General features: G+C 39.3%; 59 protein-coding genes and 1 tRNA gene (1 of these 60 only partly in view). 30 read left to right on the top strand and 30 right to left on the bottom strand.

Translation table 11 applies throughout. From position 1 onward, the window contains the following. The 7 genes from GYY70_RS02700 to GYY70_RS02670 all read right to left on the bottom strand — a co-directional run. On the bottom strand, window positions 1-84 hold the beginning of the coding sequence (locus GYY70_RS02700; RefSeq protein WP_174831215.1) for a metal ABC transporter substrate-binding protein. Its footprint begins 804 nt before the window's first position; only the first 84 of its 888 coding nucleotides appear in the window; the start codon lies at window positions 82-84; the stop codon falls past the left edge of the window. A 36-nt stretch (window positions 85-120) separates the two neighbouring features. After that, complete coding sequence (locus tag GYY70_RS02695; RefSeq protein ID WP_174831214.1) at window positions 121-996, bottom strand: metal ABC transporter permease; 876 nt, start codon at window positions 994-996, stop codon at window positions 121-123. 5 nt (window positions 997-1,001) lie between these two features. Beyond that, a complete protein-coding gene (locus GYY70_RS02690; protein ID WP_174831648.1) occupies window positions 1,002-1,730 on the bottom strand; it encodes a metal ABC transporter ATP-binding protein in 729 nt (242 codons plus the stop codon). A gap of 191 nt (window positions 1,731-1,921) precedes the next feature. Further along, window positions 1,922-3,502 carry an FAD-dependent 5-carboxymethylaminomethyl-2-thiouridine(34) oxidoreductase MnmC gene (gene mnmC, locus GYY70_RS02685; RefSeq protein WP_174831213.1) on the bottom strand — a complete coding sequence of 527 codons (1,581 nt, stop codon included), beginning with the start codon at window positions 3,500-3,502 and terminating at the stop codon, window positions 1,922-1,924. Beyond that, window positions 3,499-5,628 (bottom strand): AsmA family protein, encoded by a 2,130-nt coding sequence (locus GYY70_RS02680; RefSeq protein WP_174831212.1) that lies wholly within the window; start codon window positions 5,626-5,628, stop codon window positions 3,499-3,501. Before GYY70_RS02680 ends, mnmC begins: the two co-directional genes overlap by 4 nt. A 265-nt stretch (window positions 5,629-5,893) precedes the next feature. Next, entirely contained in the window at window positions 5,894-6,349 is a 456-nt protein-coding gene (locus tag GYY70_RS02675) for a copper chaperone PCu(A)C (protein ID WP_174831211.1), read from the bottom strand. A gap of 79 nt (window positions 6,350-6,428) precedes the next feature. Then, a complete protein-coding gene (locus GYY70_RS02670; protein ID WP_174831210.1) occupies window positions 6,429-7,220 on the bottom strand; it encodes an inositol monophosphatase family protein in 792 nt (263 codons plus the stop codon). 204 nt (window positions 7,221-7,424) lie between these two features. Between GYY70_RS02670 and GYY70_RS02665 the strand changes: the two genes are divergently transcribed. The 4 genes from GYY70_RS02665 to clpP all read left to right on the top strand — a co-directional run bounded on the left by GYY70_RS02665 (window position 7,425) and on the right by clpP (window position 11,360). Continuing rightward, on the top strand, window positions 7,425-8,258 hold the full coding sequence (locus GYY70_RS02665; RefSeq protein ID WP_238791795.1) for an RNA methyltransferase: 834 nt from the start codon (window positions 7,425-7,427) through the stop codon (window positions 8,256-8,258). 44 nt (window positions 8,259-8,302) lie between these two features. Then, window positions 8,303-9,169: a DUF1853 family protein gene (locus GYY70_RS02660; RefSeq protein ID WP_174831209.1), complete on the top strand. Its 867-nt coding sequence runs from the start codon at window positions 8,303-8,305 to the stop codon at window positions 9,167-9,169. Window positions 9,170-9,343: 174 nt separating this feature from the next. Next, a complete protein-coding gene (gene tig, locus GYY70_RS02655) occupies window positions 9,344-10,663 on the top strand; it encodes a trigger factor (protein ID WP_174831208.1) in 1,320 nt (439 codons plus the stop codon). Between the two features lie 85 nt (window positions 10,664-10,748). After that, window positions 10,749-11,360 carry an ATP-dependent Clp endopeptidase proteolytic subunit ClpP gene (gene clpP, locus GYY70_RS02650; protein WP_025330704.1) on the top strand — a complete coding sequence of 204 codons (612 nt, stop codon included), beginning with the start codon at window positions 10,749-10,751 and terminating at the stop codon, window positions 11,358-11,360. Window positions 11,361-11,499: 139 nt separating this feature from the next. Here the strand turns inward: clpP and rodA are convergent, their stop codons facing one another. Genes rodA through GYY70_RS02625 form a run of 5 tightly spaced genes read right to left on the bottom strand, consistent with a single transcriptional unit; the run spans window position 11,500 to window position 17,101 of the window. After that, window positions 11,500-12,606, bottom strand: coding sequence for a rod shape-determining protein RodA (gene rodA / locus GYY70_RS02645; protein ID WP_174831207.1), 1,107 nt, complete (start codon window positions 12,604-12,606; stop codon window positions 11,500-11,502). 8 nt (window positions 12,607-12,614) lie between these two features. Next, window positions 12,615-14,654 (bottom strand): penicillin-binding protein 2, encoded by a 2,040-nt coding sequence (gene mrdA / locus GYY70_RS02640; protein ID WP_174831206.1) that lies wholly within the window; start codon window positions 14,652-14,654, stop codon window positions 12,615-12,617. Further along, entirely contained in the window at window positions 14,651-15,148 is a 498-nt protein-coding gene (gene mreD / locus GYY70_RS02635) for a rod shape-determining protein MreD (protein ID WP_025330701.1), read from the bottom strand. The genes mrdA and mreD overlap by 4 nt, the downstream gene beginning before the upstream one ends. Beyond that, the gene (mreC, locus tag GYY70_RS02630) at window positions 15,141-16,031 is read right to left on the bottom strand and encodes a rod shape-determining protein MreC (RefSeq protein ID WP_025330700.1); all 891 of its coding nucleotides are present in this window, start codon (window positions 16,029-16,031) and stop codon (window positions 15,141-15,143) included. The genes mreD and mreC overlap by 8 nt, the downstream gene beginning before the upstream one ends. A 32-nt stretch (window positions 16,032-16,063) precedes the next feature. Continuing rightward, window positions 16,064-17,101 carry a rod shape-determining protein gene (locus tag GYY70_RS02625; RefSeq protein WP_025330699.1) on the bottom strand — a complete coding sequence of 346 codons (1,038 nt, stop codon included), beginning with the start codon at window positions 17,099-17,101 and terminating at the stop codon, window positions 16,064-16,066. Between the two features lie 190 nt (window positions 17,102-17,291). Between GYY70_RS02625 and gatC the strand changes: the two genes are divergently transcribed. From gatC to GYY70_RS02555, 14 genes are all read left to right on the top strand, one after another. Further along, the gene (gatC, locus tag GYY70_RS02620) at window positions 17,292-17,579 is read left to right on the top strand and encodes an Asp-tRNA(Asn)/Glu-tRNA(Gln) amidotransferase subunit GatC (RefSeq protein ID WP_174831205.1); all 288 of its coding nucleotides are present in this window, start codon (window positions 17,292-17,294) and stop codon (window positions 17,577-17,579) included. Between the two features lie 63 nt (window positions 17,580-17,642). Beyond that, entirely contained in the window at window positions 17,643-19,127 is a 1,485-nt protein-coding gene (gene gatA, locus GYY70_RS02615) for an Asp-tRNA(Asn)/Glu-tRNA(Gln) amidotransferase subunit GatA (protein WP_238791792.1), read from the top strand. 15 nt (window positions 19,128-19,142) lie between these two features. Further along, a complete protein-coding gene (gene gatB / locus GYY70_RS02610; protein ID WP_255454275.1) occupies window positions 19,143-20,585 on the top strand; it encodes an Asp-tRNA(Asn)/Glu-tRNA(Gln) amidotransferase subunit GatB in 1,443 nt (480 codons plus the stop codon). An 18-nt stretch (window positions 20,586-20,603) separates the two neighbouring features. Continuing rightward, window positions 20,604-21,089, top strand: a complete 486-nt coding sequence (gene lptE, locus GYY70_RS02605) for an LPS assembly lipoprotein LptE (protein ID WP_037474449.1) — start codon at window positions 20,604-20,606, stop codon at window positions 21,087-21,089. Next, window positions 21,086-22,069, top strand: a complete 984-nt coding sequence (holA, locus tag GYY70_RS02600; protein ID WP_174831203.1) for a DNA polymerase III subunit delta — start codon at window positions 21,086-21,088, stop codon at window positions 22,067-22,069. Before lptE ends, holA begins: the two co-directional genes overlap by 4 nt. A gap of 44 nt (window positions 22,070-22,113) precedes the next feature. Continuing rightward, window positions 22,114-22,548 (top strand): type II toxin-antitoxin system RatA family toxin, encoded by a 435-nt coding sequence (locus GYY70_RS02595; RefSeq protein WP_037393303.1) that lies wholly within the window; start codon window positions 22,114-22,116, stop codon window positions 22,546-22,548. Continuing rightward, window positions 22,538-22,822, top strand: coding sequence for an RnfH family protein (locus GYY70_RS02590; protein ID WP_306181055.1), 285 nt, complete (start codon window positions 22,538-22,540; stop codon window positions 22,820-22,822). Before GYY70_RS02595 ends, GYY70_RS02590 begins: the two co-directional genes overlap by 11 nt. Window positions 22,823-22,868: 46 nt before the next feature. Next, complete coding sequence (pth, locus tag GYY70_RS02585) at window positions 22,869-23,444, top strand: aminoacyl-tRNA hydrolase (protein WP_084548456.1); 576 nt, start codon at window positions 22,869-22,871, stop codon at window positions 23,442-23,444. An 18-nt stretch (window positions 23,445-23,462) separates the two neighbouring features. Beyond that, window positions 23,463-24,941 (top strand): 4-hydroxy-3-polyprenylbenzoate decarboxylase, encoded by a 1,479-nt coding sequence (gene ubiD, locus GYY70_RS02580; protein ID WP_174831202.1) that lies wholly within the window; start codon window positions 23,463-23,465, stop codon window positions 24,939-24,941. 59 nt (window positions 24,942-25,000) lie between these two features. Further along, window positions 25,001-26,638 (top strand): phospholipase D family protein, encoded by a 1,638-nt coding sequence (locus tag GYY70_RS02575; protein WP_174831201.1) that lies wholly within the window; start codon window positions 25,001-25,003, stop codon window positions 26,636-26,638. Between the two features lie 60 nt (window positions 26,639-26,698). Then, window positions 26,699-27,271, top strand: a complete 573-nt coding sequence (locus GYY70_RS02570; protein ID WP_041880188.1) for an aminodeoxychorismate/anthranilate synthase component II — start codon at window positions 26,699-26,701, stop codon at window positions 27,269-27,271. 42 nt (window positions 27,272-27,313) lie between these two features. Next, the gene (gene trpD, locus GYY70_RS02565) at window positions 27,314-28,357 is read left to right on the top strand and encodes an anthranilate phosphoribosyltransferase (protein WP_084565646.1); all 1,044 of its coding nucleotides are present in this window, start codon (window positions 27,314-27,316) and stop codon (window positions 28,355-28,357) included. Between the two features lie 109 nt (window positions 28,358-28,466). After that, window positions 28,467-29,759 (top strand): serine--tRNA ligase, encoded by a 1,293-nt coding sequence (serS, locus tag GYY70_RS02560; protein WP_174831200.1) that lies wholly within the window; start codon window positions 28,467-28,469, stop codon window positions 29,757-29,759. A gap of 117 nt (window positions 29,760-29,876) precedes the next feature. Next, a tRNA-Lys gene (locus GYY70_RS02555) sits at window positions 29,877-29,952 on the top strand. A gap of 287 nt (window positions 29,953-30,239) precedes the next feature. On the opposite strand, the gene GYY70_RS02550 is transcribed toward GYY70_RS02555, so the two are convergent. Further along, window positions 30,240-30,893 (bottom strand): LexA family transcriptional regulator, encoded by a 654-nt coding sequence (locus GYY70_RS02550; RefSeq protein ID WP_174831199.1) that lies wholly within the window; start codon window positions 30,891-30,893, stop codon window positions 30,240-30,242. A 208-nt stretch (window positions 30,894-31,101) separates the two neighbouring features. Here GYY70_RS02550 and GYY70_RS02545 point away from each other — a divergent pair, with 208 nt between their 5' ends. The 7 genes from GYY70_RS02545 to polA all read left to right on the top strand — a co-directional run bounded on the left by GYY70_RS02545 (window position 31,102) and on the right by polA (window position 37,904). Next, on the top strand, window positions 31,102-32,097 hold the full coding sequence (locus GYY70_RS02545) for an SHOCT domain-containing protein (RefSeq protein ID WP_174831198.1): 996 nt from the start codon (window positions 31,102-31,104) through the stop codon (window positions 32,095-32,097). A 169-nt stretch (window positions 32,098-32,266) separates the two neighbouring features. Beyond that, window positions 32,267-32,797, top strand: coding sequence for an inorganic diphosphatase (locus GYY70_RS02540; protein ID WP_174831197.1), 531 nt, complete (start codon window positions 32,267-32,269; stop codon window positions 32,795-32,797). A 126-nt stretch (window positions 32,798-32,923) separates the two neighbouring features. Further along, a complete protein-coding gene (locus GYY70_RS02535; RefSeq protein ID WP_174831196.1) occupies window positions 32,924-33,505 on the top strand; it encodes a type VI secretion system amidase effector protein Tae4 in 582 nt (193 codons plus the stop codon). Beyond that, entirely contained in the window at window positions 33,502-33,975 is a 474-nt protein-coding gene (locus GYY70_RS02530) for a T6SS amidase immunity protein Tai4 family protein (protein WP_084563617.1), read from the top strand. Before GYY70_RS02535 ends, GYY70_RS02530 begins: the two co-directional genes overlap by 4 nt. Before the next feature lie 136 nt (window positions 33,976-34,111). Continuing rightward, window positions 34,112-34,507 (top strand): type VI secretion system amidase immunity protein Tai4, encoded by a 396-nt coding sequence (locus GYY70_RS02525; protein WP_202984436.1) that lies wholly within the window; start codon window positions 34,112-34,114, stop codon window positions 34,505-34,507. Next, entirely contained in the window at window positions 34,497-34,619 is a 123-nt protein-coding gene (locus tag GYY70_RS12305) for a T6SS amidase immunity protein Tai4 family protein (protein WP_370521151.1), read from the top strand. The genes GYY70_RS02525 and GYY70_RS12305 overlap by 11 nt, the downstream gene beginning before the upstream one ends. 489 nt (window positions 34,620-35,108) lie before the next feature. Then, entirely contained in the window at window positions 35,109-37,904 is a 2,796-nt protein-coding gene (gene polA / locus GYY70_RS02520; protein ID WP_174831195.1) for a DNA polymerase I, read from the top strand. Window positions 37,905-38,055: 151 nt separating this feature from the next. Here the strand turns inward: polA and rpe are convergent, their stop codons facing one another. Beyond that, entirely contained in the window at window positions 38,056-38,751 is a 696-nt protein-coding gene (rpe, locus tag GYY70_RS02515; RefSeq protein ID WP_174831194.1) for a ribulose-phosphate 3-epimerase, read from the bottom strand. Between the two features lie 117 nt (window positions 38,752-38,868). On the opposite strand from rpe, the gene GYY70_RS02510 reads away from it, so the two are divergent. After that, entirely contained in the window at window positions 38,869-39,270 is a 402-nt protein-coding gene (locus GYY70_RS02510; protein WP_037393265.1) for a Spy/CpxP family protein refolding chaperone, read from the top strand. Window positions 39,271-39,380: 110 nt separating this feature from the next. On the opposite strand, the gene GYY70_RS12270 is transcribed toward GYY70_RS02510, so the two are convergent. The 6 genes from GYY70_RS12270 to dnaB all read right to left on the bottom strand — a co-directional run bounded on the left by GYY70_RS12270 (window position 39,381) and on the right by dnaB (window position 44,098). Continuing rightward, complete coding sequence (locus GYY70_RS12270) at window positions 39,381-39,836, bottom strand: prepilin-type N-terminal cleavage/methylation domain-containing protein (RefSeq protein ID WP_174831193.1); 456 nt, start codon at window positions 39,834-39,836, stop codon at window positions 39,381-39,383. 27 nt (window positions 39,837-39,863) lie between these two features. Further along, window positions 39,864-40,445, bottom strand: a complete 582-nt coding sequence (locus GYY70_RS02500) for a PilX N-terminal domain-containing pilus assembly protein (RefSeq protein ID WP_174831192.1) — start codon at window positions 40,443-40,445, stop codon at window positions 39,864-39,866. A 36-nt stretch (window positions 40,446-40,481) separates the two neighbouring features. Continuing rightward, window positions 40,482-41,378, bottom strand: coding sequence for a PilW family protein (locus GYY70_RS02495; RefSeq protein WP_174831191.1), 897 nt, complete (start codon window positions 41,376-41,378; stop codon window positions 40,482-40,484). Continuing rightward, window positions 41,375-41,884 (bottom strand): hypothetical protein, encoded by a 510-nt coding sequence (locus GYY70_RS02490; protein WP_174831190.1) that lies wholly within the window; start codon window positions 41,882-41,884, stop codon window positions 41,375-41,377. The genes GYY70_RS02495 and GYY70_RS02490 overlap by 4 nt, the downstream gene beginning before the upstream one ends. 18 nt (window positions 41,885-41,902) lie before the next feature. Next, window positions 41,903-42,595, bottom strand: coding sequence for a GspH/FimT family pseudopilin (locus GYY70_RS02485; protein ID WP_174831189.1), 693 nt, complete (start codon window positions 42,593-42,595; stop codon window positions 41,903-41,905). A gap of 111 nt (window positions 42,596-42,706) precedes the next feature. Continuing rightward, a complete protein-coding gene (gene dnaB / locus GYY70_RS02480) occupies window positions 42,707-44,098 on the bottom strand; it encodes a replicative DNA helicase (RefSeq protein ID WP_174831646.1) in 1,392 nt (463 codons plus the stop codon). A gap of 213 nt (window positions 44,099-44,311) precedes the next feature. Between dnaB and GYY70_RS02475 the strand changes: the two genes are divergently transcribed. Next, window positions 44,312-44,896 carry a superoxide dismutase gene (locus tag GYY70_RS02475; RefSeq protein ID WP_174831188.1) on the top strand — a complete coding sequence of 195 codons (585 nt, stop codon included), beginning with the start codon at window positions 44,312-44,314 and terminating at the stop codon, window positions 44,894-44,896. A gap of 72 nt (window positions 44,897-44,968) precedes the next feature. On the opposite strand, the gene GYY70_RS02470 is transcribed toward GYY70_RS02475, so the two are convergent. The 10 genes from GYY70_RS02470 to radA all read right to left on the bottom strand — a co-directional run bounded on the left by GYY70_RS02470 (window position 44,969) and on the right by radA (window position 54,331). Continuing rightward, window positions 44,969-45,781 carry a MetQ/NlpA family ABC transporter substrate-binding protein gene (locus GYY70_RS02470; RefSeq protein ID WP_174831186.1) on the bottom strand — a complete coding sequence of 271 codons (813 nt, stop codon included), beginning with the start codon at window positions 45,779-45,781 and terminating at the stop codon, window positions 44,969-44,971. A 236-nt stretch (window positions 45,782-46,017) separates the two neighbouring features. Then, complete coding sequence (locus GYY70_RS02465; RefSeq protein ID WP_025330668.1) at window positions 46,018-46,686, bottom strand: methionine ABC transporter permease; 669 nt, start codon at window positions 46,684-46,686, stop codon at window positions 46,018-46,020. Then, a complete protein-coding gene (locus tag GYY70_RS02460) occupies window positions 46,683-47,696 on the bottom strand; it encodes a methionine ABC transporter ATP-binding protein (RefSeq protein WP_174831185.1) in 1,014 nt (337 codons plus the stop codon). Before GYY70_RS02460 ends, GYY70_RS02465 begins: the two co-directional genes overlap by 4 nt. 195 nt (window positions 47,697-47,891) lie before the next feature. Further along, the gene (locus GYY70_RS02455) at window positions 47,892-48,671 is read right to left on the bottom strand and encodes a ChbG/HpnK family deacetylase (RefSeq protein ID WP_174831184.1); all 780 of its coding nucleotides are present in this window, start codon (window positions 48,669-48,671) and stop codon (window positions 47,892-47,894) included. Next, window positions 48,652-49,065: a GtrA family protein gene (locus GYY70_RS02450; protein ID WP_174831183.1), complete on the bottom strand. Its 414-nt coding sequence runs from the start codon at window positions 49,063-49,065 to the stop codon at window positions 48,652-48,654. Before GYY70_RS02450 ends, GYY70_RS02455 begins: the two co-directional genes overlap by 20 nt. Then, on the bottom strand, window positions 49,065-50,024 hold the full coding sequence (locus GYY70_RS02445; RefSeq protein ID WP_084586193.1) for a glycosyltransferase family 2 protein: 960 nt from the start codon (window positions 50,022-50,024) through the stop codon (window positions 49,065-49,067). Before GYY70_RS02445 ends, GYY70_RS02450 begins: the two co-directional genes overlap by 1 nt. A gap of 84 nt (window positions 50,025-50,108) precedes the next feature. Further along, complete coding sequence (locus GYY70_RS02440; protein WP_174831182.1) at window positions 50,109-51,512, bottom strand: glycosyltransferase family 39 protein; 1,404 nt, start codon at window positions 51,510-51,512, stop codon at window positions 50,109-50,111. 259 nt (window positions 51,513-51,771) lie between these two features. Further along, window positions 51,772-52,422 carry a fumarylacetoacetate hydrolase family protein gene (locus tag GYY70_RS02435; RefSeq protein ID WP_174831181.1) on the bottom strand — a complete coding sequence of 217 codons (651 nt, stop codon included), beginning with the start codon at window positions 52,420-52,422 and terminating at the stop codon, window positions 51,772-51,774. A 143-nt stretch (window positions 52,423-52,565) separates the two neighbouring features. Next, window positions 52,566-52,868: a putative quinol monooxygenase gene (locus tag GYY70_RS02430; RefSeq protein ID WP_078475561.1), complete on the bottom strand. Its 303-nt coding sequence runs from the start codon at window positions 52,866-52,868 to the stop codon at window positions 52,566-52,568. 89 nt (window positions 52,869-52,957) lie between these two features. Next, window positions 52,958-54,331 carry a DNA repair protein RadA gene (gene radA / locus GYY70_RS02425; RefSeq protein WP_174831180.1) on the bottom strand — a complete coding sequence of 458 codons (1,374 nt, stop codon included), beginning with the start codon at window positions 54,329-54,331 and terminating at the stop codon, window positions 52,958-52,960. A 621-nt stretch (window positions 54,332-54,952) separates the two neighbouring features. Here radA and putP point away from each other — a divergent pair. From putP to yajC, 3 genes are all read left to right on the top strand, one after another. After that, the gene (gene putP / locus GYY70_RS02420) at window positions 54,953-56,440 is read left to right on the top strand and encodes a sodium/proline symporter PutP (RefSeq protein WP_174831179.1); all 1,488 of its coding nucleotides are present in this window, start codon (window positions 54,953-54,955) and stop codon (window positions 56,438-56,440) included. A 126-nt stretch (window positions 56,441-56,566) separates the two neighbouring features. After that, entirely contained in the window at window positions 56,567-57,241 is a 675-nt protein-coding gene (radC, locus tag GYY70_RS02415) for a DNA repair protein RadC (protein WP_174831177.1), read from the top strand. Window positions 57,242-57,365: 124 nt separating this feature from the next. Continuing rightward, on the top strand, window positions 57,366-57,665 hold the full coding sequence (gene yajC / locus GYY70_RS02410; RefSeq protein WP_025330657.1) for a preprotein translocase subunit YajC: 300 nt from the start codon (window positions 57,366-57,368) through the stop codon (window positions 57,663-57,665). The last annotated feature ends 6 nt before the right edge of the window (window positions 57,666-57,671 follow it).

Here is a 57,671-nt window from a genome sequence, read left to right as displayed (position 1 = left end):
CACCGGTAATGGTGCTGCATGAATTATGCTGGCAAAACCAGTCAGAAATAAAGTTAACAGACAGATTAACAGACCACGTTTCATCAATTAATATCCTAAAATGAGTTTACTGAAATTTTTTCAGGTAATACGATGACGGTGACGTTTATATAACCGCCATAAAATACCGTTTTCACAACCAATAAATAAAGACAGAATATAAACAAAACCACAGCACAAAATAATTGCCGGACCTGAAGGCAGATCTATATAGTAAGAAAGCAGTAATCCGATAAATCCGCAAACTATGGCAATACCGGCAGCAATCGTCATCATACCGCCCATTGTTTTATGCCATAGCCTTGCGCTGATAGCCGGTAACATCATCAAGCCTACAGACATCAAGGTACCTAAGGCCTGAAAACCAGCTACCAGATTCAAAACGACAAGTATTAAAAAGATAATATGCCAGAGTGTCCCTTTTCCGTTTACGGCACGCAGAAACAGCGGATCGATACTTTCCAGCATCAGCGGCCGGTAAATAACAGCCAGTATCAGCATGGTTATACTGCTGACTACCGCAACCAAAGTTAAGGCTGCGCGATCAACCGATAAAATTGAACCGAATAATAAATTCAGTAAATCGACGCTATTACCACCACGACTGACCAATACCACGCCTAAAGCCAGACAGGTAAGAAAAAAAGCTGCAAAGCTGGCATCTTCACGTACATCAGCAAAGCGGCTGGCCAGACCGGCCAGTAAAGCCATCAGTAAACCGGCAATAAAGCCGCCTAAACTCATTGCGGGCAGACTGAGACCGGCAATCATATAACCAGCGGCAGCACCCGGTAAAATTGCATGACCTAAAGCATCACCAACCAGACTCATGCGGCGCATCATCAGAAAAACCCCTACCGGTGCCGTCCCCAAAGCAAGAAATACAATAGAGCAGAGTGCATAACGCATAAAATCGTAATCAGCAAAAGGTTCTGTAAGTAAATGGACAATATTCATCAGTTTTACCTGTCACACCACTGGTTTTGTTCATATTGCTGCATAGCTGCCGCTGCCTTTTGCAGATTATTTTCTGTTATTACTTTATCTGTTTTACCCGCTGCAATTTTTTCACGGGCAATTAATAGCGTATTGGGGAAATAGGCTTGTACTTGTTCATAATCGTGCAAAACGGTAATAACAGTACATTTTTGTTGCTGCTGATATGTCTTGAGTATATCCAGTAAAGCAAATGTGGTTGACGCATCGACAGCATTAAATGGTTCATCCAGTAATAATACATTTGCATTCTGAATCAGCATACGCGCCAGCAATACACGTTGAAATTGGCCGTTGGAAAGCTGGGCAATACTGCGGTCTTTATATTGCAACATCCCTACCTGATTAAGTACATTAAAAATTCGCTGATACATGGTTTTAGATATACTGGCAAAAAAACCGGTTTCATACCATAAACCCATTGCTACCAGTTCAAATACACTCATCGGCTGGCTACGATCAATATCCGACTGCTGAGGCAGATAAGCAATATCGGAGCGCTGCAATTTTCCCCAGCTAATTTGGCCGCTATCAGGGCGAACAAGATGCATAATGGCTTTAAGCAAAGTTGATTTACCCGCTCCGTTCGGACCAAATATAGCCCACATCTCATTCATATTAAAATCAATATTGATATGATGAATAGCCGGTCGATGTCTGTAGCTCACAGTAACATTTTCAAGCTGAATACTCATGATCCGCACACCGCCCATGCATACATTAACCAGAGTAAAACCAGAATCAGGGTTACCCATGACAGACGTTTTATTGCTCCGCAAAGCAAGAGTGAAAACATACTGAGCCTTTAATAAGCAATCTTAATCAAGAATGTTACTATATAACATTACATAAATGATACCCTATAACATTATATATATGCAAAATGTTACTTAGTCTGTTCAGCAAATGTGAATGATTGGTGATGAGTGAGCATCCTGATGGGTAAACGATTCGGATGTAAAGCCTGCTGTAAGCGTACCGATAAAGGAGAGGGCAAACCAAGAATAGATGCAGCTATAGCTTCAGCGCATAGCGGAGCAGTAATCAATCCACGGCTGCCATGAGCGGTATTGATAAATGCTCCCGGCAGCCATGGACAGGGCTGAGTAAGCGGGTAGTTTTTATCCATACGTAACTGCGCATAATACTTGAACATAGCAGATGTATCGCCGATTGGTCCGACAACCGGTAAATGATCATAAGCATCACAGCGTATGGCTGCATGTCCCTGCAAAGGGTTATCAGAATCTAAGTTAGCTGCAAGATGCGGCATCCATTGGCGTAATTGCTGCCAGTTTTCTTTTTCGTCTTCACTGGTTAAATCATCATTGGTTTGATTGGGATGAAAGGTAGCGCCAAAACACAATTTATCACGCCATTGCGGGGTAATATAACTATTTGCACTCAATGCGCAGTGTGGCTGTACAGCCTCCTGTTTTATACTGGCTGTAGTTGTCTGACCGCGTATTTTATGAAGCGGCCATCCGGCTACCGGATACAAAAAATTACTTTCGGCTCCGGCACAAATGACAATATGTGATGCATTAAGTGAAAATGCCTCAAGCTGATTCTGACAATCTATCTGCCATAAATCCTTTTGCTGGCAAATAGCATTTACTTTTGTTGTTGTTAATACCTGAATCAGCGGGTGCATGAGCATATTCTGAATCCAGCTGAGAGGATTAATTGCAGCGCCATAAGGCCACCATAAACCACTATGCGGCAAATCTATACCGGCAATCTGACTGGCTTCTTCCTGTGTAACAGCATGAAATAATTTACTTTGCGGATTTTGATTAGCCAACAGCATATTACGTTGCTGTTCTTTTGAATTGAAATTCAGATGGATAACACCACAATCCAGCCAGCCCTGACCGGCAGGCAAACAGTTGCTGAGCAGTGCCCGGCTGTAGCCATAGCCAGCTAATAGTAGCTCAGTCTGAACTGTAGCATGGGCAGAAATTTTTGCGTATAACAGACCAAGATGATTGCCTGAGGCTGCGCTGGCAATTGTATGCTGTTCTATAACTGTTACTGCTATACCACGCTTTGCCAGAGCAAAAGCAGTGGCAGCTCCGGCAATACCTGCGCCAATCACCACAACGGATTTAACCGGTAATAAGTCCGGCAAGGTAAGCCATGGTTTATATCTGAATTCAGAATAAACGGGCGTCGTACTTGTACAGACTATACCGGGATTAAACTGAACCCATTGTTCATATACATGCGGCTGAATAAAAGTAAATTTTCCTGCATGACGAAATGGATAACTAAATACCGGCTGGTGCTGCCAGAATATTTTGGCTTCAAGCCAGAGCTGTACAATAATCTGGCCAGCAGGTGATTGTGCAGTTAAAGACTCAGGCCAGTCTTGTGCAATTATTATGATTTCTGCCTGCTCATCACTGCCTATCTTCTCAGCCAGTTCATCCGGCTTCGGCCACCCGTGGAAAGTATAAACGCTCATGGCTGACGAGCAGAGGTATGAGTTTCGGAAGAAGAACTAGCTCCCTGATTCAGCCATAACCATTGCTGCTGTAATGTTTGCCGCAAACTGTCCTGTTTTTGTTGTGAAGTGTGTAAACCGGCAGTCAGTTTCTGATAATCAATAGTAAAGGAAGGGCGGCTAAAAGTGCCATTAATGCGTAATGGCAGTAAATTTTGCTGCTGGGCACGCCGGGTAGCAATCAGCACATTATAATCCATTTGCTGCTGTAACCATTTAACACTACCCACACCTTTAATATCAAAGTTATCAGCATGCAATTCTATTCGTCCGTTTTTACTATTACCGTTCTCTACCGGAATAAACAGCTTAATAATACGGAATGGTGTTTGGCTGGTTTCATTGTAAGCAACGGTAGTCTGATTTTCACCGTTTTGCAGAATATTATTGATATCAATCCCATTCCAGAAACCCTGATGGATTTGTAATTTAGCATTACCAGTCAGAGTAGAAAGCCATTGATTACGGTTAATTCCATTACCATGTAACTCAAAATCGGCATCTGCAGTGCCATCAAGGTTATGCCAGCCAAATATATCTTGAAGAAAAGATTTAATCTGCACGTTATTTACATGTTGCTGAATTTTCCAGCTCAAAGGATTGGCATTACTAATCTGTAACATTCCCTGAGTGTTTCCGCCATACATCTGAATACTGAATGGTTGCAGTGTAAAATTATGCACATCAATTGAAAGATTGGTTTTCAGTTGATTCAGCTGCACTTTATGCGTCTGCAAAGAATCGATATTAAGCAGGATATTAACAGAACGGTTTTTAAACCAGTTTTGCCACAACTTTTGCCAGTCAGACGGAAGTATACCGGTAGTATTATCTGTATACGGGCGCAGATTTAGCTGAACAAGATGAATATTTCCATTCACTTTTCCTGAATTTTTATCACTTTGGTAATTTAAATTAATATCCACGGGCTGATTATCGAACAGACCTTGTAATACTAACTGTGCATTTCCGTTGTCATCCCCATGAAGACTACCTGTCAGATCACTGATAAACCGCGAATTAGGCAGGGCATTAACAGTATCCTGATGGCTGTTAACCGATAAATTACTAATTTTCCAATGCCGCATATCCAGCCAGTTTAACTGACCGCTCACGGTTAAAGCAGTTTGATATAAATGACTTTGCCAGCCGCTATCAATCTGAAATTGTGATAAAGACCATTGATTCTGTATCCAGCTGGTATTACTGGCTGATAAAGTTGCATTAATCTCATTATCACCAATTTGTGCGGTAGCTACACCGTTCAACTGTGGTAATAAGAGTTTAGCCCAACCAAGTTGCCAGTTCTGACCATTACCTGATATATGCAACTGATTATGCTGACTGTGCCATTGCCATTGGACAGCAGTTGTCTGAAAAAGCTGCTGCTGAGGCAGCCAGCGTGCATCAAAATGCCATTGGCCATTACTATCGCCCAAAGAAGGTAGTTTAGTTTTTACTTCCAGATTGACATCCTGCCATTGCATAACCGCATCAGGACGGTAAACAGCACTTAGTTGACATTGCATAGTCTGCATGTATTGGCCGCTGAGCGTCCCATCCAGTTTAAGCAAACTGTTATTACCAAGATTATGCCATTGTAAATTTAGCTGATTAATTTTCTGAATATGTTGTCCGTCATTGATACGGAAGCTGGCATTTTCCAAAATAAAGCGATTAATTTTCAATTGATTATTTTTATGTTGTTGTTCCCATAAATCGCTCAGATTCCATTGCCCCTGACTATCTCTAACAAGATTAACGTGTGCATTTGTAAGCTGTAATTTTTCAATTGTCATGCGACCGAACAAGCTTTGCCACCCTAAACCAATTTTCATATCATCAATATGAATATCGTCTGCTTTGCTGAATTTATTTTTAATACGTACATTGTGCAAAGTAACTGTCGGGCGTGGAAACATAGCACGGTTTATATCCTGGTCAAAAACAACCTGATGGCCACTATTTGCCATCATGGCATTTGCCCGTTTATTAATTTCTTCTGCATTAAATAAATAATGCAAAACGGCTATATCAATGGCCAGCAAAAGGATAATGCTCAGGCAGCTGAATACGATCAGCTTCAACCAGAATTTGCCTGAATGCAATAAGGAAATCATATTGAATTAAAATTGGATTATTCTCAAAAACTTTATTCTGATTTATCATCAGAACAAAGAAACAAAATATATTTTTATATAAAACAAATTCAATCAATAAAATAAAAATATCCTACTGATTAAATTAGAAACCAACAATCAGCTTAGTCAATTAAGTAAACGAATCTATTGAAAGACCAGAGATTGTAAGATAAAGATAAATGCCAGCCTGTTTAACAGACTGGCTGCAAATCTAATGATGCATATGATGATTATCTGAACTAGAAGAACCGACACTGACAGGAACATTAAGCATTAACGGTTTGGCATAACGAAAAGTTAAACGCACCGGAATTGTTGTCCCTTTTACTAAGGGCTTTTTTAAGCCCATTAACATAATATGCATTTTTCCCGGTTGAAGCTGCGTCACCTTACCGGCAGGCAAGGGCAGACCTTGCGGTAAAGGGCGCATTTTCATAACGCCATCTACTTCGGTTGTTTCATGCACTTCACTAGACATTGCCACCGGGCTGGACACACTCAGTAAAACATCATCTTTATCTGAATGATTATCCAAATCCATAAATACACCACTGGAAGACATTCCCGGCACACTGAACCGTGCCCATGCATGATTAGCAACAATACCTTGTGCCAATACCAAACCTGCATATGAAGCCAATAAAGTCGAAAACAAAATTTTTTTCATAATTATCATCTTTATAAAAGCAGATATAAAATTTGTTGTACCCGTATGACCTTAACCGGAGCAAGTTGCCATAAAAACATTATACAGCTAAATGCGGAGCAATAATTTGTAAAAGCTGGGCAAGAATTTTGGGATTTGCAGCAACAATATCCCCACTATCCAACCAAGTTTGTTCACCATGCATATCAGTAACAATACCACCAGCCTCCTGCACAATCAGAGCACCACCAGCAATATCCCAGGGTTTCAGGTTAAACTCAAAATATCCGTCAACTCGGCCACAGGCAACATTACATAAATCCAGAGCAGCAGAACCTTCTCTGCGACCACCGGCTGTTTTAGCCAGTACGTCTTTTAAAATTGCTAGATAGGTATCCATCATGCTTTGGTCAACAACTGGAAAACCTGTAGCTATCAGGCTGCGCAATAAATCACTTCGATTGCTAACCCGAATACGCTTATCATTAAGCAAAGCGCCTTGACCTCGGCTGGCAATATATAAATCATTCTGTTCCGGTGCATAAACTAGTGCTTCGGCTAAAGTACCTTTATGCAGCAAAGCCATAGAAATAGCGTACTGTTTATGTCCGTGTAAATAATTGGTTGTACCGTCCAGCGGATCAATAATCCATTGATATTCCGCATTAGTATTACCTGAATGACCAGCCTCTTCACTCAAAACAGCATGATGAGGATAGACTTCCTGAATAGTGTTAACAATAATATGCTCAGCCTCGCGGTCTACATCTGAAACAAAATCATTAGCAGCTTTATTATCAATTTTAATGTTGTTTAAATTGCTGCTGGCACGATGCATCATTTGGCCGGCTTTGCGTGCTGCTTTCCACGCAGTAGTTAATATAGGATTCATGCTAATTCTCGAGATAGGGCTTAAAAGCTAAAACAGATATACAATGGGTATTTTAAAGAACAAATGCCGCATAGAAACACTGCGGCAATATAAACAGAATTTTGCCAATTATACGACAAAAAGTGTTTTTGCCAAAATTATGCTCTCGTAGCAGATTGAAAGGCCTGATTTTGCTATAATACGCAGAATTTCTGCATTCAGCAGATGTCTGTATTAATCACTGATATGAATAAACCTGTTCTACCGGATTTTCTCAACAATATTACTATTGTACTTAGCCGAACCAGTCATCCTGCCAATATCGGATCTGCAGCAAGAGCCATGAAAACAATGGGTTTAACCAGACTTACTCTTGTTGCACCGAATTTGATGCAGACGCCAATGACATCTGACCCTGCTAAGTTCGATGATGCCAATCCAGCTGCATTTGTATTACCTGAAGAAAGCTTTATCCTGGCCTCAGGTGCTCGTGATGTACTGGAAAATGCACGGATTGTCGCTACACTGGATGATGCTCTTGCAGATACTACTTTATCTTGCGCCTTAACCAGCCGGCGGCGTGAGTTGTCCGCTCCGCTACATACCCCGCGGGAAATCATGCCCTCATTAATTTCGGCAGCCGGTACAGGTCAGCAAATAGCACTGGTATTTGGAAATGAAACTTTTGGATTAAGTATAGATGAAGTTCAAAGTTGCAATCGTCTGATTACTATTAATGGTAATCCGGATTATTTTTCTCTTAATCTGGCCCAGGCGGTGCAAATTATATGTTATGAATTGTTCAGCCATGTTGATATCAGCATGACACATCTAAAACAAGAACAGAATCTGGCTACTCATCAGCAAACAAGCGGTATGGTAGAACATTTACAACAGGTAATGAATTTGGCCGGCTTCTTTAACCGGCGCAATGAAAAAAGGCTGATGCGACGCATGGCTGCAATGTTTGACCGTGCACAATTAAGCACAGAAGATATCGATGTCTTGCGCGGATTCTACAATACTGTTAGTCAGCAATTACAAAAAAATCAAAATTAGTATTATATTGTAAATATTTGTCTGCAAAAGAAAAGGGTGCCAGTATGAATTATTCTTCAGATCCGATTTGGTGGCGTTTAAAAAAAACGATCGTACGCGATCTGGCCAGTCTGTTAACGGCACCACCTCCATGGATATCATCTGCCGAGATACCAGTTTCAGTACTATTGGGAGATGAAGGATTCCGATTTTTACTTTCTCTGGATGAGCAGCCTGAAAGCCTGTATTTATTTCTGAAAAAACATGGCGGATATCAGAGCCGCCTGGGCATTTATGCAGAACGTTTACTCAGGTATTGGTTTTTACATGCTCCGCACAGCAGACTGATTGCACATAATGTGCAGGTTCAGCATAATCAGCAAACATTGGGGGCTTTCGATTTTATCGTACAGTTAAACGAAAGTATTTACCATCTGGAGTTAGCAGCTAAATATTATGGCAGCCGGTCAAATCAACTTGAAAACTTTACCAGTCTGAATCCGACTGACCAGCTTATTAATAAAATGCATAAAATCCAGCAGCAGCTCAGGTTAAGCACGGAGCCTGCTGCTGAAAATATCCTGAAAGATTTATCTTTGGAGCATGAGCAATTGCAACATGCCAGCATTATTCGCGGTATGCTGTTTATGCCTGAACCACAGCAACAATTGCCAGCACCATTAAATTCTTTGAGCTGGCAAGGGTATTATGTAGAAAACTGGGATGAATTTAAATGCTCAGAAAATAGTCGTTTTTACGTACTTGACCATTTATCTTTTCTGTCTCCTGCACGCATCAGTAGTAATGCTATAGTTACCTTCAATCAGATTAAGCAAATCCGCCAGGGTATGGTTGCAGTGGTTGAAGAGCGTGCAGACGGCTGCTGGCATGAAGTGCAGCGTATAATTAAAACAAATTGTAAAAACAACTAAACCTGAACAGCGGCAAGTGTTTTTATCAGTACATAGGTTTTTGTAAGGGCTTATGGTACACTTGCCATTTAATTTTTGTCTGCATGAGTAAATGCCCGTGTGCGTACAGCCCAAAAGCAGTAGCTTAAGACAAATGAAACCAAAACCAGATCAACTGACATCTAAGGGTTTACGATGAGCGTAACAGTAGAAAAATTAGATAATTTAGAGCGTAAAATCATTTTGGCTCTGAACTGGGAAGACATCAGAGCAAAAGTCAACGCACGCATGAAAGTAGCACAGAAACGTGCCCGTGTTGATGGCTTTCGTCCCGGTAAAGCACCGCTGAGAATAATCGACTCTATGTACGGCTATGGTATTCGTGATGAAGTATTGAACGAAATGACCCATAAAGCATTTGAAGATACCATTGTAGCTGAAAAACTAAAAGTTGCTGGTCTGAAAAGCCTGACTGCTTTGGAAGATGCCGATCAGGATGATGAAAAAGTTTATAAAATTGCCGTAGTATTTGAAGAATTTCCAGAAATCAAAGTCGGTGATTTAAGTAATCAGGAAGTAACGAAGTTCAGCACTGAAATCGGTGATGCAGAAATAGATAAAACTGTTGATATTCTGCGCCAGCAGCGTACCCGTTTTAATCATGTTGAACGTGAGGCACGTGAAGGCGATCGGGTTATTATTGACTTTGCCGGCAAAATTGACGGAGAAGCCTTTGCTGGCGGTACTGCTGAAAATTATCCGTTTATGCTGGGCAAAGGCCAGATGCTGCCGGATTTTGAAGCAGGTATTGCTGGCATGAAAGAAGATGACGTAAAAGAAGTTGCCGTTACTTTTCCGGAAGATTACCAAAGCAAAGAGCTGGCAGGAAAAACCGCAAATTTCACTATTACTCTGAAAAACGTTTCTGAAGCAGTTCTGCCGGAAGTAAATGAAGAATTTGCCAAGTCACTTGGTATTGAAGACGGTGATGTCGAAAAAATGCGTGCTGAAATCAAAAAAAATGTCAGCCGTGAAGTAAACCGTCGCGTTAGCGAAATGACTAAAGACAGTGCAATTAATGCATTACTGGCTGCAACCCCGATCGAAGTACCTTCCTCACTGATTACAGAAGAAGCTAAAAGCATGGCAGCAAGAATGAAAGAAAATTTTGCTGCTCAAGGTATGGATCAGAAAGATCTGGAATTACCACTGGACATGTTTAACGAACAGGCCAGCCGTCGTGTTGCCATCAGCCTGATTATGGGTGAATTGGTTCGTGAAGAAAAGCTTGAACCGACAGAAGAGCAGGTGCGTAACGTTATTAACGAATTTGCTGATAGCTATGAAGATCCGCAGGAAGTTATCGACTGGTACTACAGCGACAGAAAAAATCTTCAGGCACCTACTTCATTAGCCATTGAGCAGAATGTTGTTGATTATGTATTAGGCAAAGCAAAAGTGACTGATAAAGCACTGACTTTTGATGAAGTGATGGGTCAGCAGGCCCAAGCCTGAATGTAAAATACATAATCTGATATGACCAAGCACCGAAGTGGTTGTAAAGCTGCTTAGGTGCTTTTATTTCAACTGAGGAAAAAATATGTCACATATTGAAAATCTGGGTCTGGTACCTATGGTAGTAGAACAGAGCGGCCGCGGAGAACGTGCATACGACATTTATTCACGCCTGCTTAAAGAGCGCATTATTTTCATGGTAGGACCGGTTACCGATGAGACTGCCAATCTGGTGGTTGCCCAGTTATTATTTCTGGAAAGCGAGAATCCTGATAAGGATATTTCTCTTTACATTAATTCTCCCGGGGGCTCAGTTACAGCGGGCATGTCAATTTTTGATACGATGAATTTTATTAAGCCCGATGTAGCAACTTTGTGTCTGGGACAGGCCGCCAGTATGGGTGCCTTTTTACTTTCTGCAGGGGCTAAAGGAAAACGCTTTGCCCTGCCTAATAGCCGCGTCATGATTCACCAGCCGCTTATCAGTGGAGGGTTAGGTGGTCAGGCCTCAGACATCGAAATCCACGCGCGTGAGTTACTAAAACTGAAAAAACAATTAAACGAGCACCTTGCCCGTCATACCGGACAAAAGCTTGAACAGATTGAAAAAGATACCGATCGTGATAATTTCATGTCAGCTGAAGAAGCGAAAAAATATGGTTTGATTGATGAAGTACTAGTCCACAGACCTAAATAGAATTTTTAGAAGCAGACATTTAGATAGTATATCTAATACATTAGAAAACGAAACCTTCGAACAAGGTTTCGTTTTTTATTGTAGTATTTATAACATGTAAGCTTACAATATTTTTTATCTTAAACAAATGAATAAAATATTATTGTTTACGCTGATTGCTTATACCCATCAGCATGGCTAAGATTACCATTACTGATAAAGTAGCTGTACCACCATAGCTTACCAATGGCAAAGGCACTCCTACCACAGGTAAAATCCCGCTAACCATGCCCATATTTACAAATGCATAGCAAAAAAGAGTCATGGTTAATGCTCCAGCCAGTGTTCGGCAATATAAAGTGGGCGCTTTAAAGGTTATATAAAGGCCGCGCACAAGAATAAACGTATATACGGTTACCAGTAAAATATTTCCTATCAGGCCAAACTCTTCGCCAAACACTGCAAAAATGAAGTCTGTAGTTGATTCAGGAATATAATCTAAATGAGTTTGCGAACCTTCTAACCATCCTTTGCCCCATATTCCGCCAGAACCAATTGCTGTCATAGATTGGAGAATATGGTATCCGGCACCCAGTCGATCTTTAGTCGGATCCAGTAAAGTCAATACACGCATACGCTGATAATCATGCATACCGTAATTCCAGATCAATGGCAGCATGGCAACGAAACCAATAATTGCTGAAATGATGACTTTCCACGGTAAACCGGCAAAAAATATCACAAACAGACCTGAAGCCATAATCAGAGTAGCAGTCCCCAAGTCCGGCTGTTTTAAAATCAGTGCTACCGGAATGAATATCAGTACGAAAGAAATAATATAATGATACCAGCGAATATTACTTTCATTTTTCTGAAAGTACCACGCAATCAGCATCGGTACGGCAATTTTCATAATTTCTGAAGGCTGAATACGGGCTACACCAACATTCAGCCATCGTGTAGAACCATTTACCGTAATTCCGGCAAAATGTACCCCAATTAATAGCAAAATCCCCAAACAATATGCAGGTAAAGCAAAATTACTTAATATCTGAGGAGGAGTACGCGCAATAACCCATAGTAAAATAAAACTTAGAATAGTATGCAGGGTTTTATTTTCAAGCTGACCAAAATCCTGACCGTCGGCAGAATAGAGCAAAAATAAACTCATTACATAAATAATCAACATGGCATAAAAAAGCCATACATCCATCGGTGCCCAGAGTTTGATCCAGAGACGTTTAAACCATTTTTGTTCATTGATCATAGTTTATCTCACAGGCCTGGCTGAGGACGATAAGCACGCAATAACGGAGGTAAGTCAGTCTGACTATGCTCATTATGTTGTTTTGCATCCATCATGGCATTATTGGATAAATCATTCACCGGTAAATCAGCAGAATTAGTTGCTTCTTTTGCACTAGGGAGATTTTTTAATTTCAAAAGATAAAAATCAGCTAATTGACGAGCCAGAGGAGCCGCTGTAGCACCCCAACCATTGTTTTCAAGAATAACTGCAATCGCTATCTGTGGCTTATCTGCAGGCGCGAATGCAATAAACCATGCATGGTCTCTCAGCTGTAGTTTTAATGCTGCCGCATTATAACGTGCACCTTGTTTAATCTGCACCACCTGAGCTGTACCGGTTTTGCCGCCCATAGTATAAGCCAGACCCGAACCCACTGCCGCAGCCGTACCACCCGGTTTTAATACTTTTTGCATAGCATCTTTAACATATTCAAAATTGCCACGTTTGAAAGGGACAGTTCTAACCGGTTGCGGGTCGATTAAAGTCATTTTTTTCGAATTATGGTCAAGTAATGCCTGAACCAAATGAGGGCGGTAAACCACACCATCATTACTGAGAATTGCTGTAGCAAATGCCATCTGCAGAGGAGTATACGCATTATAGCCCTGACCGATGGCCATGCTCACACTATCAGCCGGCTGCCATACGCGTGCCTGAGGTTTAGAGCGGGCAAATCTTTTTTCTTTCCAAGCGCGTGTTGGCAATACACCAGCATATTCATGATTTATATCAATACCCGTCTGCTTACCAAGATTAAACTCAGCTAAATAAGGTGACATACGATCCACCCCCATTTCATAGCCAAGACGGTAAAAAAATGTATCTGACGAAACCTGAATAGCTTTATTCAGATTGGCTGATCCATGACCACCTCGCGCAGCATCCCTGAACTGATGGGTTGATCCGGGAATACTCCAAAACCCCGGAGCAGGTAAAACTGTACTCTGCGTCAGTTTGCCACTTTCCAAAGCAGCCATTGCCAGAAAAGGCTTAAATGTAGATCCGGGAGGATACATCCCCTGAGTCGCACGATTTAATAGCGGGTGACGCCAGTCTTCATTCAGACTTTTCCACGTATCTGTATCGATTCCATCAATAAACAGATTCGGGTTATAGCTGGGTTTGGATACCATAGCCAGTATCGCACCCGTTTGCGGATTAATAGCAACTAAAGCACCACGTTTATCGCCCATCAACCGGTCTGCTTCTTGCTGTACACGGATATCGAGTCCCAGGCGAAGCGTTTGTCCGGGTACTGCCGGCACTGTTTTAATAGTACGAACAATATGTCCCTGCGCATCCTTTTCAACTTCTCGATAACCCGGAATACCATGCAATTGCCGTTCATAGTATTCTTCCAGCCCCATTTTTCCTATATGAGTACTACCACGATACAGTGTTGTCAGTTCTGCTTTGTCAAGAGCTGCCATATCGCGGTCGCTGATCCGGCCGATATAGCCTACGATGTGAGCAAGTAATTCGCCATAAGGATAATCACGAAATGTTCGCGCATTAATTTCAACACCCGGAAAACGATAAAGTTCAGCCGCCAGACGGCTGGCTTCTTCCATTGTTAACTTAAGTTTTAAAGGTACTTTTTCATAAGAACGGTATTCTGCCCGGAATTTATTAAACCGCTTCATATCGCTGGGAGTAATGTCCACATAGTTGCGCAAGGCATTAATTGTATCTTCGAGTTTACCCGGTATCTGATTAGGGGTTATCTCAAGAGAATAAGCCGGATAATTATGTGCCAGTACCACGCCATTAACATCAACTATTTCTCCACGAATGGGTGGTGTAGGAATTAATGAGATACGATTATTAGTAGCGGCAATGACATATTCATCATATTTGATTACCTGCAAGTATAAAAACCTGGCAATCAGCATAGAAAAACAAATAATAATCAAAGCAAAGGCTACTGCAATCCGTAAACCGAGATCGCCATTTTGCGCAGGTTTAGATACACGCTTTTTTTTAGTTCGGAATTGCAGTGCTTTCATAGACGTCTTGAATAGGCGAGATAAAGCATGAATTTAGATAAAAGAGGCCAGAGCAGAGCACTGATAAATGGTGAAACAAACAGATTCCAGCCACTAAACTGATGGGTAGAAAAGAAGTGTACAACGACTAAAATCAGAGTCATTAGCATCAGACTGCCGAAAATAGTCAGAGCCTGGTAAGCATAAGAATAACCAAGCATCTGATGCCTGTTTTGTTCAATCAGATAGACAGCTGCCATCAAGCCTAATGCATGTTGCCCGAACGGAGTACCAATTCCCACATCCAAGAGCAGTCCTAATACAAAAGCCATACCGATACCGATATTTTGTGGTCGGTGCAAGCTCCAATACAATGTCATCATGGCTGTAAATGCAGGTAGGCAGCCAGCCAGAGGCTGAGGAAACGGAATCAGATCCAGAAATAATGCAATTACTAAGCTTAGTACAATAAGCCTTTTTCTGGTATGGCGGTGCAAGCTGTCAACTTCAGTCATGATTGATGGATAAGGTATTAGTGGCTGTTGCATCAGCATAATGATCAACTATCTGCGCATGCTTTTGCGGGATAACCAGTACAAAATTACTATTGCGCAGTTGCGCTACAGGTTCAATCTGTGTCCGGTAATAGGGTGAACCATTACCACTCTGCGCTTGTATGACAGTGGCAATAGGTATTCCGGCAGGATAAATACTGTCCATGCCTGAAGTAACCAGTAAATCATTACGTAACAGGCTGGCATTAGCTGGAAAGTAACGCAGATCCAAACTACCTGAGCGGCCATAAACCAGTGTGCGTACTCCAGTACGCATTACCATCGCCGGAATAACTGCATTACTATTGGTAATTAGTGTCACTTCAGAACTCAATGGCTGAACAGCTGTAATCTGACCAATCAGACCATGTTCATCACTTACGGCATCACCCTGTCGAATTTGATGATGACTGCCTTTATCTATAATGAAGCGGTCAGTCAGCGGATTAGTATCACTAGATACAATCTGTGCAACCTGTGCCTGAGGTAATGCTGCTTTCTGAAGCTGAGTCAGATGATCAAGACTGATTACTGACTTTAACTGTACGTCACGCTGACTAATTTGTAATTTAAGCTGCGCATTTTGAGCCTTCAACAATTTGTTTTCATCGCTCAGATTCTGCTGCTTTTCAAGAAACACCATGCCATTAGATACAGCATTAACCGGCTGCATAGCCAGCCACTGTAACGGATATAATGCGGTACCGATATAATTGCGGCTAATTTTAACCACATCATACCGGTTATCAAGCAACAGCAATACAACTGCTAACAGTGACAGTACAACCAGTTTACTGGTACTGCGCAGACCATTGTGTACAAAATTGAGTGAAGGCTCTGCCATTATTATCTTATGTCTGACAAACAGTGCTGCATTTACGGATTGGATACAAATACAGAGTTCATTTTACCAATCATATCCAATGCATGACCAGAACCCCGTGCAACACATGTCAGGGGGTCTTCTGCAATCATAACTGGCAAGCCGGTCTCCTCAGAAAGCAAACGATCCAAACCTTTAAGTAAAGCGCCGCCGCCGGTTAACACCAAACCACGGTCGGCAATATCCGCACCCAGCTCTGGGGGAGTCTGCTCCAAAGCATTTTTAACTGCCTGTACAATCTGATTAAGTGGTTCAGTCAGTGCTTCCAGAACTTCATTTGAACTGATTGTAAAAGCACGCGGAATACCTTCTGCCAGATTACGTCCTTTTACTTCAATTTCTTTTACTTCCATACCGGGGAATGCAGAACCGATATTTTTCTTAATTTCTTCAGCAGTAGATTCACCAATCAGCATGCCATAATTGCGGCGCACATAGTTAATAATAGCATCATCAAATGCATCACCACCTACGCGGATTGAGTGAGAATAAACTACACCAGATAAAGAAATCACACCAACTTCTGTTGTTCCGCCGCCAATATCCACGACCATTGAGCCAGTTGGTTCTTCAATAGGCAAACCCGCACCAATTGCTGCTGCCATAGGCTCTTCAATCAGATTTACAATCGATGCGCCGGCTGCTAGAGCTGAATCACGAATAGCTTTGCGTTCTACCTGAGTTGAACCGCATGGAACACAAATAACGATTCGGGGAGCAGTAAATCGGCTGTTGTTTACCTTTTTGATAAACTGCTTGAGCATTTTTTCAGTGACATTAAAGTCAGCAATCACACCATCTTTCATAGGTCGTATTGCCTGGATGCTTCCCGGCGTACGCCCCAGCATTTTCTTTGCTGCTGTTCCCACAGCCAGCATGCCGTTTTTAGCATTTATGGTGTCATTTTGTACGGCCACCACAGACGGCTCGTTTAAAACAATACCTTTATTTTTAATAAAAATCAAAGTGTTGGCAGTACCAAGATCAATAGCCAGATCATTGGATAAATATTTGGAAAAAAAGCGAAACATGAGGATGTCCTAATGAACTTTTAAATTATAAGTATGGCAAAAGCAGTTTTGCGGCGCACTGTACTCAGCAAATCAGTACGCCAAAGAATAGGGTTTTCGGTTATAATTCTATATTATGTAACAACCGAATCAGAACGCGCAATGATACCGCAGTTTGCCCGTTTTGCTAAATCAAATTTAAGGATTTTTGATGGCTTTAACATTAAGTGATGTAGATAAGCTCGCACGCCTCTCTCGCTTGAGTCTTTCAGAAGCAGAGCGAAATAACATGCTGACAGAGCTGAACCATGTATTCGATCTGGTCGAAAAAATGCAAGAAGTCAATACTGACGGGATTGAACCGATGGCACATCCGCATGAACTGGCCTTGCGTTTACGCGACGATGCAGTTACTGAAAAAGACGAGCATCATGCAATCCAGTCATGTGCACCGCTGGTAGACAAGGATTTATATCTTGTACCTAAGGTTATTGAATAATTCAACCTTTACCACAATGACTTGTTCATTCATATTTAAATTTATTGCAGGTAACTACAGACAATGTTACCTGAAAGTTATATAACCACTATGCCAAAAAATTATACATTAAAACAGTGCAGTGACTTACTGCAATCAAAACAGGCTTCAGCTGTCGAATTGGCGCAGGAGTATCTGGCTGCAATTGAAAGTGAAAATGCCAGTCTTAATGCCTATATCACACTGGATAAAGAACGCACTATTGCTGAAGCTAAGGCTGCTGATGCACGTTTGGCGCAGGGTTCAGCAAATGTATTAACTGGTGTACCCATAGCCTACAAAGATATATTCTGCCAGCAGGGATGGCGCAGTGCCTGTTCCAGCAAAATGCTGGATACTTTTACTGCACCTTATACAGCAACAGTAGTTCAGAATTTGCTTGATGCAGGTATGGTAACCCTAGGCAGAACCAATATGGATGAATTTGCCATGGGTTCAACAACTGAGTCTTCCTACTATGGTATAACTCACAATCCCTGGCAGCTTAATCATGTTCCGGGTGGTTCCTCAGGTGGTTCAGCAGCAGCCGTGGCTGCGCGGCTAGCACCGGTTGCGCTGGGTTCAGATACTGGCGGCTCCATTCGTCAGCCTGCCTCACACTGTGGTATTACTGGTCTGAAACCCACCTACGGTGTAGTTAGCCGTTTCGGTATGGTTGCTTATGCTTCCAGTTTTGATCAGGCCGGACCAATGGCTCAGACAGCAGAAGATTGCGCCTTGTTAATGAATAGTATGGCGAGTTTTGATGAGCGGGACTCTACCAGTATTGAGCGAAATAAAGAGGACTATACCCGCGATTTAAATCAATCATTACAAGGTTTAAAAGTAGGTCTGCCGCGCGAATTTTTTGGCGAAGGTCTTGACGCACAAGTACATGCATCAATTGATAGTGTTATAGAAGTACTCAAAAAACTGGGTGCGGAAATTGTAGATATTACTTTACCACATACAGAACTATCCATTCCTGCCTATTATGTACTGGCTTCAGCTGAAGCCAGTACAAACCTGTCACGCTACGACGGTGTTCGTTATGGACATCGTGCTGCTGAATTCGGTAATCTGGACGAAATGTACAGTAATACCCGTGCCGAAGGTTTCGGGTCTGAAGTAAAACGCCGCATTATGATAGGCACTTATGTTTTATCTCACGGTTACTATGATGCTTACTACCTGAAAGCACAAAAATTACGCAGAATGGTTGCAAACGATTTCCAGGCAGCGTTAAAACAGTGCGATATTATTCTGGCTCCGGTTGCGCCTACTGCAGCACCATTATTAGAAAGCCATAATAGTGATCCTGTTGAAATGTATCTTTCAGATATTTACACCGTTTCTTTAAATCTTGCCGGTTTGCCGGGTATTTCTCTGCCGGCAGGATTTACCACAAGCGGATTACCCGTAGGTGCTCAGCTTATCGGTAATTATTTCACAGAAAGCCGTCTGCTAGGTATTGCACACCAGATTCAGCAACATAGTGACTGGCATACCAGAACTCCATTTGTACAATAATTGCCAGTATACGAATTGAAAGAAGACAGAATGAATTGGGAAACAGTAATCGGTCTGGAAATCCACGTTCAGTTAAACACGCGTTCCAAAATTTTTAGTGGATCATCTACTGCATTTGGCGCAGCACCCAATGCTCAGGCCAATGTTGTGGATTGCGCACTGCCTGGTGCCTTACCAGTAATGAATCGTGATGTGGTGAACAAGGCCATTAAACTTGGATTGGCTTTAGGTGCGAATATTAACCGGAAAAATGTTTTTGACCGGAAAAACTACTTTTATCCGGACTTACCTAAAGGTTATCAGATTAGTCAGCTTGATTTGCCGATAGTTGAGCACGGAAAACTTGAAATCGTGGTTGGTAATGAAGTTAAAACCATTAACGTTACCAGAGCTCATATGGAAGAAGACGCCGGTAAATCTATCCATGATGAATTTGAACACTATACCGGAATAGATTTAAACCGGGCTGGTACTCCATTGCTGGAAGTCGTGTCAGAACCGGAAATGCGTTCAGCAGCAGATGCTGTTGCTTATGCTAAAACAATGCATAGCCTGGTAACCTGGTTAGGCATATGTGACGGTAATATGGCAGAAGGTTCTTTCCGTATTGATGCCAATGTTTCAGTACGTCCGAAAGGACAGACTGAGTTTGGCACCCGTTGTGAAATTAAAAATCTGAACTCATTCCGCTTTCTGGAACAAGCCATTAATTATGAAGTGGAACGACAAATTGAATTAATTGAAGACGGCGGTAAAGTCATTCAGCAAACACGTTTGTTTGATCCGAACAAGGGTGAAACTCGCGCCATGCGCAGTAAAGAAGATGCTCATGATTACCGTTATTTTCCAGACCCAGATTTATTGCCAGTGATCATTACTGATGCCATGCTGGATGCAGCCAAAGCGGGTATGCCTGAACTACCTAAAGAGATGTCCGGTCGTTTTATCGATCAATATGGTATTTCTGATTATGATGCAAGATTATTAACTAGCAATCATATACAGGCAAACTGGTTTGAACAGGCCGCAAAACTTCATGGTCACGGTAAACTGGTTGCCAACTGGATGCTTGGAGAACTTGCAGCTGCTCTGAATAAAGCGGGAATAGATATTTCTGAAAGCCCGATTAGTGCTGAACGTCTTGCCGGTTTAACAAATAGAATTGCGGATAATACCTTAAGCAATAAACTGGCTAAACAGGTATTTGAAACCATGTGGAACAGTGATCTTACTGCTGATGCCATTATCGAACGTGATGGTTTGAAACAGATGACGGATACAGGTGCCCTTGAGAAAATTATTGATGAAGTACTCGCTAATAATCAGAAATCTGTAGAAGAATTCAAATCCGGCAAGGAAAAAGCATTTAATGCTCTCGTAGGGCAGGTAATGAAGGCTTCTCGCGGTAAAGCCAACCCTCAGCAAGTTCAGTCTTTACTGCATAGCAAACTGGCATAAGCAAGATAAGGTTCAAACATGAAAAAATGGCTGCTATTGGCTACTCTGTTTGTATTAACAGGCTGCGGATTCCATCTGAAAGGAACTTCCGGATTCGACACACCCATGCCATACCATAGCTGGAAAATTGAAGGTGGTAGTATGCAGCGGGCTCTGGAAGTCGTATTGCGGCGGCAGCCTGATGTTATCGTAGATAATGAATATCCGGATGTAGTGGTAAAAGTCATTTCAGCGACACAGGATTCTTCTACATCAGCAGTAGATTTATCTGGCGGAGCCAGTGAATATCTGCTCACACTGAAAGTGAATGTACAAGCCTATCATAATGATCAGCCACTAGGCGATCCGATACAAGTCACAGTACACCGTTATATGGATTATTCTGATCATGAGGTACTGGCCAAAGAAGATGAACAACGTATGATTTGGCATGATATGCGTACCGATGCTGCAGAACAAATTGTACGTCGCCTGGCTTTTCTGCCTGTAACAACTAACGAATGAGTAATTTATCAGTCCAGCCTCTGTCTGCAGCATATCTGATTCACGGTGAAGAAGAATTATTGCGAATAGAGGCTTTAGATGCTATCCGTTCAGCTGCACGCAGTCAGCAATATAATGAGCGCGAAGTGATCAATATAGAAACCGGATTCGACTGGGCATCACTTATGTCCTCAGTTCATTCCGTTGGATTATTTGCTGATAAAAAATTACTGGAAATTCATATTCCCTCTGGTAAACCCGGCAAAGAAGGAGCCGCAGTATTACAACAATTGGCTGAACAATTGCCGGAAAATACCTGCCTGCTTTTAATACTTCCTAAACTGGAACGATTACAAACACAGAGTAAATGGTTTTCAAGCTGGGCAAAAAATGCTCAGATATTTGAGGCAAAATCAATTAATCAAAATGCATTACCTCAGTGGATAAAAAATCGGTTGGCGGCTCAGAATCTGAATATCGATAATGATGCACTTGCCCTGTTTGCAGAAAAAGTAGAAGGCAATCTTTTAGCCGCAAAGCAGGAAATCGATAAACAGGCTCTAATTCATCCGGCCGGACATACCGTTACTCTGGATGACGCACAGACAGCAGTAGCCAACGTAGCACGCTTTGATATCTTTCAATTGTCAGCAGCATGGATGAGCGGAAACTCAGAACGCGTATTACGTTTACTGGAAGGTCTTGCTTCGGAGGGAAATGAACCGGTACTATTATTATGGGTTATCAGTGAGGATATTCGCACTCTCATACGCTTACTTGCAGCATTAAAGCAAGGTAAATCAATCAGTGAAATGCGCCAAAGCCTGCGTTTATGGGGTGAAAAACAGACTTTAGCACCACAGGCTGCCAAACGTATCGGCATTAGACGTCTTCTTGAAGCTTTACAGATATGTGCGTTTATCGACCGACAAATTAAAGGTGCAGAAGAAGGTAATGCATGGGCAGAAATCAAACATCTTTTTCTGTCTCTGACCATCTGAACATTATTCTGGTAACTCACCGTTAAACTATTGATCCAATAATGATGAAAACAGTTGAAAAAAGCGTTTTAGTACTACATAGTGCCGAACACATATTTGATCTGGTCAACACAGTTGAAGATTATCCTAAGTTTTTACCCTGGTGTAATCGTACGGATATTCTCAAACGGGATGAACAATCTCTGGAAGCTGTATTGTACATGGACTATATGAAAATACGTCAGTCATTTGCTACCAGAAACATTAATCAAAGACCAAATAAAATCCAGATGAGTTTGCTTAATGGTCCTTTTCGCAAACTGGAAGGCACCTGGCAATTTACTCCTATCGATGATCTGGGCTGTAAAATCGATTTTCGTCTGGAATATGAATTCTCCAATGCAGTACTTTCAGCACTAATAGGCCCAGTCTTTAACATTATCGCTACAACATTGGTTGATGCTTTTATTAAGGAAGCAGACAGACGCTATGATGACTGAAATTATTGTTGAAGCAGTATATGCCACCACTGATTATCAGCATCTCTGGCAGGGAAAAGTTCCGGCAGGAAGCAGTGCACGTCAGGTATTATTACAGTCAGATTTACCAGAAAAATTTCCACAAACTGATTTCTATGCAGCACCCATTGGTATATTCGGTAAAAAAGTTAATGATGATTATATATTATCCAATTGGGATCGAATTGAAGTTTACCGACCGTTACTGATTGATCCGAAAGAAAACCGTCGACGGCGTGCAAAGCAAAAAGAATAGTTTTTCAGTTAACTTTTAAACAGTTTGTAATTTCCGAGGAATATACATGTCTCATATCAGGCTAATAGTTGGCTTGGGCAATCCGGGCACAGAATATGAACATACACGGCATAATATAGGTTTTGATTTCGTTGATGAACTTGCCAGGTTATGGAAAATCAGCCTAAAAGAAGAAAAAAAATTTTTTGGACAAGTAGCAAAAGTTAACTTACCCGAAAATGAAATCTGGTTGCTTAAACCTTCCACATACATGAACAAATCAGGCACATCCGTGCAATCTATAGCCAAATTCTTCAAAATATCACCTGAGGAAATATTGGTAATTCATGATGAGCTGGATATTCCCTGCGGCCAGATCAGGTTTAAAAAAGGTGGAGGAAATGGCGGTCATAACGGACTAAAAGATATACAGGCCTGGCTGGGCACCGCAGACTTTTACCGGCTACGACTAGGTATTGGTCATCCGGGTGATCGTAATCTTGTTGTTCATTATGTATTGCATAAACCATTGGCTGAAGAAAAAGTTTTGATAGACGAAGCCTTACACAAATCTCTGAATGCTATACCCCTGCTGTTAGAAGGAGAATTCGGCAGGGCGCAGCAACAATTACACAGCAAGTAAAATTTGAAAGATCATGTTATGAAATATCGTGACTTGCGGGAATTCATTGCTGTTCTTGAGCAGCAGCAATTATTAAAGCGGATTCAGACATCAGTTTCTCCACATTTAGAAATAACAGAAATTGCTGATCGTGTATTGCAAAAACAGGGACCGGCATTATTATTTGAAAATACTATAAATCAGACAGGAATAACATACCAGTTTCCTGTTCTGGCTAATCTTTTTGGTACTCCGGAACGTGTTGCCATGGGAATGGGGGCAGACGATACCAGTCAATTACGGGAAATAGGTAAAACACTGGCTTACCTGAAAGAGCCGGATCCTCCTAAAGGATTCAAAGATGCCCTTTCCAAATTACCTTTACTCAAAGATTTATGGAGCATGGCTCCGCATATCGTCAAAAAAGCACCTTGTCAGGAAATTATTCTAGAAGGTGATAAAGTAGATTTAACACAATTGCCAATTCAAAAATGCTGGCCGGAAGATGCAGCTCCGCTAATTACCTGGGGCTTAACAGTTACACGCGGGCCAGAAAAAAAACGCCAGAATCTAGGCATTTACCGACAGCAACTACTGAAAAAAAACAAACTAATCATGCGCTGGCTTGCTCATCGTGGCGGTGCTCTGGATTTTCAGGCTTTTAAACAAAAATATCCAAACAAACCTTATCCTGTATCAGTTATACTGGGTTGTGATCCTGCTACCATCCTCGGAGCAGTCACACCGGTACCAGACAGTCTCAGTGAATATCAATTTGCCGGCTTATTAAGAGGATCGCGTACTGAGCTGGTTAAATGTATCGGAAATGATTTGCATGTTCCTGCCCGGGCAGAAATCGTTCTTGAAGGAGTTATTTATCCGGACGAGACTGCACTGGAAGGTCCTTATGGAGACCATACCGGTTATTATAATGAACAGGATAATTTCCCGGTATTTACCGTAGAACGCATTACCATGCGCGAAAATGCTATTTATCACAGCACTTATACCGGTAAACCGCCTGATGAACCGGCAATTTTGGGAGTCGCACTGAATGAAGTGTTTATCCCGTTATTACAAAAACAATTTCCAGAAATTATAGATTTCTATCTGCCTCCGGAAGGTTGTTCATATCGCATGGCCGTTGTCAGCATAAAGAAACAATATGCCGGACATGCCAAAAGAGTAATGATGGGTTGCTGGAGCTATCTGCGTCAGTTTATGTATACTAAATATATTATTGTAGTAGATAATGACATTAATATAAGAGACTGGAAAGAAGTTATCTGGGCAATTACCACACGTATGGATCCGGTGCGGGATACAACACTAATCGATCATACACCGATTGATTATCTGGATTTTGCCAGCCCGATTAGCGGACTTGGCGGGAAAATGGGTCTGGATGCAACCAATAAATGGCCCGGAGAGACAAACCGTGAATGGGGTAAAGTAATACATAAGGATCCTGAAACTATAGCTAAAGTTGACGCCATATGGCAAGATTTAGGTTTATAGCTATTTTCAGTCACTATGAATTTTACAGATAGAAGTTTAACAATATATACGGCATAAACATGGGAAGTAAATATATAAATCGTATCTGTACATGGTGCCTGAAACTGGGTCTGGTCTCTATTCTGGCGGCCTGCCAAAGCCTGCCTTCTCAACAGGGACGTAATATAGAAACACATATTACTGCCGACACCCCATCTTCTCTTGCCTATGCAAATGCTTCACTTGTATCCGAACATGAAGGTTTATCCGGTCTTTATCCGCTTGATGACGGACATGAAGCATTCGCCGCACGGATAGCTCTGGTTCGCGCCGCAGAACACAGTCTGGATGTACAGTACTATATCTGGCGTAACGATACGTCCGGTCAGCTACTTTTTCATGAATTAGTTTTAGCTGCTCAGCGCGGTGTACATGTTCGCTTACTGCTTGATGACAATAATACTGTTGGCCTTGATAATATATTAAAAGCACTTAATCAAGAACCCAACATCGAAATCAGATTATTTAACCCTTTTATGCACCGGCACTGGCGCGCTTTAAGCTACATGACAGATTTTGCCCGCCTGAACCGGCGTATGCATAATAAATCTATCACAGCTGATAATCAGGCCACTATTCTAGGCGGACGGAATATTGGTGATGAATATTTTGATATGGGTAAAGGCACACTTTTTGTAGATTTAGATATTCTTGCCATAGGACCTATTGTTAATCAGGTTTCAAACAATTTTGACCGCTACTGGAACAGCGCTTCGTCATATCCCTTAAACGGTATAGTTCACCCCCGCCATATTAAATTACAGGCAAGTATGCCTATATTTAAACATCGCAGTTTCAATCATCTACGTGCCAATAGTTATGATAATGCCTATAATCGTGACAATTTTGCCAACCGATTATTAGACGGATCACTGGATTATCAATGGGCACACCTGATATTAGTAAGTGACAATCCTGATAAAGCTCTGCCCAAAAACAGGAGAAAAGTAGAAGCCACCCAGTCTGATAATAATCTTTTAATTGAACCTGATACAGAACAACCACCGGTAATTAAATATCAAAAAGCCAGTTTAACTCTGAACGCACTCGCTGCATCCGTTGTTGAACCACAAAAAGATTTACTGGTTATCACTCCGTATTTTGTACCCACACAGACAGGCCTTGAGTATCTGCAAAAATTACGGGAAGAGGGTGTTAAGATACGTATTCTCACAAACTCCTTAGCAGCAACCGATGTGGCAGCAGTACATTCTGGTTATTCTCACTATAGAATACCGCTGTTAAAAGAAGGAGTAGAAATTTATGAACTCAAAAATCAGGGCTTTTTAAAAGGACCACGTGACCGTGCTTTTACAGGTAATTCCGAATCAAGCTTGCATGCTAAAACTTTTACCATCGACGGACAGCAGCTTTATATCGGTTCATTAAATTTTGATCCTCGTTCGGCACGGCTTAACACAGAAATGGGTGTCGTTATACAGTCTCCTGAAATGGCACAATTTATGAATCAGGCAATTAATGAAGCATTGCCGGATGTTACTTATCAGGTAAAACTATCACCACAAGGCAAACTGGAGTGGACGGAAACCAACGACAAAAATCAAACAAAGGTTTATCATCATGAACCGGATACTACTTTTTGGCAGCGTATCTGGGTAAAAATGCTCTCCTTACTCCCACTGGAAAGCTTACTTTAACCAGTTTTAGCCATCTCTCATTTGTTCACAACTTGATATTTCTTTTAAGAGGTATTGCCAATGCTTTTGTTTATAGATAATTACGATAGCTTTACCTTTAACATAGTGCAATACCTTGGCGAACTGGGCGAAAACGTAATTGTTAAGCATAATGATGAAATTACACTGCAAGATATCAGCAGACTGGCTCCGGATAAAATTGTCATCGGTCCGGGTCCATGCACACCCAGAGAAGCTGGTATTTCTGTTGATACCATTAAACATTTTGCGCTCACAATACCGATACTGGGTATTTGTCTGGGACATCAGAGTATAGCTTATGCTTTTGGCGGAAATATAGTACGTGCCAAAAAAGTTATGCATGGTAAAATTTCACCTGTTTACCATCACAATAACTCTCTTTTCAATAACCTGCCTAATCCGGTAAATTGTACCCGATACCATAGTCTGGTTATAGAAAAAGAAACTTTACCCGATTGTCTCGAAATAACCGCCTGGACTGATGACAACGAAATTATGGGTATCAGACATAAAACTCTGCCTGTCGAAGGTGTTCAGTTTCATCCTGAAGGATTGCTTACCGAAAATGGTTATGCAATGTTGCACAATTTTCTGCAACAGCATAACCAATAAAGTAAAAATTTTAAAAATAGTTATATTTTAGAAAGAATTATCATGATAACGCCGCAACAGGCACTTAATCGTTTACTGGACAACAATGAATTATTCTATGATGAAATGACAGATTTAATGCGCCAGATAATGAACGGAGAAGTGGCGCCTGAAGTCATAGCTGCTATTTTAATCGGATTACGTATTAAAGTAGAAAGCGTATCGGAAATCGCAGCTGCGGCAACTGTTATGCGCGAATTTTCAACAAAAGTACCTGTACAGCAGCGAGAACATTTAGTCGATATCGTTGGGACGGGTGGAGATAATGCACATACATTCAACATATCTACAACCAGCATGTTTGTAGTTGCAGCAGCCGGAGCAAAAGTGGCCAAACATGGAGGACGTTCCGTATCTTCTTCAAGCGGCTCTGCTGACATCATTGAAGCCATGGGTGCTGCACTCGAATTAGCTCCTGAACAAGTAGGAGAATGTATCGATCAGCTTGGTGTCGGATTTATGTATGCACCAAATCATCATAACAGCATGCGTTATGTAGCTCCCGTACGTCGGGCATTAGGCGTACGTACCGTCTTTAATATACTAGGGCCATTAACCAATCCGGCAACAGCATCCAACCAGGTTTTAGGGGTATTCCATATTGATCTGGTCGGGATTTTATCTCGTGTGCTGAAACAGCTTGGCAGCAAACATGTTTTAGTTGTACATGGCAGTGACGGACTGGATGAAATTACACTTACCGGCACAACCCGCATAGCTGAATTAAAAAATGGCACTATCATGGAATACGATATCCATCCGGCTCAGTTTGACATGCCGGTAATTGAAGACTTAAAACCTTTAAAAGTGGCCAATAGTGAAGAATCGCTGCATATCATGAATAGCGTATTAAACGGAGAAAAAGGACCTTGCCGTGATATAGTCGTGCTCAATGCAGCTGCTGCAATCTATGCGGCAGACATAACTTCTTCATTAGAAGAGGGTGTTGATTTAGCCATTACCGCCATAGATTCTGGTAAGGCAAAAGCGAAACAAACAGAATTTATCCAAAAAACACAACAATTGGCTAACCTGTCAAATAGCTAACATTAAATAAACCCGGCTTATAAGCTAAATAAAATTTGTATGCATTCATTTTAGCAATGAATCGTTTACAATAATGGCTATAATCTGTCACTAAACACACTATATTATTATGCTAGACATTCAATTACTCCGTCAGGATATCAACAGTATTGCGGAAAAATTACAGACTCGTGGTTTTAATCTGGATACCGAAACTTTCACCCGACTGGAACAACAGCGTAAACAATTACAAATACGCACAGAAGAGTTGCAGTCTAAACGCAATAATCTTTCCAAGCAGATTGGTGCACTAAAAGGTCAGGGCAAACATGATGAAGCTAACCAGACAATGGCTGAAGTTGCCCAAATCAAGACCGAACTGGAAAAGGTTGATCAGGACTACCAAACCATACAAAATCAAATTAATAATTTGATCCTGACAATTCCGAATCTACCGCATAGTGACGTTCCTGTGGGCAAAGATGAGAATGACAACATCGAAATCCGCCGATTCGGTACGCCAAGACAATTTAATTTTGAAATTAAGGATCATGTTGATTTAGGTGAACCGTTAGGCTTAGATTTCAAAACCGGCTCAGAGCTATCCGGAGCAAGATTTTCATTAATGCGGGGTCCGATAGCTCGCCTGCATCGTGCACTGGCACAATTTATGCTTGATACCCATACTCAGCAGCATGGTTATACAGAACATTACACCCCTTATATTGTTAATCCTGAAATTCTGTTAGGTACCGGACAATTACCTAAATTTGCTGAAGATATGTATAAAGTAAGCTGCGGAGGCGAAGAAAATACACAGGAACAATATCTGATATCAACCGCAGAAATTACCCTGACTAATACCGTGCGTGAACGTATTCTAAGCAAAGATGAATTACCTAAAAAACTCACCGCACACTCACCATGTTTCCGTTCTGAGGCCGGTTCCTACGGTAAAGATACTCGCGGGCTGATTCGGCAGCATCAGTTTGACAAAGTAGAAATGGTGCAGATTCAGCGACCGGAAAATTCTTATGCTGCTCTGGAAGAAATGGTTGGTCACGCCGAAAAAATTCTTCAGCTTTTGGAATTACCATATCGGGTAATTGTTCTCTGTACAGGTGATATGGGATTTAGTGCCGCTAAAACCTATGATTTGGAGGTATGGGTACCTGCACAAAACACTTATCGGGAAATTTCCAGCTGCTCAAACTGCGAAGATTTCCAGGCACGGCGTATGCAAGCAAGATTTAAAGATAATGACGGCAAAAATCAGCTGGTACATACATTAAATGGTTCAGGCCTGGCAGTTGGCAGAGCTTTGGTTGCATTACTGGAAAATCACCAGAATGAGGATGGAAGCATTAATATTCCAGTGGCTTTACAACCTTATCTGGGCGGATTAAGCGTATTACGCGCATAAATATCAACGATTTATTGAATCTCAATTTATCAAAATTTTACTAAGGGCAATATTTATACACCACCGTATTAAATATTGCCCTTCAGTGTAAAGACGCGTATAATCAGCAATCCTATTGGGTCGTTAGCTCAGTTGGTAGAGCAGTGGACTCTTAATCCATTTGTCCAGGGTTCGATCCCCTGACGACCCACCACAAATTAACTTATTATATTCAATAGATTCTATGGCTGTTTAGGTGTTAATAAATAGTCCATTGAGTATCTATTTTTGTCGTTTTTTTGTAATGCAATTTGCATGATGCTGCCAATCTTAGCTACATGTGCGTGCAAATGATCAATATCCAGATAAGCTTACTTCTGCACCATTTCCAGTGATTGCAATCTTACCATTGCTTTTAGCTCATATAACGAGACTTTATTCTGCATGAGCTAGCTTGCCTATTTATACCTTAAATCAAACCTTTTGGTTAACAAAGTTCAATTACATAGTTTTGAATGCAAAAGCAGCTTCAATCTTGCCATAAATATGTATAGATTTCAGCTTTGCAGGTGAAATGATTTCTTGAGCATAATTTTTGTTATCACTTATTATTTTTAAATCACCGCAAATCGTTGCTTGTATACGCTTAACAAGCAGACTCTTCGGTGTAGCAATCAGATATACACCATCGCCACGATGACATTTAATTGCAATATTTACAAATAACAAATCCCCATTAGAAAAAGTTGGATACATAGAATCATCTGGAGCAGTAATTATAAAAGTATTTTTAAAATCATTACCTATGTTTTTCCTGACCCATTCTTCTGAAATTTCAACCAATCTTATTTCGTTTTCATAGTCTGCGAATAAATCAATCTTCTTAAATTGAATAAATCCATTTCGTGCTTGATTCTCATAAATCATTTCATCTGATTTATAAGCATTTTTCATTTGTCCATTACCAGTTTCCAACCATACAGGGTCGACACCAAGTACCTGTGCAATTGTTGCAATACTTGTACTTTCTTTATTGCGTCCTGATTCAAGGGCTGCAATTGCCGACTGGGATCTGCCAATTCTGGTTGCTAATTCCTTTTGACTTATTCCTTTTTCTAACCGCGCTTTTTTTAAGCGTTCATTTAAGCCATTCATATTATTACCTTAAAATAAAGGCACTATTGTACTGATTAAATTAGTATTTAAATACCTTTAAATAGTTTGGTTATAATATTATTTTTGATAGAAATCATCGTAAAACTAAAACCCGGATACCAGAAACAAATAAAAATTTGCTATAAATAAATCTTTAATTTATGTTATAACCTTTATATATTAACAGTCTGCATTAAAGGGTTAGGGTATGGATAAATCTTCAATAACTGAAGAATTGGAAGCATTATTTGATTTGCTTGAAAAAGGAGCGATTACTAAAGAAGAGTATGAAGCACAAAAAGCTTTACTCTTATCAAACAAAGAGCAACAGCCTATAAATACCAATACATCCTTCCCAGAATCTGTAGAATCTCAGGATGAATCAATCCCAGTATTTATAGAACAGCCTGCTCAGATTCAAAATCAGCAATCTCATAGTAACAGTGTCAAGATTATTTTAATTATCATGATTGGAATAATCATACTTGTAGCAATGTTTTTTATTTTCTTCAGCAATAGAGCAAATACCTCCCCTGTTAATGACCAGAGTACTCTTTCAGCCAGTATGGCCAGTAGTGTTATCACAGTGAATGCCCAGCAACCCAGTGATACAACCTCGGAAGCAGACACAGATGAAACAGGTTTGAATCTAAATAAAAAAACGCCAGAAGAACTTAATAAACTATTGATTAAATTTCAGCAAGAGCGTGCTAATGCAGTAGCTAATTTACGCTCTGTATGGGCCGGTCTTGATCCTGATTTCAAAGCAACAGTGCAGCAAGAACAGAAAGATTGGGATAGCACCGCATTAGCAGCTAATTGTTCTTTATCAGGTTACAGTACACCATTAGCACAACAGGTAGCTAATCAGTATTGCGAAACCATGATGTTAAATAGCCGGGCACAAAGTTTACTTGATGAACAGGCATCTTCTCTGGCTGATATTAAACAGGAAAAAACTGCTCAAATGGATAAAATGGCAACTGACGCATTAAAAAGAGTGAATTTAACCTGGTCAACAATTCCGGAAGATATACAACAGAACCTGAATCAGACATTTGAACAGTGGTCTGATGAGGTAAACCAATATTGCCTTTCCAGACCAACAGCCCAGAATCTTACTGAAACTCAAATAAATTATGATAATTGTGTCATTAAAAAATCTGAAAGCAAAATTAAAGAACTGAACGGCTATAAAATCTAGTTTTAATCCAAAAGGCAAACTTAATCATAGTTTGCCTTTTAGTAAAAACTTTCGAATACGAATAGCTATGAATTGTTTTTTACCCGGTAAAATTTAAATAAAATATGGGCAAACAAAAAGCCATTGTTTACAATACGCCTACTTAAACTTTAAAGCAGGACATTTAATTATGGCAGATTTTAATCAGATTCTGGATGCTGGTAATGTAGACGGCGGTATTATTAATGTAGTAGTTGAAATTCCGGCCGGATCAAACCATAAAATAGAATGGGACAGAAAACTGGCTACCATGAAACTCGATCGCGTTGAACCTGGTATTTTTGCTAAACCAACCAACTATGGGTTTATACCGCAAACGCTGGATGAAGATGGTGATGAACTGGATGCATTAATCATTACCGATCAGCCATTAACTACCGGTATTTATCTGGAAGCCAGAATTATTGGTGTAATGAAATTTGTTGATGATGGTGAAGTGGATGACAAAATTGTAGTTGTACCGGCCGACGATCGCAATAATGGTAATGCAATTCAAACACTGGCCGACCTACCGGCACAATTAATAAAACAAATTGAGTTTCATTTCAACCATTATAAAGATTTAAAAAAGGCCGGCACAACCCAAGTAACAAATTGGGGAGATATAGAAGAAGCAAAAAGTGTTATTCGTGAGTCTCAGCAACGCTGGAAACAAAATTAATTTAAACATACAATAATTTATGTAACCATAATATGTTAGATTGCTGCGACATTTGAAGTTTGGTATATTCAGATATCGCAGCAAATTTTCAAACTCAAAAACTTAAATTCTTTGAAGGGGATTACTGTGGGTAAACTGCGACAAGTTAACAGACACCAAAATGTAAATGGAACACAGCAAGGCGTACGTCCGCATTTCAAAGATGCCATAAAATACTCTAGTGAAATTTATAACCCAAACTGGGATATAGAAACACTACTAAAAATGGTAGCTGAAAAGATTGGTGGTATGGTTGCTGCGAATATTAATTCTGGGGACTTCAAAAATACTTGTGCTATTCGTATGAGTTATATTTTGAATAGAGGTGGTCTAAAAATAAAGTATGTAGAAGATCAAACAGTATCTGGTTTTATTAATGAGAAAAAGTTCTGGTTTTATTATCGAGTGAAAGATTTAATTAATTTTTTAACAAATGAATGGGGTAAACCTGATATGAAAATAGAACGTCCTACTGAAAAAGATGTAGAAGGAAAAAAAGGCTTAATTATATTTGAGACTGATTTTTCAGATGCTACTGGTCATGCTACCTTAATTAAAGGAGCACAATTAATTGATGGAACGCGTACGGCAGCATCATGTTACGATCATTGTTATTTTTGTTCTCAAGGATACAAAACTTCTAAAGCACATTTTTGGGAGTTACGATGAGTAAATTTAAGTTAATAATTTTATATAGTTACTGTTTATTATTATCGCCCTTAATATGTACTGCATCAGAACTTCATGTAAATGCCGTGTCACCTGAAGCATATAAACGTACAAACTTACAAAATTTTAAAGATATAGTTTTAGGACGTTGTATAGCTAAGGCATATCGTGGTGACAAATCAGCGTCAAGCGATGCCGGTAGTAGTGCGAGTGCATTAATTGATTGGGCATACTTCGATTTAAACGAAACTAAGGCTGTGCACAATTTAATAGATAAGTATCTCTCACGTGATTATTTTAATCCATATGCTGAATTTGACAAAGAAGTAAAATATGATTATTTAAAGTGTCTTGATCTTTATCATAGTAAGGATTTGAAGAGATTAGCAAAAGAAATAGTTTATGATCCAAATGAAACTTACAAAAGTTCAAGTCGTAATTATTATAGGGACTTAAATAGAAAGAAATAAAAATTAAATAAAGATATTAGATTTTTAAATATTTAAATCTTTATCCTAGTAAAGAGCTTGATAAACTTGCCAGAAAAGTTATCTCTTATCCACAAAGAAAAGCTAGTCAAGGATATTAAATGATGTATTAAACTATTTGAATAAAAAAACAAAAATATCTGATTTAAATAAGGGGATTAAAATGAAAATGCTTAAATTACAAATATTATGTGGTTGCATATTATTATTTCCATTAATCTGTAATGCATCTAATCTTAACTCTAATTCTATGACTCCCGAAGGTGTAAATCGTACCTTTATAGAAAACTATAAGGATATGGTTTTAGCTCATTGTGTAGCCAAAGCTTATAAAGATGATGAGAATGCAGCTAGAGATGCAGGAAGTAGTGAAAGTGCATTATTCGAATGGACGTATTTTGATCTTGAGAAAAGTCCAAGAGCTGTAATAAAAATAGTTAATACATATCTTTCGCGTAATTATTTTAACCCGCTGGCCGAAGCAGAGGTAAGAGGTAAAAGGTATCAAATTTGATTTTTTGAAATGTTTAGACCTTTATCACAGTAAAGAGCTTGATGCTCTTGCAAGAAAAATGATTTCACATCCACAAGACAAGGTAAAAAATAATTGGCTTAAGCTAAAGTAAAAAATAAAAATTTAATTTTCTGATTACAGCGAAAAAGAAAAGCAAGTTAAGGATATGATATTAAATTTGATATATAGAATATTTGAATAAAAAATATCTGATTTGAATAATGGGGATTAAAATGGTAAAAGCGAAATTAAAAATTTTGTATAGCTGTTGTTTATTATTTTCAACTTTAATATGTGATGCATCAGATATACCAAGGCATATTTATCACGTAATTATTTTAATCCAATAGTGGAGGCACAAGTAAAAGGTGTAAAATTTGATTTCCTTATGCAATAATAAAATTTAACATAATATATATTATGCGAAATTAAATCTGTTTAAAGCTTCGTTCAATAATACTTGGCTAATTCAATCATAGTTTTAAATTACTGATGATATTTTTATCGTAAAATACAAATTTATTGAGGCTTTATATCTAACATCTGTTTCTTGCTTCTAATAATGAATGTGTAAGTAAGAATTGATATTTCTGGAATAATTATGCAAAAAAAACTATTACTGGTAGACGGTTCATCTTATTTATATCGAGCATTTCATGCTCTTGCGCCATTAACCAGTCCAACAGGTATGCCAACAGGGGCTTTATATGGCGTACTAAATATGTTACGGCGTTTGCGCTTAGATACACCACATGATTATGCTTGTTGTATATTTGATGCTAAAGGCGAAAATTTTCGCCATCAGCTTTATCCTGAATATAAAGCTAATCGTCCGCCTATGCCAGAAGAACTTAGACCACAAGCTGAAGCGTTACCAGAATTAGTGAAATTAATGGGCTGGCCGGTCTTATCTGTCAAAGGTGTTGAGGCAGATGATGTAATTGGTACTTTAGCTCATTCAGCAGAACAAGACGGTTATCAGGTTATTATTTCTACTGGTGATAAAGACATGGCTCAGCTGGTTAACAGCCAAATTACGCTTGTTAATACCATGAACAATGAAAAACTTGATATAGAAGGTGTAATTAATAAATTTGGCGTAAAACCACACCAGATAATAGACTATCTTAGTCTGATTGGTGATAAAGTCGATAATGTACCCGGTGTGGAAAAATGTGGTCCTAAAACTGCGGTAAAATGGCTGCAGGAATATGGTTCATTACAAAATATTATTGAACATGCTAATGAAATTAAAGGTAAAGTTGGTGAAAATCTCAGAATTACATCATCAAAATTACCCCTGTCCTATCAATTAATTACTATCAAAACTGATGTAGATTTACGTCATGAGTTACCGCACGGAATTGAAGATTTACAGCGAAAAACTCCAAATTGGACAGAATTAATTTCACAATTCAAGCAACTTGGTTTCAAAAGCTGGTTAAAAGAAGCACAAAATCATTGTCACGAGAATACGAATGAAACTTCTCAGCCTGCTAATGAGCTGTTTAGTGATATTGAAACCGATGATGATAATACTGATACTAAAATTATAGAAAATACAGCAGAAACTGAACAAATCCGAAATATACCCAAAAACTATTCAGCTATTACCACAATTGAACAATTAAATAAATTACAACAACAATTAGACAACGCTAAAGTTATTGCTCTGGATACAGAAACAGATAGCCTGGATGCGATGAATGCGCATCTTGTCGGTATCAGTATCGCTCTAGAGCCAGGAATAGCATTTTATATACCTGTCGGACACAGCCCGGCAGTAATTAGTGAGCAATTACCTATTGAAACTGTGCTTGCTACACTGAAACCTTATCTGGAAGCAGATATACCCGAAAAAATTGGTCAAAATATTAAATATGATCAACATGTTCTGGCTAACTATAAGATTAATTTACAGGGAATTACCGGTGACTCAATGCTGGCTTCTTATATAATTGAAAGCCATTTAGGCCATAGTCTTGATGAATTGGCACTTCGTCATCTGAACTGGCAAACTATTCATTATGAAGATTTATGTGGCAAAGGAGCAAAACAAATCAGTTTTGCTGATGTCGGACTTGAAGATGCCGTTAATTACGCAGCAGAAGATGCGGATGTTTGTTTTCGCCTTGAAATTTTACTAAGAAAACAGATGGATACAGCGCAACTTGAGTTGTATCGTAATCTCGAAATCCCTGTAGAGAACATACTTTATAATATGGAGCGCAGCGGAGTGCTAATAGATCGTCAGGAACTGGCTCAGCAAAGCCATGAACTTGGTACTGAATTGGTTCGACTCGAAGAACAGGCATATCAACTGGCAGGACAGCCTTTTAATTTAAACTCACCCAAACAGCTTCAGTCTATTCTGTTTGAAAAAATGGGAATTCCTACTTCCGGCCTGAAAAAAACTTCATCCGGAGGTATTTCTACCAATGAAACCGTGCTGGAAAAGCTTGCAGCAGATTATCCCCTACCCAAGCTTATTTTACAAACACGTAGTCTGGCTAAATTAAAATCCACTTATACAGATAAATTACCGCAACTAATTAATCCGAATACCGGTCGTGTACATACTACCTATGCTCAGGCTGTCGCTATTACAGGTCGTCTGGCCAGTAATAATCCAAATTTACAGAATATTCCGGTACGTACTGAAGAAGGACGGCGTATTCGTAAAAGTTTTATCGCCCCACCCGACCAGTTTATTGTTTCTGCGGATTACTCTCAGATTGAGCTAAGGATTATGGCTCATCTTTCTAATGATTCTACCTTAATTGATGCCTTTCAGCATGATGAGGACATTCATAAGCGTACCGCAGCAGAAATTTTTGCGACAAATCAGGAACAAATAACCTCAGAACAACGCCGTTATGCTAAAACCATTAACTTTGGTTTAATCTATGGTATGAGTGAATATGGCCTGGCCAAATCATTAGGAATTGAATTGCAGGCTGCGCAACACTTTATATCACGTTACTTTAACAGATATCCGGGTGTACACGAATATATGGAAAAAACTAAAGAACAAGCATTACAGCATGGGTATGTAGAAACCTTATTCGGACGTCGTCTTTATCTGCCTGGTTTAAAAAGCACAAATGCTAACGAACGCGCCGGAGCATTCAGAGCTGCGATAAATGCTCCGATGCAAGGGACGGCATCTGATTTAATTAAACGAGCCATGATTGCTGTATATAAATGGCTTGATCAGGAAAAAATGCAAACCAAATTGATTATGCAGGTACATGATGAGCTGGTATTACAGGTACCTGAATATGAGTTGTCATCTGTACAAACACATTTGCCTCAATTAATGGCAAATGTGGCTAAATTAAAAGTTCCATTAATTGCTGATGTCGGATACGGGCATAACTGGGATGAAGCTCATTAATTGAATACTCTGTTTGAAATACCTGAATTAATAATAAAAGGTAGTCTGAAATTTATCAGGCTACCTTTTTAAAAATTAACAATAAAAACTATTTTTTTATGACAGAATATATCATAATATTAACATATTAATTAAATTCCAAATAAATAATTTATTTTATTTCAGCTAATTGTGTACGCATAGCAGAAATCTGCTTAGAATAATCGTTATGACCAAAAATTGCAGAACCTGCAACAAATGTGTCAGCTCCTGCTGCTGCTATCTGAGCAATATTATCAATTTTTATTCCGCCATCCACTTCTAACCGGATAGATCTTTTACTTTCACGAATATATTCATCAATTATTGCCCTAACCTTACGAATTTTTTTCAGCGTGGAAGGAATAAAGCTCTGCCCGCCAAAACCAGGATTAACCGACATCAGTAATATGACATCTACTTTATCTAATATTTCTTCCAATACACTTATTGGTGTAGACGGATTTAATACTACCCCTGCCTGACACTCGGCAGTTTTTATCAGATTTAAGCTTCTATCTACATGCTTACTTGCTTCGGGGTGAAAAGTAATAATATCCGCACCGGCTTTTGCAAAAGCATTAATCATCTCATCAACTGGTTCTACCATTAAATGCACATCAATGGGAACAGAAGCATATGGTTTTATTGCCTGACAAACCATAGGACCAAAGGTTAGATTTGGCACATAATGATTATCCATAACATCAAAGTGAATCCAGTCTGCTCCACTGTTAATTACGGAAGCAATTTCATTACCCAGACAGGCAAGATCTGCAGATAAGATACTAGGGGCAATATAATAATCCGGTTTCGTTAACTTATTCATATTAAAATATTATCTATAATAAATTATATTATTTACGCAAGTTTACTACCATTATATGTGTTTGACTGCTATTGAAGTATACTCATAATAACTGATAGAAATCAAAGGGAGAACAAAATGATATTTTCATACTGGCAAAAAATAGCCCGCTATTGTGCCGGTTTTGTCTTATTAACATTTACTTTTTCTACTTTTGCCTCGGGTCAGATTAATTGTGACTTACGCAAGCTTGAATTAACTCAAATGCAAAAAACAAGGCTTAGGCTTATCAGAATGCAGTACAAACGAAATCAGGACACTAATTTACAGCATACCGCAAACAATAAACGTAAAAGTGAGCAATTAACACAGATCCTGATGAAACCAAAATTTGATGAAACTGAAGCCAAACGCTATGTGTTGAACTATTATATGCCTCGTATACAACAAGATATAGATGAATTAAAAGTACAATATGAGTTTTTGCAAGTTTTAAATCAGCAGCAAAGACAGAACTGGATTAATAATTGTTTGCGTTAAAACTATCAAATTAGTACTTAATAGAAAAACTATTTGAATTAAATATTATTTTAAATAAATCAATTATATGAATTCAGATTTAACTTAATAGTGTTTCATAATATAAATGCTTATTGCCTGCTACACAAAGAATTTTGAGATGGATCTGTAATACTTTTTACAGATTTTGTATTACAAATGTAAGTACTAGAGCCATTACTCATCCAAACTGATTTTTTTAAATGAACACCATTTTTGGGTTCTGCATATAAATGAAAATTTGTGCAATCATCAGTTGTATTACATATACTTCCGATTTCATATTTTTTGTCTACATTACCATTTTTGGTCAGTTGATTTTTTATTGATAAATCAAGATCATTTTTTAGTAAATTTCTATTAAATAGTTTTAGTTTTGTTTGTGCTACATCCTGATTGATATTGGCCAGTGTAGTGGTAGCATCTGTTAAATCTGCTTTCTCAATATAGCTACTATAAACCGGTATAGCTAAGGCAGCCAAAATCCCTATAATTGCAATTACCACCATCAGCTCAATCAAAGTAAAACCATTTTGATATTTTTTCATGCATTTTTCCAAATATAAATCTTTATATTAATAATCATATAAAGCGGCTTGAATAGTTTCTTCAATAATACTTGAAGTTGAAGCATTTTGTCCCCAGCCTTTTGCAGTAATTCGAAATATATAATACCCTACTCCCGCTTTAGTATCAGGTCCTAAATATTCAATTACATAACGGTACTCGGCCTTTTTATCTGGATTATCCGGATATTTGAATGATGGATCACTACCTTCTATATCTGTAAATACATTAGACCGTTTCCAAACATCCTTTAAATCAGTACAGGATTCAACTGTAGCTATTTTGCTTTTTACTTTTGCCGGATCTATTCCTTTTGCTGCACATAATCCTTCTTTGCAATTACATTTAAATTCCTGTGTTGTCTTTAAACCAGGCCATTCTCTAATTTTCTTTTCAGCATCAGCCAGACCAAGCTGTGCGTTTTGAAATGCAAGCTGATGATCACTATCATTAGCGCTGGTTCGCGTATCCATCGATGTACTTTGCATAGTTACTACTACAAGAAAAGCAATAACTATCATCATAATCAGCACCAAAAATAATGCAAAACCAGACTGCCTGGATTGTAAGGTTTTATTTTTAATTTTCATGTCTGCAACGATTTCCAGAGTAATTGGTCTATAAAATTAAATTTTGCTACTTACACAAACTTCACCTTGTCGTACAGAGGCATTAATTTCATAATTGATAGTTGTATTATCATTTGTTCCATTAGGTCTTACTGTCAGGGTTACTCCAATTAAAACAGGTGGCTTTTCATACTTGAAATCAAGATCAGTTGTACGTGTTACATTGGCTTTCAAAGGCGGAGATGATGTGCTGCTGGCAGCACTGGCAGCACTGGCAGCACTGGGGCAATCATTTACAGTATGATTATCATAATCAAAATGATAATTTACAGCAGTGACATTTCTCACTATCAATTGTGGGGCGCTAAATGTTTTATTAGAATAATTTACTCGATAAAATCCCGGATCAGGATCAAATGTTGTGGTTCCGACTATATAAACTGCACCGCTTATGTCTTTATCATCTATATTAGTATCACATTCCGAAGACAAAATACTATTGACTAACTTATCACTTACATAAGTTAACACTAAAGGCTTGCTGCCTGTTACCGGTATTACAGCAATACTAGAAGATGCGGTTGGTAACTCAGTTGATAAAAACTGTTTATTTTTCCCGCTAAATGCATTTTCGAATATAGAGTTTAATTGAGATGTCGATGGAGGATTCATACAACTAAAATCAGCTAACTGCCGCATATCACTACGAATTACATTTGCTGCATTACGCACATCTTGTTCATAGCTGATACGTGTTTTAACCTGTTCTTTTAATTTATACGTTGTTAAAAATGTAGAGCTGGCAGCCATTAAAACAATTATGCTGATTGCAGATGCCACCATCAGTTCGACCAGACTGAATCCTTCCTGCCGGCGTGGAATTTGTCTTAAATTAGTGATTTTAACTATTTTCATTATTGGATCAATCTTTGTATTTTTGTCTGTTGTGTTCATGACTGACCTGCTGTCAGGGAATACGAAAATAGATTTTTATTATTTAAATTGTTATCATCATTGTTATCATCATCCTTATTAAGAATCTGCCCCCACCAGGTTACAGTAATCTGACCATCTTTAATTACACAGCTTTTTACCTTAGCATTTGTTAAATTAATATTGAGGAGAGCTGAACAATTTTTATTGTTAAAATCTGAAAAATCCTTTTTTAAAGTAAATATCTTATTTTTTTGCGCATCTTCTGTTACTTCTAAAGAAATTTTTGGTTGAGAATTCATCAGTTCAATGTAATTTTGTACTGCTCTGGTTACCTCTCCCTGATTCGCTGCATTTACAGATGTATGAACTGCAGTGATCTGAGCCAGCATTAATGCAAGTACACCAAATGACAAGACAAACATGGCCACAATAGCTTCAATGATTGTAGATCCATTCTGACGCTGAAATTTATTTGATGAATATAATATCCTGACTGAAATATACCGGCACATATACTTATCCATATAATTCCTTGATATACTCTATTTTAGGCTTGCACTACAAAGTGTAGAAGCAGAAACAGAACCATTTTTAGAATTACCATAACATACTATTGGTCTGCCGCTAGGTGAAATAACAATGCGACGTCTAATATCTTCGTAATCGGCATCAAATATTTCTATAGCTACATTGGAAGTCCCTATTGTCCATTTAGTAGAATCAGCACCATAACCTAGACCGAATTGTCCATTCGGCATAAATGCAAGCATATTTGAATCTGTGATTTCATCGGTACAATTATTTGTATTATTTTTACATACTCCCCAGTTAAGTTTTACTTTGATTTTATTTGTGTTCTGATTTATCGCAACAGTTCGCACAGGTGTATCAGTGCTTGTAAATGTTCCATCTAGATCGTTATCATTAAATGCAAGAAAGCCTCCCCATCCGGTACCATCGGCATATTTCTCAAATTCACTACATACATTAGTTGTACCTGTACCATTTCTGATTACAGTAGGACAAATTAATACGGGTTTGTTGGTACGAATAGCTTCAGCTCTTGCAAACTGAAACATTGCAAGCATCTGATCTGCTCGGTTATTTGTCCTGTGTGATGCAACCAATCTGTTCATAGCCGGTAATGCTATTGCAGCCAGTATGGCAGTAATAGCAATGACAATTAACAGTTCAAATAAAGTAAAACCAGCATTTGTTGGTTTAGATAAAGCCATTTTCTAACCTTAATTCTAATAAGCCGGACACAAGTTAATATACACTTATTTTAAATTAATTTTACATCAAAACATATGATTTAGACTACTAATATAATAAATAAGTGACTTTTATTCATCAAAATAACCATCAGGCATGGCCGCATTATCAAATTTTGTAAACTGCCCTTGAAAGGTAAGATGAACTTTTCCGGTCGGACCATTACGGTGTTTACCAATAATACATTCTGCCAATCCTTTAAACTGACTGTCTGGATGATAGTACTCATCACGATACATAAACATAATAAGATCAGCATCCTGTTCGATAGCTCCGGATTCACGTAAATCTGACATCATAGGTCGTTTATCGGTACGTTGCTCCACCGTACGGGATAGTTGTGACAAAGCAATTATGGGAACCTGAAGTTCTTTAGCCAATGATTTTAAAGATCGTGAAATCTCACCCAGCTCAGAAGCCCGATTATCTGAGCGGCCAGAACCAGACATTAATTGCAGATAATCCAGCACAATTAATCCCAGTTTACCGCCTTGCTGACGTGCCAGTCTGCGAGCGCGGGCACGCACTTCCAATGCTGTTAATCCGGGAGTTTCATCAATAAACATTGGGGCTTCTGTGAGCTTGACTACTGCATCATTGAGTTTACCCCAATGCTCATCCTGCAATTGTCCGGTTTTCAGAACACTCTGATCGACACGGCCTACTGAACCAAGCATTCGCAATACCAGTTGAGCACCACCCATTTCCATTGAAAAAACAGCTACCGGTAATTTTTCTGCAATAGCGACATGCTCTGCAATATTTAGTGAAAAAGCTGTTTTACCCATAGATGGGCGGCCTGCAACAATAATCAGGTCTCCCGGTTGCAGACCTGATGTCTTTTTATCAAGATCAATAAAACCGGTTGAAACACCAGTTACATCGTTTTTGTTATCACGCGAGTACAAGTAGTCAATTCGTGCCACAACTTCTTTCAGCAGTACCGGCATTGTCAGGAAACCCTGTTTTGATCGTGCAGTTGATTCAGCAATCTGAAAAACGCTGTTTTCAGCTTCATCCAGCATTTGTGCAGCATCTTTTCCCTGAGGATTATAAGCCGAACGGGCAATTTGCGTTCCTACTTGAGCCAGCTGGCGCATTATGGAACGTTCACGAACGATTTCTCCATAACGCCGTATATTTGCTGCTGAAGGGGTATTTTGTGCCAGTGTTATTAAATATTCCAGACCACCGGCCGTTTCAAGCTCTTCTCTCTTTTGCAGCTCTTCCTGTACTGTTATCACATCCGCCGGACGTGAGAGCTCTACTAATGCTTTAATTGCTCTGAATATAAGGCGATGCTCATGACGATAGAAGTCGTCTTCATCAATTAAATCTGCAATTCTGTCCCATGCACTGTTTTCGAGCATCAGCCCGCCTAAAACCGACTGTTCTGCTTCCATCGAATGCGGCGGCATAGCTAACTGATTTGTTTCTTCTGCACTGATATCGTTTTCTTCCATGTCTTCTGACTTTTTTAACAACTTTTTTAATTTTACCATTAAGTGACTGCTTATTTGCGGGTAATAAGGGCTGTGTATTACAATATTAACGAACCATATAATGGTTTAAAGTGAGTTAAATGTTCTATATATTTGCAAATATATCTTATATAACTCTACATCGAGCTCACTGCAAAAAACGCAATACTCACTCTATCAGAAGGAATCGCAACCATGGAACATAAATTACCAGTACTACCATACTCCCTTGATGCTCTGGCACCACATATTTCAAAAGAAACAATGGAATATCATTATGGCAAACATCATCAGACCTATATCACCAATATGAATAATCAAATTAAGGGAACAGAGTTTGAGAATATGCCTTTGGAAGAAATTGTCAGAAAATCTTCGGGCGGGTTATTTAATAATGCAGCTCAAACATGGAATCATACATTTTACTGGTTTGGCTTTACACCTAAAGGTGCGGCATTAACTGAAAATGGTGCTCTGGCAAACGCTATCAATGCGAAATGGGGCAATTTTAATGCATTCAAAGAAGCGTTCGATAAAGTTGCTGCTGGTACTTTCGGTTCAGGCTGGGCCTGGCTGGTAAAAACACCAGACGGTAATCTTGATCTGGTTTCTACAAGTAATGCAGCCACACCACTGACCACTGACAACACTCCTTTACTGACATGCGATGTCTGGGAACATGCATATTATATTGACTATCGCAACAGCCGTCCGAATTACTTAAGTAATTTCTGGGAAATCGTTAACTGGAATGAAGTAGAAAAACGCTTTGCAGCATAAGCTATAATTCACGGCACATAATTAAAACTGCCTTTTGTCTAAAGGCAGTTTCTTTATAACTGTACATCTGTTTCAGTTATTTTCTTTCGGCACATACCAGTAATTTTTAGTATTGTGTGTTTGCATATACTGTTTGAATTCTGCTGAGCTATAAGCTGATTTCACAGCCTGTGCCCATGCTTTTGGTGCATTATCGGCTCTTACCGCTACAACTAACTCAAATGAAGGAATAATATCTTCCTGTAACAGGGCAAGATCAGGGTTAATTTTGGCTGCGTATGCCCTGCTTCCCGGTATAACTGAATAATCAAAATCTGATAAAGTACGCGGAATATTACCCGGATCCAGCTCTGTGATATTCAATTCATAAGGATTTGTCTTGATATCATTTTTAGAGATCATTCCAGGATTGGTTGAAGGCTTAAGGGTAATCCAGCCAGCTTTTGCCAGCAGACGATAGGCTCGTGCAGCATTTGCCGGATCGTTTGGTACTGCAATAGCACTTCCCTTTTTTATTGCCTGCAAGTTTGTATGGCGTTTAGAATAAATTGCTGTTGGCACAGTAGGAATATGAGTTAAAGCAATCAGATTGGCTTTTTTATTCTGATTAAATGCATCCATATAAGCAGTATGCTGATCAACATTTACGTCAATACTGCCTTGCTGTAAAGCGATATCAGCCTGCATTAAATCAGAAAAATCAACTTGTTTAATTTGATATCCCTGTTTTTCCAGAATAGGTTTTACTGCATCAAGAAAAAGCTGGCTATAGGGGCCGGGTGAAGTGCCGACAATAATCTGTTTATTACTGGTTTTATCCTGCTGACAGGCTCCCAGTATCAGACAGGCAGTAATTAAAATAATAATTTGCTTAAAAAACTTCATGCTATTGGCTCCGATGATAGTCAATTTCATATTTTTAATTCACATAACAGCAAGTACGTTTTATTTATGTGAATTAAAGATTAATTGGCTTATGGAAAAAATATAATATAGCTGGGTAGTCTAATCATTGCATATGAATATTAAAAGACTGACTGCTTATAACCAAAGATAAGAAATTTATATACATGCAGACATTAAAAACGGCTTAAAATAAGCCGTTTTTAATAAATAAAAAGTTAATTTTTTTTGGCCTTAGCTGCGAGCCAGTTACCCAAGGTCTGAATAATTTGAACAATTAATACCAGAACGACAACTGTAACAATCATAATTACATAATCAAATCGCTGATATCCGTAATTAACAGCTAAATCACCGATGCCTCCGCCACCAACTGTACCAGACATAGCTGTAGCATCAATTAATCCGATAAGAGCTGTGGTTAAGGCCAGCAAAATAGAGGGCATAGCTTCAGGTAAAATAAAATAGCGAATAATCTGAAAATTGGTTGCGCCCATTGACTGAGCTGCTTCGATAATACCTGCCGGTACGCTTAATAAGGAATTTTCAATTAACCGGGCAATATAAGGCGAAACAAAAATAATCAACGGTATGATCATTGCCTTGGTACCAATAGATGTATGGATAGCAAGACTGGCTATCGGTAACACACAAATCAGCAAAATGATAAAAGGTAATGAGCGAATAATATTAATAATTATATTGAGTAAATTATATAGTATCGGCTTTGGCCATACGCCTCCCTGACGGGTAAGCAATAACAGTACACCTAAGGCTGTTCCCAGTATCGATCCCAGAACAAATGAGATACTGACCATATTAAAAGTTTGCAATATTGCCGTACCAAACTGGTCAGCAGTTAATGAGGTATCTAACCACTGATTCATACACCACCTCTTTCCACTCGAACGCCTCTGTCCTGCAAAAATGCCAACGCTTTTTCTACATCTGTCTCAATACCATTCATCTGGATAAACATACTTCCCAGCACTACTCCGCCTATTTCGCGCATATTGGCAAAAAGTATGTTAATTTCCACCAGTTGTTTTAAAATAAGCTCATTAACCACTGGTTCTCTGGCTGAATTACCTAAAAATTCCAACCTGAATATATTTTCCTGTTCAACCAGACTATCCAACACTGCTTCGGGTATTTTTGCATTGATTACTGTGCTGACAAATTTTTTCGTTGTCTCTTGCTGAGGGGCGGAAAAAATATCAAGTACAGTTCCTTTCTCAATTACCTGCCCCTTTTCCATCACCGCTACTTTATTACAAATGGAGCTAATCACTTCCATTTCATGAGTAACCAGTAAAATAGTGATATTGCGTTCGCTGTTAATTTGTTTTAATAGTTTCAGAATAGATAAAGTAGTCTGAGGGTCTAATGCGGAAGTAGCCTCATCACATAATAATATTGTTGGTTCTGTAATCAGAGCACGGGCAATCCCGACACGCTGTTTTTGACCACCGGATAACTGGCTGGGATAACTTTGCTTTTTACCTGCCAGATCAACATACGACAACATAGCATCGACTCTGTGCTCTATCTCATCACGTTTTAATCCCTGTAAAACTAATGGAATTGCAATATTCTGAGCAACCGTTTTAGATTCCAGTAAATTAAAATGCTGAAAAATCATGCCGATTTTTTTCTTATGCTCACGCTGAGCCTTGGTATCCAGTTTGTTTAAATCTACACCGTCAACAGTAACCGTACCGGATGTTGGTTTTTCCAGCTGGTTAACCAGACGAATTAAACTGCTTTTACCTGCGCCACTCCACCCAATCAGCCCATAGATATCACCTGTATCAACTGTAAGGTTAATATCATTCAGGGCATGAACCTGCTGTTTATTTTTGATATAAGTTTTTTTTATATTTTCAAATATGATCATAACGATCCTTAAATACTCGCTGCGATCTGATTTCCAATGATCCAGATGTAATGCAATACAGATAGTGTACTTGATAAATCGTAAACGTGCTGACTGATTTTCTAATGAATACGGCTAAAAAATGCAAGTATACTGTAAATCTTCGTGATTAAGTTCATTATTATGTATTACTCTTTTTTGGCGTATAAAATAAAGCTATTGTTTAAAATTATGCCAGTTAACGCCATAACAATCATGTTGCTGCCAGCATTGCGCAAATGCTTCACTTTGTAACCATTGCCATTCGTATTCGCGCGCATTTTTAATTTCATCATTCCAGTGCTTTGAAGATACTGCCGGATGGCACATTATCAACAATGAATGTTCAGCAGACATGCTAAGCCAGTTATTCCATTTATGCTGTAAAATTTTTAAATTGGCGTTAAAGTTATAGATACCTGCAAAGAAATGATTGTGCGTAATATTAGCCGCATCTAAAGCGCTGTCGAGAGCTTGACCACCAAGGGTATGAATTAATTTTGCCTTGATATCTTTCTGAGAAGTTTTTGTGCTGCGTACAGCTATTGTATTTCCATAACGCTGCAAGATTATATTTAGTAGTACAGAGCGTATCTGCGGGAACTGATGTACATGCTGATGGCCATCGATAAAAACAGGTATGTCACCAATTTTATCTTCAAAAGCATCCAGCTGGCGATTAATAATATCTTGTAAAATTTTTTCCGGCCATGCATGCAGGTAAGATTTAATTAGTACCTGTTTCAGCGTACCCAACCCGGCAAATCCGGTGAAATCCAGATGCAAACCAATATCAGTATGCTGCTTTTTCAATTCTGCAACTTCATCTGAAGCAATGGTACCCAGACTCATAAAGCTGCTTGCCTGTATGCGTCCCATCTCAGATAGACGAAGTACAGCTTCATTTACAGCTGCAGATAAACCCAGATCATCTACATTAATCATTACTGGTTTCATTGTGTGCCTTTTCATTAAATGCCCAGAATTTACCCAGTATAAAAGATAAAACTGTCACTATCAGCGTAACAATAAACCATAACCACCAATAGGCCTGATTTCCAAACCAGTGTATACCTGCCACAAATAAAATCTGGTTTATCATAAAACCGGTTATAGAGCTGAATAACCAGCGCCAGAGAGCCTGAAACCATGTATGTCGCGTCAGACTGAATGTAAGGTAATAATGACCGGTAAAACTGATAACAAAAGCACAAAGAAAAGCCAGAGGATTGGCCAAAACCGGTAAAAAGTGAGCATATTGAACTAACACCACCAAACAAAAAAAATGCATAGCAGCAGCTGCTCCTCCTACCAGCGTAAACCATATGCCCTGTGCAGATACAGATTTCATTATTTTTCGCGACTGTCCCACACTTTGTCTACCAGATAAAGCGGTCGCTGTTTTACTTCTTCATAAATACGACCGATATATTCTCCAATTACACCAAGACAAACGAGCTGAATCCCGGCAGAAAACATAATTCCGGCTGCCAGCGTCGGCCAGCCAGCAAGATCTTTGCCAAAAAACAGAGTATCAGCAACAATATACAATCCATAGACAATCGACAGGAATGAAATAATCATTCCCATTCTGGAAATCCAGCGTAATGGACGCTGGGAAAACGAAGTAATGCCTATTAAAGCCAGCTCAAACAGGCTGAAATAATTAAATTTACTCTTGCCTGCCTGCCGTTCAGAAGCTTGAAAAGGTATATAGATGGTAGAAAATCCTACCCATGCATACAACCCTTTCATAAACCGCTGTCGCTCAGGTAACTTGAGTAAAGCTTCAACAACACAACGTTTCATCAGTCTGAAATCACCGGCATTAGGTGTCAGCTCATACCGGTGAGTATCCTGCATAAAATGGTAAAAGCCATTTTTCAATATCCGGGTTAATAAGCCTTCATGTTCACGTGAAGCCTGTACGGCAGCCACCACATCCACATTATTGGTCTGAATTAATTCAAGCATTTGTTCCAGTACTGAAACCGGATGCTGCCCGTCAGCATCCATCATGGTAACCAGTTCACCCTGAGATTGCGCTAATCCGGCCGTAAGTGCAGCTTCCTTACCAAAATTACGCGAAAATTGTATCAGCCTCAATGCTGTATTACTTGGTAATTGCTGTCGAAACGTTTCAAATAATGTGGTCAGATGATCTTTACTACCATCATCTACTAAAATAATTTCACAGTTCTGTTGCTGCCTACTGGTAAAAACAAACAGTTCAGGCAAAAAGCGATTTATAGCTGCTGCATCATTATATACCGGCAAAATAATACTTAAACCAGTGCTAACTTTATCCATATCATTTACCTCTCAGCCTAATAGCAAACTGAGATAATCCAAATGTATTATTAATCATTTTTAATTTTAAATAAATATAAAAAATCATTGTTGTTTTAAACATTTTTTCGGTATGTATGCCTGCCAGACTACCTTAAGAGGCTCTCGATCGGGTAATTTATTCCATCGAACTATCCACTCACCCTGTTTTACAACCAGCTCAGAATGATGGGCTAAAGGTTCTAACCATGGTGTCTGAGGATGTTCATCAGCAGGCCATAATGCCAGCGTACCTTGCTGCTGTAAACGACTATTGCTCATCCATGGAGAATAAGCGGAATTACCGGAAACCATGACTGATGGAGCAAATTTTGAATAGGAAGCTACCAGCAATACTACCCAGTCTGAACCAGTCACACTATCAAGCTTACAAGAAGACAACTCCTGCCATTGATCATCAGCCTGTTTGGCCAGTGCAGCCTGAGGCCAGTCCATCCGAGAAGGTTTATGACGTATTCTGGCTCCGAATCCTACATAAACAGCCATCAATATGGTAACAATAAGCGCCCAGACTGCTATACCTTTCAGCAAAGATTTATCTTTAGATATAAATACCGGTTCGGGAATCAGAGACACGATTATGAGTCCGGATAAGCCCCACATCGGCATACCCCACATATCACGTAATCCGAGTCCAAAAATCAGTCCGGCAAATACAAGTATCAGCGTAGGAACTAATCCCATCCATAAAAGAAAATACCAGTCACGCTGACGCAATACCTGAACAGACGGACGTAAACTCAATCGTGTACGGGTAAACAGCAAAATAAATAAAATAGGTAAATGATTAAGTAGCTGAGTGCCGAAATAGCCCAGAGCCGCCAGATGCCCGTTACGGTTTGCATCTTCAGCTGAGCGTGCTGAAGCATAAGTCAGTGGTAACCAGTTATGCTCTATCAGCCAGTATACATTCGGAGCAAACACAATCATAGCAAGCAAAATTGCCAGCCACGGCTTTGGTGTCAGCCATAACCGTCGGTTCGGTGTACACAATGAATATAACACCATAGTTAAGAGCAGTAAGGCAACGGTATATTTTACCAGCATGCCAATACCAGCCAGCAAACCAAACAATAACCAGTATTTCCAGCGATTTTCTCGAATAGCCAGATAAAAGATATAGATTAAACCCAGCCATACGGGCATTTGCGCTATATTGTGATTGAATTCAAGAGAAGGCCACGTGTAATAAAATATTGCCAGCAAAAATAATGCACCGATAAAAGCCCTGCTTTTGCTCATCAATTGCCGGCCGAACAAATAAGCCAGCCATAAACTCAATGCTATCGTACATTGACTTAAAATATACGGACCAATATGACCAAAAGTATAGTAAAAAGAATAGAGTACCCAGCTTGAAAATGGCGGATGCTTATAATATCCCCATTGCCATTCACGTCCCCAGTAAATACCCTCAGGAACATCTAAGGGATAACTTGAGGAAAGCATAAAAGGTAATACCGTCCACAAGATAAAATAAAGTACTAACCAAAAGGGTAGTCTGAGCGACAACGGTTTGCTTGGCATAAAAAGATTTCAATTTTCAAATTAAGTTATTATAAAGGGTGCGGTTACTGTTAGACACTACGGTATAGCAATATTATCAAGAAACTTATCTGTTGATTTTAAAAAATCATTTACTCAAAGCATTCAGGCGCAATGAAAAATTGCGCCTGAATAATGCAAAATCAGCTCAACTAAAGCTAGCTTAAGCTACTCGGAATGTAGCTTTGATTTTATCCGGCCAGATTAATTCCAGTTCATCACCGGATCGAATCGCTGCAACTCCGGCAGGTGTACCAGTGTAAATAATATCACCTGCCTGCAAGCCATAAACCCGGGACAGATAACTGATAATTTGCCGGCACGTAAACATCATATCTTTTGTATAACCCTGCTGGCGTATCTCTCCATTTACCTTTAAGAAAAATTCCTGTTGCTGGATATCATCAATTTCAGATGGCAGAATAAAGTGCGATAAACAGGCTGCTGTAGGAAACCCTTTGGCTTTTTCCCATGGCAAACCTTTACTCTTTAACTCTGCCTGTACATCTCGCGCAGTTAAATCCAGACCAATAGCATAGCCACCGACATAATCTAACGCCTCATTTTCCTGAACATCGAAAGCATCTTCTGCCATATAGATAACCAACTCACATTCATGATGTACATCAGAGCTATAGGTTGGTAATTGAATATCATCAGACTCCAGAGCCAGAGAAGAAGTTGGCTTCATAAATACCACGGGTTCTTCAGGTTTTACATTATGTAATTCTTTAATATGCTCTGTGTAATTTCTTCCAATACAAAAAATATTACCTAAAGCAACTTTTTGTTCTTCGATATAAACTGTTTTCATCTTGTGTCACCAAAAATTAAATCCAGATTTGAAATTAATTACTGTCTGGAAATAGCAATTTATCCGGCCAAAATCAGTTTATCAAAATTGAAAATTCAGCCGGTATAGTCTGTGAGAACCAGAGATAATAATATTTAGTAAAATTAAAAAGCAGTAATTTCACTTAATTTTATTAATTGCATTGGTTCTTTCAAGTATGGTTCTACTGTTTTAATCAGGTTTTGAAAATGTACAGTATTACCATGCTCATTAATTGCTGCATCATCAGCCCAGCATTCAATAAATATAATTCGATCAGCCTTATCTAAATCTTTATTAACGGTGTAAAATACATTTCCTTTTTCTTTACGTGACAATTCCACACATTGCTCAACGGCAGCAGCAATATTTATCCAGGCATTTGCTTTCAGATCCATGATTGCAATTAGTTTAATTGGCTGTGACATATTTTATCTCCTTAATTTTTCTTAGACGGTACGAAAGCACCTATAAAAGTAAAGCCTATTCTTTTAATTAGCTAAAGGCAAATATAAAATTAATCACGTCGTGTAGCATCTACACCTTCCTGTACCGAATTTACCCCGATAATAGTCAGCCTCGGAAAATCAGCCGTTCGTTTGGGACAATTAGCTGCAGGTACTATGGCATGAGTAAATCCAAGTTTTTCTGCCTCTCGCAAACGTTCCTGTCCGCGAGGAACAGGACGAATTTCACCTGATAACCCGACTTCTCCGAATACAATCAGCTTTTCCGGTAATGGTCGATTACGATAGCTTGAAAGCATAGCCAGAATTACAGCCAGATCTGCTGCCGGTTCGGTAATTTTCACACCGCCTACAGCATTAAGAAACACGTCCTGATCATAACAGGCGATACCGGCATGACGGTTAAGCACAGCCAGCAACATGGCCAGACGCTCCTGAGCCAGCCCTACAGTTAATCGTTTTGGAGCAAAACCATGAGCATCATCAACAAGCGCCTGAATTTCTACCAGTAAGGGGCGTGAACCTTCCTGAGTAACGAGAACGCATGAGCCGGGAACATCATCGCGATAACTGGATAAAAACAATGCTGAAGGATTGGAAACTCCCTTCAACCCTTTTTCTGTCATTGCAAAAACACCTAACTCATTAGCGGCACCAAAACGGTTTTTAATAGCACGAATCATACGATAATTTGAATGAGTTTCCCCTTCAAAATACAATACTGTATCCACCATATGCTCCAGCACCCGGGGACCGGCAATCGCGCCATCTTTGGTTACATGACCAACCAGCAGCATGCTGATACCCTGTTGTTTTGCCAGGCGGGTTAATTGTGCTGCACATTCCCTAACCTGTGATACAGAACCGGGAGCTGAAGTAATACCATCTGAATACATGGTCTGAATAGAATCGATTACTACCACTCTGGGTTTTTGGCGTGCAATAACTGCACTGATTGCCTCTACACGTATTTCTGCCAGTAAATGAACTTTGTCTGCATGTACACCAAGACGCTGGGCACGTAAAGCAACCTGCTGAGCTGACTCTTCTCCGGAAACATACAATACGGATTCCTGTTCGGCCATCAAGGCTATCGTTTGCAGCAATAATGTAGATTTACCAATACCCGGATCTCCGCCTAGCAAAATAACAGCTCCGTCTACTAAACCACCTCCAAGTACTCTGTCCAGCTCACCCATTCCTGTTGGCGTTCTCTGTATTTCAACCGCACTGACTTCTGCCAGTAACTGTACCGACGATTCACTTGAAGCCCATGATTGAAAACGGCTGCCAGAAGAAGATGCAGATAAAACTGTTGTTTCTTCCAGAGTATTCCATTCGCCACAATGAGGGCAACGCCCCTGCCATTTAGGTGAACTTCCACCGCAACTGCGGCATTGAAACTGAGTTTTTTGCTTTACCATGAAACCTTTCCGGCAATACCTGCATTAAATTCAAACATAGTTTCCTTTGTCTATTGGGAAATAATGATTCAATAAAATTGACCAATTTTATTTAGTTCTCTATTTTATCTAAGCTTCACCTAGCCAGAACAAAAAAATAGCCATTAGTTTTACTCTTTAACAGCGTATAATTTAGTTAAATTTCTGATGCTAAAACTATTAAATCAAAATAGTAACATCCGTATATATAGACAATTGAAGCACTATAATGGTTTTAATCATAATGATTAGCAGATTAAAAAATATGGCAATTTACTGATTCAAATTCAAAAGAGTCTACACTTATAACTGAACGATAAAATCAAATGTTTTTGGCAAATAGTAATTGCTTCCCAAAACAAATTATAATAATTACTTTGTCTGGCAATTATTATATACTCTGTCAATTCGTGCAGGTTAAATCCAGTTTTACCTTGATATTCTCTTGCATGGTCAATTATTACATTACACTATTTAATCTTTAACATACATCGAAAAAAATGGAATGAATTTTAGTCTTCGGCTAATTCTTGGCGGAATATTTTAATGTTTTAAATCAGTCCATTTTTATTTCAATTTTTATACACAGGGTTTTTCAAAACTATGTCCTTGCCAATGATTGTCACATTCGCTGTGTACATTTTAGGAATGATTGCAATTGGTTTTTTTGCCTATCGGTCAACACAGAATTTTGGTGATTACATTCTGGGCGGGCGTCGTATCGGCAGCGTAGTAACTGCACTTTCGGCCGGAGCTTCTGACATGAGCGGCTGGCTACTGATGGGATTACCGGGGGCAGTATTTTTATTTGGTATCTCACAAAGCTGGATAGCCATTGGCTTAATACTTGGAGCTTACCTGAACTGGTTATTGATTGCCGGACGTCTGCGTGTTTTTACAGAAATCAACCATAATGCGTTAACTTTACCCGATTATTTTACGCACCGGTTTGAAGATAACAGCTCATTACTGCGTATTTTTTCAGCAGTAATTATTCTGATTTTTTTTACAATTTATTGTGCATCAGGGATTGTTGCCGGAGCTAAACTGTTTGAAAGTACTTTTGGCATGAGCTATGGCTGGGCAATGCTGGCAGGAGCTGGTGCAACTATACTTTATACGCTTATAGGCGGTTTTCTAGCGGTTAGCTGGACAGATACCATTCAGGCAAGTCTGATGATGTTCGCTCTGATTTTAACCCCCATAATGGTAATCATTAATGCCGGTGGTTTTTCTGATGCACTCATTCATATTGAAAACCTGAATCCGGACTATACCAACCTTTTTGCCCATATGGATTTTATTGCCATAATCTCATTGTTAGGCTGGGGGTTGGGCTATTTCGGGCAGCCGCATATTTTAGCCAGATTTATGGCTGCTGATTCGCATGAAGTAATGAAAAACGCACGCCGTATCAGCATGACATGGATGATTTTATGTCTGGCCGGCGCCATTACCGTCGGCTTTTTCGGAATAGCATATTTTGCCAACCATCCAGAATTAAGCTATCTGGTCAGCAATGGAAAACATGAACGGATTTTTATCGAGTTATCTAAATTACTCTTCAATCAATGGATCGCCGGTATTATTCTCGCTGCAATTCTGGCAGCTGTGATGAGTACCTTAAGTTGCCAGCTGTTGGTATGCTCAAGCGCTTTGACAGAAGATTTCTATCGGGCATTTTTCCGTCCAAAAGCAAAACAGAAAGAATTGGTCTGGATTGGACGAATAATGGTGTTTATAGTATCTGTGATTGCCATTTTACTGGCAATTAATCCGAATAACAGCGTTCTGGATTTAGTGAGCCACGCATGGGCTGGTTTTGGGGCAGCATTTGGTCCGATTATTATTTTTTCCGTATTCTGGTCGCGTATGACACGTAACGGCGCATTAGCCGGTATGATTATTGGTGCCGTCACAGTATTGCTATGGATCAATTTTAACTGGTTTAATCTATATTCACTCATCCCCGGATTTATATTTGCATCAATTGCAATTATTATTTTTAGTTTATGTGATAAAAAACCAAGCGAGAAAGTACAAATTCATTTTAAAGATGCTTATAAGCGCTACCATACTAAAACAAAATAAACTTTAATTAACCTGGCGGATTAAACAGTTTTTAAGTTCTCAGTAATCCGAATACGGTCTCAAACCAATTTATTTTATTACATAGTTATATTATGATTATGTCCTTTAATTCACATAATCGTAATAATGAGCATCAAGCATTGGCCGCAGAACGATCGCCCTCGGGAAAAGCTTCTTAAACTGGGCGCCTCGGCGCTAAGTGATGCTGAGCTACTCGCAATCCTGCTGCGCACCGGTACCCGTGGTATGAGTGCAGTAGATCTGGCACGAGAGCTTATTTCTCAACTAGGCAGCCTGCGCGCATTGCTTGAAGCAGATTGTCAGCAAATTTGTCAGTATCACGGAATGGGTATTGCCAGTTATACCCAGTTTGCAGTAATTAGAGAAATAAGCAGACGCATGCTGGCAGAAGAAATTTATTGCCGCCCTATTTTTACTCAGCCGGCTGCAGTGGCTGATTTTCTTCGTTTACATATAGGTCATGAAAAAGTGGAGGTTTGTGTAGCTTTACTTCTGAACCAGCGTAACGAACTTATGCAAACCATTGAACTGGCTCGCGGCACCATCAATGAAGCACGGGTTTACACTCGAGAAGTCGCTACAGCAGCTTTAAAACACCACGCAGTCTCAATTATTCTGGCACATAATCATCCAGGACAATCTACTATGCCGTCCAGTGGCGATATTCAATTTACCAGAGAAATAAAAGCCGCTTTAAATCTGCTGGATATTCGTTTATTGGATCATTTTATTGTTACTGCTGAAAAAATAACATCAATGGCTGAATTAAATCTAATGTAGTAAAAATTATTAATTAAACGTTCTATCTTAATAGCATAATAGTGCAAAGCTGGATAAATTTATCATTGCCGATTACAATAACTAGTTTAATAGCGTTATTTACCTTAATCATACGGAGTACCCCATGATTGATTTTGCTTATGCTGCCAATACTGCCGGTTCACAGAGTGGCCTTATGCAATTTGTTCCACTTTTATTAATTCTTGTTGTCTTTTATTTTCTGATTATCCGCCCGCAGCAAAGCAAACATAAAAAACATCAGCAAATGCTAACCGAACTGAAAAAAGGTGATAAAGTTGTTACTTTGGCTGGAATAGTTGGCAAAATCACTAAAGTAAATGAACAATACTTCACTTTAGAAATTGCTCCTAAAGTAGAAGTTGAATTTGAACGCAATGCCATCAGTGGTAAGGCACCAGAATAAAATCAG

Origin of the sequence: Snodgrassella sp. ESL0324 (genome assembly GCF_013344955.1) — a bacterium.
Taxonomy (GTDB): Bacteria; Pseudomonadota; Gammaproteobacteria; order Burkholderiales; family Neisseriaceae; genus Snodgrassella; species Snodgrassella alvi.
This window is presented reverse-complemented; position numbering and strand designations above follow the sequence as displayed.

What these genes read in the sequence shown, in the direction of transcription:
- GYY70_RS02470 (WP_174831186.1), bottom strand. Translation starts at nt 45,781, where the DNA reads ATGAAGTTTTTTAAGCAAATTATTATTTTAATTACTGCCTGTCTGATA.
- GYY70_RS12270 (WP_174831193.1), bottom strand. Translation starts at nt 39,836, where the DNA reads ATGAAAAAATATCAAAATGGTTTTACTTTGATTGAGCTGATGGTGGTA.
- rodA (WP_174831207.1), bottom strand. Translation starts at nt 12,606, where the DNA reads ATGATCAATGAACAAAAATGGTTTAAACGTCTCTGGATCAAACTCTGG.
- clpP (WP_025330704.1), top strand. Translation starts at nt 10,749, where the DNA reads ATGTCACATATTGAAAATCTGGGTCTGGTACCTATGGTAGTAGAACAG.
- GYY70_RS02675 (WP_174831211.1), bottom strand. Translation starts at nt 6,349, where the DNA reads ATGAAAAAAATTTTGTTTTCGACTTTATTGGCTTCATATGCAGGTTTG.
- GYY70_RS02485 (WP_174831189.1), bottom strand. Translation starts at nt 42,595, where the DNA reads ATGGCTTTATCTAAACCAACAAATGCTGGTTTTACTTTATTTGAACTG.
- GYY70_RS02575 (WP_174831201.1), top strand. Translation starts at nt 25,001, where the DNA reads ATGGGAAGTAAATATATAAATCGTATCTGTACATGGTGCCTGAAACTG.
- GYY70_RS02665 (WP_238791795.1), top strand. Translation starts at nt 7,425, where the DNA reads ATGTCTGTATTAATCACTGATATGAATAAACCTGTTCTACCGGATTTT.
- GYY70_RS02625 (WP_025330699.1), bottom strand. Translation starts at nt 17,101, where the DNA reads ATGTTTCGCTTTTTTTCCAAATATTTATCCAATGATCTGGCTATTGAT.
- radC (WP_174831177.1), top strand. Translation starts at nt 56,567, where the DNA reads ATGAGCATCAAGCATTGGCCGCAGAACGATCGCCCTCGGGAAAAGCTT.
- GYY70_RS02465 (WP_025330668.1), bottom strand. Translation starts at nt 46,686, where the DNA reads ATGAATCAGTGGTTAGATACCTCATTAACTGCTGACCAGTTTGGTACG.
- GYY70_RS02430 (WP_078475561.1), bottom strand. Translation starts at nt 52,868, where the DNA reads ATGTCACAGCCAATTAAACTAATTGCAATCATGGATCTGAAAGCAAAT.
- GYY70_RS02435 (WP_174831181.1), bottom strand. Translation starts at nt 52,422, where the DNA reads ATGAAAACAGTTTATATCGAAGAACAAAAAGTTGCTTTAGGTAATATT.
- serS (WP_174831200.1), top strand. Translation starts at nt 28,467, where the DNA reads ATGCTAGACATTCAATTACTCCGTCAGGATATCAACAGTATTGCGGAA.
- polA (WP_174831195.1), top strand. Translation starts at nt 35,109, where the DNA reads ATGCAAAAAAAACTATTACTGGTAGACGGTTCATCTTATTTATATCGA.
- GYY70_RS02670 (WP_174831210.1), bottom strand. Translation starts at nt 7,220, where the DNA reads ATGAATCCTATATTAACTACTGCGTGGAAAGCAGCACGCAAAGCCGGC.
- GYY70_RS02450 (WP_174831183.1), bottom strand. Translation starts at nt 49,065, where the DNA reads ATGAAATCTGTATCTGCACAGGGCATATGGTTTACGCTGGTAGGAGGA.
- mreC (WP_025330700.1), bottom strand. Translation starts at nt 16,031, where the DNA reads ATGGCAGAGCCTTCACTCAATTTTGTACACAATGGTCTGCGCAGTACC.
- GYY70_RS02455 (WP_174831184.1), bottom strand. Translation starts at nt 48,671, where the DNA reads ATGAAACCAGTAATGATTAATGTAGATGATCTGGGTTTATCTGCAGCT.
- GYY70_RS02530 (WP_084563617.1), top strand. Translation starts at nt 33,502, where the DNA reads ATGAGTAAATTTAAGTTAATAATTTTATATAGTTACTGTTTATTATTA.
- mrdA (WP_174831206.1), bottom strand. Translation starts at nt 14,654, where the DNA reads ATGAAAGCACTGCAATTCCGAACTAAAAAAAAGCGTGTATCTAAACCT.
- GYY70_RS02500 (WP_174831192.1), bottom strand. Translation starts at nt 40,445, where the DNA reads ATGAAAATTAAAAATAAAACCTTACAATCCAGGCAGTCTGGTTTTGCA.
- yajC (WP_025330657.1), top strand. Translation starts at nt 57,366, where the DNA reads ATGATTGATTTTGCTTATGCTGCCAATACTGCCGGTTCACAGAGTGGC.
- GYY70_RS02475 (WP_174831188.1), top strand. Translation starts at nt 44,312, where the DNA reads ATGGAACATAAATTACCAGTACTACCATACTCCCTTGATGCTCTGGCA.
- GYY70_RS02440 (WP_174831182.1), bottom strand. Translation starts at nt 51,512, where the DNA reads ATGCTTTCCTCAAGTTATCCCTTAGATGTTCCTGAGGGTATTTACTGG.
- gatC (WP_174831205.1), top strand. Translation starts at nt 17,292, where the DNA reads ATGGCTTTAACATTAAGTGATGTAGATAAGCTCGCACGCCTCTCTCGC.
- tig (WP_174831208.1), top strand. Translation starts at nt 9,344, where the DNA reads ATGAGCGTAACAGTAGAAAAATTAGATAATTTAGAGCGTAAAATCATT.
- GYY70_RS02550 (WP_174831199.1), bottom strand. Translation starts at nt 30,893, where the DNA reads ATGAATGGCTTAAATGAACGCTTAAAAAAAGCGCGGTTAGAAAAAGGA.
- GYY70_RS02495 (WP_174831191.1), bottom strand. Translation starts at nt 41,378, where the DNA reads ATGAACACAACAGACAAAAATACAAAGATTGATCCAATAATGAAAATA.
- rpe (WP_174831194.1), bottom strand. Translation starts at nt 38,751, where the DNA reads ATGAATAAGTTAACGAAACCGGATTATTATATTGCCCCTAGTATCTTA.
- dnaB (WP_174831646.1), bottom strand. Translation starts at nt 44,098, where the DNA reads ATGGAAGAAAACGATATCAGTGCAGAAGAAACAAATCAGTTAGCTATG.
- mnmC (WP_174831213.1), bottom strand. Translation starts at nt 3,502, where the DNA reads ATGAGCGTTTATACTTTCCACGGGTGGCCGAAGCCGGATGAACTGGCT.
- pth (WP_084548456.1), top strand. Translation starts at nt 22,869, where the DNA reads ATGTCTCATATCAGGCTAATAGTTGGCTTGGGCAATCCGGGCACAGAA.
- lptE (WP_037474449.1), top strand. Translation starts at nt 20,604, where the DNA reads ATGAAAAAATGGCTGCTATTGGCTACTCTGTTTGTATTAACAGGCTGC.
- GYY70_RS02570 (WP_041880188.1), top strand. Translation starts at nt 26,699, where the DNA reads ATGCTTTTGTTTATAGATAATTACGATAGCTTTACCTTTAACATAGTG.
- GYY70_RS02540 (WP_174831197.1), top strand. Translation starts at nt 32,267, where the DNA reads ATGGCAGATTTTAATCAGATTCTGGATGCTGGTAATGTAGACGGCGGT.
- gatA (WP_238791792.1), top strand. Translation starts at nt 17,643, where the DNA reads ATGTTACCTGAAAGTTATATAACCACTATGCCAAAAAATTATACATTA.
- holA (WP_174831203.1), top strand. Translation starts at nt 21,086, where the DNA reads ATGAGTAATTTATCAGTCCAGCCTCTGTCTGCAGCATATCTGATTCAC.
- GYY70_RS02595 (WP_037393303.1), top strand. Translation starts at nt 22,114, where the DNA reads ATGAAAACAGTTGAAAAAAGCGTTTTAGTACTACATAGTGCCGAACAC.
- GYY70_RS02660 (WP_174831209.1), top strand. Translation starts at nt 8,303, where the DNA reads ATGAATTATTCTTCAGATCCGATTTGGTGGCGTTTAAAAAAAACGATC.
- mreD (WP_025330701.1), bottom strand. Translation starts at nt 15,148, where the DNA reads ATGACTGAAGTTGACAGCTTGCACCGCCATACCAGAAAAAGGCTTATT.
- GYY70_RS02695 (WP_174831214.1), bottom strand. Translation starts at nt 996, where the DNA reads ATGAATATTGTCCATTTACTTACAGAACCTTTTGCTGATTACGATTTT.
- GYY70_RS02690 (WP_174831648.1), bottom strand. Translation starts at nt 1,730, where the DNA reads ATGAGTATTCAGCTTGAAAATGTTACTGTGAGCTACAGACATCGACCG.
- radA (WP_174831180.1), bottom strand. Translation starts at nt 54,331, where the DNA reads ATGGTAAAGCAAAAAACTCAGTTTCAATGCCGCAGTTGCGGTGGAAGT.
- putP (WP_174831179.1), top strand. Translation starts at nt 54,953, where the DNA reads ATGTCCTTGCCAATGATTGTCACATTCGCTGTGTACATTTTAGGAATG.
- GYY70_RS02510 (WP_037393265.1), top strand. Translation starts at nt 38,869, where the DNA reads ATGATATTTTCATACTGGCAAAAAATAGCCCGCTATTGTGCCGGTTTT.
- GYY70_RS02545 (WP_174831198.1), top strand. Translation starts at nt 31,102, where the DNA reads ATGGATAAATCTTCAATAACTGAAGAATTGGAAGCATTATTTGATTTG.
- GYY70_RS02445 (WP_084586193.1), bottom strand. Translation starts at nt 50,024, where the DNA reads ATGGATAAAGTTAGCACTGGTTTAAGTATTATTTTGCCGGTATATAAT.
- trpD (WP_084565646.1), top strand. Translation starts at nt 27,314, where the DNA reads ATGATAACGCCGCAACAGGCACTTAATCGTTTACTGGACAACAATGAA.
- ubiD (WP_174831202.1), top strand. Translation starts at nt 23,463, where the DNA reads ATGAAATATCGTGACTTGCGGGAATTCATTGCTGTTCTTGAGCAGCAG.
- GYY70_RS02590 (WP_306181055.1), top strand. Translation starts at nt 22,538, where the DNA reads ATGATGACTGAAATTATTGTTGAAGCAGTATATGCCACCACTGATTAT.
- GYY70_RS02490 (WP_174831190.1), bottom strand. Translation starts at nt 41,884, where the DNA reads ATGGATAAGTATATGTGCCGGTATATTTCAGTCAGGATATTATATTCA.
- GYY70_RS02460 (WP_174831185.1), bottom strand. Translation starts at nt 47,696, where the DNA reads ATGATCATATTTGAAAATATAAAAAAAACTTATATCAAAAATAAACAG.